General features: G+C 54.1%; 59 protein-coding genes and 1 other RNA gene (1 of these 60 cut by a window edge). 6 read left to right on the top strand and 54 right to left on the bottom strand.

Features of this window, described 5'->3' with window-relative positions; genetic code table 11:
- From NLX71_RS01295 to NLX71_RS01370, 16 genes are all read right to left on the bottom strand, one after another.
- Window positions 1-762, bottom strand: partial view of a stage V sporulation protein D gene (locus NLX71_RS01295; protein WP_254361688.1) — the 5' portion only. The gene continues 1,188 nt to the left of window position 1, outside the view; only the first 762 of its 1,950 coding nucleotides appear in the window; it begins with the start codon at window positions 760-762; the stop codon falls past the left edge of the window.
- Between the two features lie 75 nt (window positions 763-837).
- The gene (locus tag NLX71_RS01300; RefSeq protein WP_254361689.1) at window positions 838-3,255 is read right to left on the bottom strand and encodes a penicillin-binding transpeptidase domain-containing protein; all 2,418 of its coding nucleotides are present in this window, start codon (window positions 3,253-3,255) and stop codon (window positions 838-840) included.
- A gap of 29 nt (window positions 3,256-3,284) precedes the next feature.
- Complete coding sequence (gene ftsL / locus NLX71_RS01305; RefSeq protein ID WP_254361690.1) at window positions 3,285-3,734, bottom strand: cell division protein FtsL; 450 nt, start codon at window positions 3,732-3,734, stop codon at window positions 3,285-3,287.
- A gap of 14 nt (window positions 3,735-3,748) precedes the next feature.
- Window positions 3,749-4,705 (bottom strand): 16S rRNA (cytosine(1402)-N(4))-methyltransferase RsmH, encoded by a 957-nt coding sequence (gene rsmH / locus NLX71_RS01310; RefSeq protein WP_254361691.1) that lies wholly within the window; start codon window positions 4,703-4,705, stop codon window positions 3,749-3,751.
- A 34-nt stretch (window positions 4,706-4,739) separates the two neighbouring features.
- The gene (gene mraZ / locus NLX71_RS01315; protein WP_254361757.1) at window positions 4,740-5,177 is read right to left on the bottom strand and encodes a division/cell wall cluster transcriptional repressor MraZ; all 438 of its coding nucleotides are present in this window, start codon (window positions 5,175-5,177) and stop codon (window positions 4,740-4,742) included.
- A gap of 199 nt (window positions 5,178-5,376) precedes the next feature.
- Window positions 5,377-6,642, bottom strand: coding sequence for an adenosylhomocysteinase (locus NLX71_RS01320; RefSeq protein WP_254361692.1), 1,266 nt, complete (start codon window positions 6,640-6,642; stop codon window positions 5,377-5,379).
- Window positions 6,643-6,679: 37 nt separating this feature from the next.
- Window positions 6,680-8,317, bottom strand: a complete 1,638-nt coding sequence (bshC, locus tag NLX71_RS01325; RefSeq protein WP_254361693.1) for a bacillithiol biosynthesis cysteine-adding enzyme BshC — start codon at window positions 8,315-8,317, stop codon at window positions 6,680-6,682.
- Between the two features lie 167 nt (window positions 8,318-8,484).
- Window positions 8,485-9,441, bottom strand: a complete 957-nt coding sequence (locus tag NLX71_RS01330; protein ID WP_254361694.1) for an ABC transporter ATP-binding protein — start codon at window positions 9,439-9,441, stop codon at window positions 8,485-8,487.
- A complete protein-coding gene (locus tag NLX71_RS01335; protein ID WP_254361695.1) occupies window positions 9,438-10,463 on the bottom strand; it encodes an ABC transporter ATP-binding protein in 1,026 nt (341 codons plus the stop codon). Before NLX71_RS01335 ends, NLX71_RS01330 begins: the two co-directional genes overlap by 4 nt.
- 16 nt (window positions 10,464-10,479) lie before the next feature.
- Entirely contained in the window at window positions 10,480-11,394 is a 915-nt protein-coding gene (locus NLX71_RS01340) for an ABC transporter permease (RefSeq protein WP_254361696.1), read from the bottom strand.
- Window positions 11,394-12,335: an ABC transporter permease gene (locus NLX71_RS01345; protein WP_254361697.1), complete on the bottom strand. Its 942-nt coding sequence runs from the start codon at window positions 12,333-12,335 to the stop codon at window positions 11,394-11,396. The genes NLX71_RS01340 and NLX71_RS01345 overlap by 1 nt, the downstream gene beginning before the upstream one ends.
- 247 nt (window positions 12,336-12,582) lie before the next feature.
- Window positions 12,583-14,247, bottom strand: coding sequence for a peptide ABC transporter substrate-binding protein (locus NLX71_RS01350; RefSeq protein ID WP_254361698.1), 1,665 nt, complete (start codon window positions 14,245-14,247; stop codon window positions 12,583-12,585).
- Between the two features lie 216 nt (window positions 14,248-14,463).
- A complete protein-coding gene (locus NLX71_RS01355; protein ID WP_254361699.1) occupies window positions 14,464-14,607 on the bottom strand; it encodes a hypothetical protein in 144 nt (47 codons plus the stop codon).
- 13 nt (window positions 14,608-14,620) lie between these two features.
- The gene (locus tag NLX71_RS01360) at window positions 14,621-15,016 is read right to left on the bottom strand and encodes a DUF3397 domain-containing protein (protein WP_254361700.1); all 396 of its coding nucleotides are present in this window, start codon (window positions 15,014-15,016) and stop codon (window positions 14,621-14,623) included.
- 37 nt (window positions 15,017-15,053) lie between these two features.
- On the bottom strand, window positions 15,054-16,034 hold the full coding sequence (locus NLX71_RS01365) for a ketopantoate reductase family protein (RefSeq protein WP_254361701.1): 981 nt from the start codon (window positions 16,032-16,034) through the stop codon (window positions 15,054-15,056).
- Window positions 16,035-16,170: 136 nt separating this feature from the next.
- A complete protein-coding gene (locus NLX71_RS01370) occupies window positions 16,171-16,821 on the bottom strand; it encodes an RsfA family transcriptional regulator (protein ID WP_254361702.1) in 651 nt (216 codons plus the stop codon).
- A gap of 296 nt (window positions 16,822-17,117) precedes the next feature.
- Here NLX71_RS01370 and NLX71_RS01375 point away from each other — a divergent pair, with 296 nt between their 5' ends.
- Window positions 17,118-17,348, top strand: a complete 231-nt coding sequence (locus tag NLX71_RS01375) for a DUF2626 domain-containing protein (RefSeq protein WP_010491888.1) — start codon at window positions 17,118-17,120, stop codon at window positions 17,346-17,348.
- A 59-nt stretch (window positions 17,349-17,407) separates the two neighbouring features.
- Here NLX71_RS01375 and NLX71_RS01380 read toward each other — a convergent pair whose 3' ends face one another.
- On the bottom strand, window positions 17,408-18,535 hold the full coding sequence (locus NLX71_RS01380) for a class I SAM-dependent methyltransferase (RefSeq protein ID WP_254361703.1): 1,128 nt from the start codon (window positions 18,533-18,535) through the stop codon (window positions 17,408-17,410).
- Between the two features lie 90 nt (window positions 18,536-18,625).
- Between NLX71_RS01380 and NLX71_RS01385 the strand changes: the two genes are divergently transcribed.
- The 3 genes from NLX71_RS01385 (at window position 18,626) to NLX71_RS01395 (ending at window position 21,360) form a co-directional block, all read left to right on the top strand.
- The gene (locus NLX71_RS01385; protein WP_254361704.1) at window positions 18,626-19,570 is read left to right on the top strand and encodes a hypothetical protein; all 945 of its coding nucleotides are present in this window, start codon (window positions 18,626-18,628) and stop codon (window positions 19,568-19,570) included.
- Window positions 19,571-19,667: 97 nt separating this feature from the next.
- Window positions 19,668-20,783, top strand: coding sequence for a hypothetical protein (locus NLX71_RS01390; protein ID WP_254361705.1), 1,116 nt, complete (start codon window positions 19,668-19,670; stop codon window positions 20,781-20,783).
- 34 nt (window positions 20,784-20,817) lie between these two features.
- The gene (locus tag NLX71_RS01395) at window positions 20,818-21,360 is read left to right on the top strand and encodes a hypothetical protein (protein WP_254361706.1); all 543 of its coding nucleotides are present in this window, start codon (window positions 20,818-20,820) and stop codon (window positions 21,358-21,360) included.
- 97 nt (window positions 21,361-21,457) lie between these two features.
- Here the strand turns inward: NLX71_RS01395 and NLX71_RS01400 are convergent, their stop codons facing one another.
- The gene (locus tag NLX71_RS01400; RefSeq protein ID WP_254361707.1) at window positions 21,458-22,792 is read right to left on the bottom strand and encodes a PhoH family protein; all 1,335 of its coding nucleotides are present in this window, start codon (window positions 22,790-22,792) and stop codon (window positions 21,458-21,460) included.
- 106 nt (window positions 22,793-22,898) lie between these two features.
- On the opposite strand from NLX71_RS01400, the gene NLX71_RS01405 reads away from it, so the two are divergent.
- Window positions 22,899-23,426 carry a YhcN/YlaJ family sporulation lipoprotein gene (locus NLX71_RS01405; RefSeq protein WP_254361708.1) on the top strand — a complete coding sequence of 176 codons (528 nt, stop codon included), beginning with the start codon at window positions 22,899-22,901 and terminating at the stop codon, window positions 23,424-23,426.
- 70 nt (window positions 23,427-23,496) lie between these two features.
- Here the strand turns inward: NLX71_RS01405 and NLX71_RS01410 are convergent, their stop codons facing one another.
- From NLX71_RS01410 to NLX71_RS01470, 13 genes are all read right to left on the bottom strand, one after another.
- Complete coding sequence (locus tag NLX71_RS01410; RefSeq protein ID WP_254361709.1) at window positions 23,497-23,949, bottom strand: pyridoxamine 5'-phosphate oxidase family protein; 453 nt, start codon at window positions 23,947-23,949, stop codon at window positions 23,497-23,499.
- Window positions 23,950-24,082: 133 nt separating this feature from the next.
- On the bottom strand, window positions 24,083-24,373 hold the full coding sequence (locus NLX71_RS01415; protein ID WP_254361710.1) for a hypothetical protein: 291 nt from the start codon (window positions 24,371-24,373) through the stop codon (window positions 24,083-24,085).
- 6 nt (window positions 24,374-24,379) lie between these two features.
- Complete coding sequence (locus NLX71_RS01420) at window positions 24,380-24,844, bottom strand: hypothetical protein (RefSeq protein ID WP_254361711.1); 465 nt, start codon at window positions 24,842-24,844, stop codon at window positions 24,380-24,382.
- Window positions 24,845-24,873: 29 nt separating this feature from the next.
- Window positions 24,874-25,146, bottom strand: a complete 273-nt coding sequence (locus tag NLX71_RS01425; RefSeq protein ID WP_254361712.1) for a YlaH-like family protein — start codon at window positions 25,144-25,146, stop codon at window positions 24,874-24,876.
- Between the two features lie 79 nt (window positions 25,147-25,225).
- Entirely contained in the window at window positions 25,226-27,067 is a 1,842-nt protein-coding gene (gene typA, locus NLX71_RS01430; protein WP_254361713.1) for a translational GTPase TypA, read from the bottom strand.
- Between the two features lie 225 nt (window positions 27,068-27,292).
- The gene (locus NLX71_RS01435) at window positions 27,293-27,961 is read right to left on the bottom strand and encodes a TerC family protein (RefSeq protein WP_254361714.1); all 669 of its coding nucleotides are present in this window, start codon (window positions 27,959-27,961) and stop codon (window positions 27,293-27,295) included.
- A 64-nt stretch (window positions 27,962-28,025) separates the two neighbouring features.
- Window positions 28,026-29,240: a tRNA uracil 4-sulfurtransferase ThiI gene (gene thiI / locus NLX71_RS01440; protein ID WP_254361715.1), complete on the bottom strand. Its 1,215-nt coding sequence runs from the start codon at window positions 29,238-29,240 to the stop codon at window positions 28,026-28,028.
- 4 nt (window positions 29,241-29,244) lie between these two features.
- A complete protein-coding gene (locus NLX71_RS01445; RefSeq protein ID WP_254361716.1) occupies window positions 29,245-30,411 on the bottom strand; it encodes a cysteine desulfurase family protein in 1,167 nt (388 codons plus the stop codon).
- A gap of 102 nt (window positions 30,412-30,513) precedes the next feature.
- Complete coding sequence (locus tag NLX71_RS01450) at window positions 30,514-31,239, bottom strand: lytic transglycosylase domain-containing protein (RefSeq protein WP_254361717.1); 726 nt, start codon at window positions 31,237-31,239, stop codon at window positions 30,514-30,516.
- A 121-nt stretch (window positions 31,240-31,360) separates the two neighbouring features.
- A complete protein-coding gene (locus NLX71_RS01455) occupies window positions 31,361-31,780 on the bottom strand; it encodes an MFS transporter (protein ID WP_254361718.1) in 420 nt (139 codons plus the stop codon).
- A gap of 59 nt (window positions 31,781-31,839) precedes the next feature.
- On the bottom strand, window positions 31,840-32,049 hold the full coding sequence (locus tag NLX71_RS01460) for a DUF1540 domain-containing protein (RefSeq protein ID WP_254361719.1): 210 nt from the start codon (window positions 32,047-32,049) through the stop codon (window positions 31,840-31,842).
- Between the two features lie 48 nt (window positions 32,050-32,097).
- A complete protein-coding gene (locus NLX71_RS01465; protein ID WP_254361720.1) occupies window positions 32,098-33,240 on the bottom strand; it encodes a glycoside hydrolase family 15 protein in 1,143 nt (380 codons plus the stop codon).
- Window positions 33,241-33,327: 87 nt separating this feature from the next.
- Window positions 33,328-33,828, bottom strand: a complete 501-nt coding sequence (locus NLX71_RS01470) for a YpuI family protein (protein WP_090669823.1) — start codon at window positions 33,826-33,828, stop codon at window positions 33,328-33,330.
- A gap of 220 nt (window positions 33,829-34,048) precedes the next feature.
- Here NLX71_RS01470 and NLX71_RS01475 point away from each other — a divergent pair, with 220 nt between their 5' ends.
- Window positions 34,049-35,917, top strand: coding sequence for a S8 family peptidase (locus NLX71_RS01475; protein ID WP_254361721.1), 1,869 nt, complete (start codon window positions 34,049-34,051; stop codon window positions 35,915-35,917).
- Between the two features lie 73 nt (window positions 35,918-35,990).
- On the opposite strand, the gene rnpB is transcribed toward NLX71_RS01475, so the two are convergent.
- The 23 genes from rnpB to rpsU form a co-directional block, all read right to left on the bottom strand.
- Window positions 35,991-36,410, bottom strand: an RNA gene (gene rnpB / locus NLX71_RS01480) — RNase P RNA component class A.
- Between the two features lie 70 nt (window positions 36,411-36,480).
- The gene (locus NLX71_RS01485; protein ID WP_254361722.1) at window positions 36,481-37,596 is read right to left on the bottom strand and encodes a Nif3-like dinuclear metal center hexameric protein; all 1,116 of its coding nucleotides are present in this window, start codon (window positions 37,594-37,596) and stop codon (window positions 36,481-36,483) included.
- Window positions 37,572-38,336 (bottom strand): tRNA (adenine(22)-N(1))-methyltransferase, encoded by a 765-nt coding sequence (locus NLX71_RS01490; RefSeq protein ID WP_254361723.1) that lies wholly within the window; start codon window positions 38,334-38,336, stop codon window positions 37,572-37,574. Before NLX71_RS01490 ends, NLX71_RS01485 begins: the two co-directional genes overlap by 25 nt.
- Before the next feature lies 1 nt (window position 38,337).
- A complete protein-coding gene (locus NLX71_RS01495; protein WP_254361724.1) occupies window positions 38,338-39,174 on the bottom strand; it encodes a hypothetical protein in 837 nt (278 codons plus the stop codon).
- Between the two features lie 127 nt (window positions 39,175-39,301).
- The gene (rpoD, locus tag NLX71_RS01500) at window positions 39,302-40,420 is read right to left on the bottom strand and encodes an RNA polymerase sigma factor RpoD (protein WP_254361725.1); all 1,119 of its coding nucleotides are present in this window, start codon (window positions 40,418-40,420) and stop codon (window positions 39,302-39,304) included.
- A 51-nt stretch (window positions 40,421-40,471) separates the two neighbouring features.
- On the bottom strand, window positions 40,472-42,307 hold the full coding sequence (gene dnaG, locus NLX71_RS01505; RefSeq protein ID WP_254361726.1) for a DNA primase: 1,836 nt from the start codon (window positions 42,305-42,307) through the stop codon (window positions 40,472-40,474).
- Window positions 42,308-42,347: 40 nt separating this feature from the next.
- The gene (locus NLX71_RS01510) at window positions 42,348-42,809 is read right to left on the bottom strand and encodes a YaiI/YqxD family protein (protein ID WP_254361727.1); all 462 of its coding nucleotides are present in this window, start codon (window positions 42,807-42,809) and stop codon (window positions 42,348-42,350) included.
- Between the two features lie 101 nt (window positions 42,810-42,910).
- Window positions 42,911-43,723, bottom strand: a complete 813-nt coding sequence (locus NLX71_RS01515) for a pyruvate, water dikinase regulatory protein (protein WP_254361728.1) — start codon at window positions 43,721-43,723, stop codon at window positions 42,911-42,913.
- Window positions 43,724-44,127: 404 nt separating this feature from the next.
- Complete coding sequence (gene recO, locus NLX71_RS01520) at window positions 44,128-44,874, bottom strand: DNA repair protein RecO (protein ID WP_254361729.1); 747 nt, start codon at window positions 44,872-44,874, stop codon at window positions 44,128-44,130.
- Between the two features lie 52 nt (window positions 44,875-44,926).
- Complete coding sequence (locus NLX71_RS01525; RefSeq protein ID WP_254361730.1) at window positions 44,927-45,070, bottom strand: YqzL family protein; 144 nt, start codon at window positions 45,068-45,070, stop codon at window positions 44,927-44,929.
- A gap of 159 nt (window positions 45,071-45,229) precedes the next feature.
- A complete protein-coding gene (gene era, locus NLX71_RS01530; RefSeq protein ID WP_254361731.1) occupies window positions 45,230-46,144 on the bottom strand; it encodes a GTPase Era in 915 nt (304 codons plus the stop codon).
- Window positions 46,144-46,560, bottom strand: coding sequence for a cytidine deaminase (locus tag NLX71_RS01535; protein ID WP_254361732.1), 417 nt, complete (start codon window positions 46,558-46,560; stop codon window positions 46,144-46,146). The genes era and NLX71_RS01535 overlap by 1 nt, the downstream gene beginning before the upstream one ends.
- Window positions 46,561-46,581: 21 nt before the next feature.
- Window positions 46,582-47,280 (bottom strand): diacylglycerol kinase family protein, encoded by a 699-nt coding sequence (locus NLX71_RS01540; RefSeq protein WP_254361733.1) that lies wholly within the window; start codon window positions 47,278-47,280, stop codon window positions 46,582-46,584.
- Window positions 47,277-47,834: an rRNA maturation RNase YbeY gene (gene ybeY / locus NLX71_RS01545; RefSeq protein WP_254361734.1), complete on the bottom strand. Its 558-nt coding sequence runs from the start codon at window positions 47,832-47,834 to the stop codon at window positions 47,277-47,279. Before ybeY ends, NLX71_RS01540 begins: the two co-directional genes overlap by 4 nt.
- On the bottom strand, window positions 47,831-50,116 hold the full coding sequence (locus NLX71_RS01550; protein ID WP_254361735.1) for an HD family phosphohydrolase: 2,286 nt from the start codon (window positions 50,114-50,116) through the stop codon (window positions 47,831-47,833). The genes ybeY and NLX71_RS01550 overlap by 4 nt, the downstream gene beginning before the upstream one ends.
- 20 nt (window positions 50,117-50,136) lie before the next feature.
- A complete protein-coding gene (locus tag NLX71_RS01555; RefSeq protein WP_254361736.1) occupies window positions 50,137-51,099 on the bottom strand; it encodes a PhoH family protein in 963 nt (320 codons plus the stop codon).
- 293 nt (window positions 51,100-51,392) lie between these two features.
- Window positions 51,393-52,574, bottom strand: coding sequence for a sporulation protein YqfD (yqfD, locus tag NLX71_RS01560; RefSeq protein ID WP_254361737.1), 1,182 nt, complete (start codon window positions 52,572-52,574; stop codon window positions 51,393-51,395).
- A 21-nt stretch (window positions 52,575-52,595) separates the two neighbouring features.
- Window positions 52,596-52,874 carry a sporulation protein YqfC gene (yqfC, locus tag NLX71_RS01565; RefSeq protein WP_254361738.1) on the bottom strand — a complete coding sequence of 93 codons (279 nt, stop codon included), beginning with the start codon at window positions 52,872-52,874 and terminating at the stop codon, window positions 52,596-52,598.
- 171 nt (window positions 52,875-53,045) lie between these two features.
- Window positions 53,046-53,549 carry a hypothetical protein gene (locus tag NLX71_RS01570; protein WP_254361739.1) on the bottom strand — a complete coding sequence of 168 codons (504 nt, stop codon included), beginning with the start codon at window positions 53,547-53,549 and terminating at the stop codon, window positions 53,046-53,048.
- 34 nt (window positions 53,550-53,583) lie between these two features.
- A complete protein-coding gene (gene floA, locus NLX71_RS01575) occupies window positions 53,584-54,576 on the bottom strand; it encodes a flotillin-like protein FloA (protein WP_254361740.1) in 993 nt (330 codons plus the stop codon).
- A gap of 57 nt (window positions 54,577-54,633) precedes the next feature.
- On the bottom strand, window positions 54,634-56,028 hold the full coding sequence (locus NLX71_RS01580; protein WP_254361741.1) for an NfeD family protein: 1,395 nt from the start codon (window positions 56,026-56,028) through the stop codon (window positions 54,634-54,636).
- A gap of 139 nt (window positions 56,029-56,167) precedes the next feature.
- Window positions 56,168-56,611: a GatB/YqeY domain-containing protein gene (locus tag NLX71_RS01585; RefSeq protein WP_010491814.1), complete on the bottom strand. Its 444-nt coding sequence runs from the start codon at window positions 56,609-56,611 to the stop codon at window positions 56,168-56,170.
- A 12-nt stretch (window positions 56,612-56,623) separates the two neighbouring features.
- On the bottom strand, window positions 56,624-56,797 hold the full coding sequence (gene rpsU, locus NLX71_RS01590) for a 30S ribosomal protein S21 (protein ID WP_010491812.1): 174 nt from the start codon (window positions 56,795-56,797) through the stop codon (window positions 56,624-56,626).
- Window positions 56,798-56,889: the final 92 nt, after the last annotated feature.

Raw genomic sequence — 56,889 nt, forward strand, 5'->3', positions numbered from 1 at the left:
ATTCGGGTCCATGGCAATCGCGATGACATGGTTCGGCTGATATTTGAGCATCGCCTGATCCAGCTCGCGTTCCATGATCGCTTGAATGTTGCTGTCAATCGTGAGCTGAAGGTTCAGGCCGTCAAGCGGCTTCTTGTACTCGTCGGTCGATCCGGGCATCGACTTGCCTGCGGCGTCGGCCAAATACGAGATACTGCCGCCTATGCCGGTCAATGTCCGGTTATACTTCAATTCTATGCCCGTCAATCCTTGATTATCAATCCCGGTAAAGCCAAGCACGTGCGCTGCCAAACTCCCGAACGGATAATATCTCTTATTATCCTCGGTCACGACGATACCCGGAAGCTTCATATCGCGGATTTCCCGGGCTTTTTCCTGTGTGATTTTGCGGCCGGCCGGCTTGATATAGGCGCTGGACGCTCGCGTCGTCAGCTGCTTGTAAATTGTCTCCTGACTTGCGTCCAGCGCTGCCGCCAGTTTGGCCGCCGTTGCCTGGGGATCTTGAACTTGCGCCGGAATGGCCATTACCGTAGGCGAGCTTATGTTGTAAGCGAGCTGCGCCCCGTTCCGGTCCATGATTTCCCCTCGCTTGGCCGTGACGGGAATGTCGCGACGCCATGAATCTTCCGCTTTATCCGATAGCTCCGGTCCAAGCCAGATTTGCACATATGCGAGCCGCACCGCCAAGGCCAGAAAAATAGCCGTTCCGACAATCAGCGCGGCGAACAACCGACGGCGAACCGTTACGTTCGATGCCTTCATGCCCGCTCCTTCCCCTTCCTGAAAGAGAATCGTTTCATATCATCCCTATTCAGGACAACCAGGGGTTAGAACAAGCTATGGCTGCGGCGATGCCGTTTTTTTAGACCCGCCGTCGGCGTTTTGCTTGACGGAATCGGCATTCTTCTTGTCGGCGCCCGACTTTACGGTGTCGCTCGTAGTCTTGGCCGAAGGTGAATCCTTCTTCACCGTTTGATCGGATTTGCCCGATTTATCCGATTTGCCCGATTTATCCGACTTGTCGGATTTGTCCGTCTTGCTCGCCACCGGATCTTCCAGCAGCTCCTTATATGATTTCAACTGCAGCGTGAGCACCCGCGATTCGCCGGAGCCTTCCAGCGCCTGATCCGACACATACCCTTCGCCGGTCGATTGGCATCGTACCTTGAGGAAGGAGCATACCTCCAGCGCATCGCGAAGCGATTTCCCGGACAAGTTAGGTACCGGAACATCCTCGCCTTCCTGCATCAATACATACATTCGCTGCGCCCCGCCGCTTTCGGTACCTGGCAGCGGAGATTGGGCGATGACCTTCGGCCCTTGACCGATCGGCTCGACGGAAATGCCGAGCTTATTCATGGCCGCTTTGGCTTCGTCCAACGACTGATCGGTCAGATCCGGGGTCTTGCCTTGCGACGCTTTCTCCGTCGGCTGGGAGGTCTGCTCCCGGGTTACGCTCGGCGCAATGCCCATCTTCCGCAGCGATTGCGATACGATCTCTTTGAAGGCCGGAGCCGTTACATCTCCCCCAAGATGATAGTTGCCTCCGAGATCGGGATCATCCGCCATAATCGCAACCAGAATCTTCGGGTCCTCGAGAGGCGCGTAGCCGATGAACGAAACCATCCATCGGCCTTCCGCATACCCTACGTGGCCGGGAAGAACGAAGTTCGCCGTACCTGTCTTGCCAGCCACACGATAGCCTTCGATATAGGCCCTCCGGCCAGTTCCGATTTGCTGGTCGGACACAACCTGCTCCAAGTATTCGCCAACCTGCTTGGCCGTCTCCGGCGACACGACATCGCGGATAACCTTGGGGTCGTACTTCTCGACGACTTCGCCCGTTTCCGGGTTCGTGATTTGCTTAATGACATGCGGCCACATGAGCTTGCCGCCATTCGCAATGGCAGCATATGCCGCCGTTTGTTGGATCATGGTGGTTGTTAGCCCTTGTCCATATGTCGCTGTAGCATACTCAGGGGCGTATTGCATTTTAACCCGTCCCGCCACTTCTCCGGAAATGTCGATGCCCGTTTTCGCCCCGAATCCAAATTTGTCGATATATTGCCGCAGCTTGTCCGTTCCCAACTTCTCAAGTCCCAGCTTCACGAAAGCCACGTTACTCGAACGCTTCAACCCTTCGAGGTATGAAATTTTGCCCCAACCCACGCGGTTATGGTCATGGAGTTCACGGTCAGCGACAATGATTCTGCCGGACTGGTACGTGTCTCCCGGAAAAAACATGCCTTCCTCTATCGACGCTGCCAGAGTGACAAGCTTGAAGGTCGAGCCCGGCTCATATTGCGAGGCGACGGCGTGATTGAGGAAATCGGATTGATTTTTCGTTTCGCCATACTTGTTAGGATTGAATGTCGGCATATTCGCAATTCCGAGAATTTCCATTGTCTTCGGATCGACCGCAATCGCGGTAAGGCTTTTCGGACGCCATTTATCGTACGTCTTCTGCAGCGCACTTTCGATGTAAAACTGAATATTTTTATCGATCGTAAGTTGCACGTTGCTGCCGTCCACCGCCGGCTGATATCGGCTTTTCGAACCCGTCAATTCAACGCCATAGCGGTCTTTCTCGTAATTCAGAAAACCGGGAACGCCTTTCAAATAGTTGTCTAGCTGCGCTTCGATCCCCATCACCGGCTTGCCTTCCTTGTTGTTATAGCCGATCAGATGGGCAGCAAGCTGGCCCGCAGGGTAAAATCTCTTGGTCTCGCGTAGAAGTACAATGCCGACCGCCTTTGCTTGTTCCTTTTCCGACAGCTTCAATTGCAGATCTTTAACCAATTGATTGATTTTATCGGCCTTCTCCGAGTCGATCTTCCAGCCTTCGTTGCGGATTTCGATCTGTTCCGTCGGCTTCCATTCCCGCTTGGTTTCCAAACGCTTGCGTATCTTGTCTTCCAGCGCCGCGACGTTCGACGGATCGCCGGGGGTCGACAAAATGGCCGCCAGGCCTTTTACAACTTCTTCCTGATTATTGTTATCTTTGATCGTCCGTGGAACCAGAGCCAACGTAAATGCCGGGGAATCTTCCGCAAGCACCTTACCGTTCCGGTCCAAAATGCTGCCGCGGACCTGCTGAATGACCTTTTCTTTTGACCAATGTTTTTCTTTAACCTCTGTGACCAGTCTGGCGCCATCGACGACTTGTACCCAATAGATGCGGGTGATCAGAACAACAAAAAGGAGGGTGAATCCCCCTCCGATGATTAACGAACGTAATTTTACCTTTTTTGTCATCGTATATCCTCCCTATTCCAACGGACAGATCAGGGTCGATCCTTTGTTTTTTTGGACGCGCCTCCACCGGCCGATGGCGTTTTGGAAGCGACGCTTTGCCCCGAAGACCTGGTTGATCCTTGGGGCTTCGTCAGATTCGGATCGGCTACGCTGAAGCCGCGGCTGCGTGCTTCTTCCTCAAGCCGTTGATTATCGGAGAGCGCGTCCACCTTTTGCTTGAGAACACTGTTCTCCGCTTCGAGTTGGGCAATTTTCTGCTCAACGTTTTTAATGCTCGAGCTCATCTCGTAAATTTGCGCGTAACGCCAGATGATCACACCTGCAACGACGACGCAGACGGCAACCGTAAACAAATAGAGCAGCTTTTCTTGCACCGGCAATGATTTGTTCCGGTAGACGATCTTTTTCCTTTCCTTGACTTTGGCTTTGTTCTCGGTCCGCTGTTCAACTGCTAAATTTCCTTGAATATACGCCGGCAAGATGCTTTTCCCCCTCAGTTCATCAGTTTTTCCGCGATTCTCAGCTTGGCCGAGCGGGCCCGCGGATTCGCCTCGAGCTCTTCCGTCCCGGCTTCGATCGGCTTGCGGTTCACCAGTTTAACGATACCGGCAGATCCGCACACGCATATCGGAAAGTCGGGCGGACACGTGCACTTGGCCACATATTTGGCAAACGTTTGTTTACATATCCGGTCTTCAAGGGAATGAAAGGTAATCACCGCAGCCCGTCCTCCCGGGGCCAGGCAGCGGATGGTTTGCTCCAGCGCGTCCCCGAAGGCGCCAAGTTCGTCGTTTACGGCGATCCGCAGCGCCTGAAAGCTGCGCTTGGCCGGATGCGGTCCGGTACGCCTTGCCGCTGCGGGAATCGATTCCTTGATCAGTTCGACAAGTTGACCCGTCGTTTCGATCGGAGCCTCGGCGCGAGCGGAGGCAATTGTCGCTGCGATGCGACGCGAAAACTTTTCCTCTCCGTACTCGAATAATATTTTTGCAATCTCCTGTTCCGGCCAATCGTTGACGATGTCTTTCGCCGTCAGCGGAGCCGTTTGATCCATCCGCATGTCCAACTCCGCGTCATGATTGTAGCTGAAGCCGCGGTCTGCCTCGTCGAGCTGCGGGGACGACACGCCCAAATCGAACAAAATTCCGTCCACCTGCGGACGGCCGTCTCTCAAAGCGCGCGGCACTTGGGCAAGCTCGCGCTCCAAATAGCGAAAGTTGCTGCGGATCAGCTTCACCCGGTCCATAACCGGAGCGAGCCGCTCCCTGGCATTGGCAAGCGCCGCGTCGTCTTGATCGAAGGCGATAAGCAAGCCCTCCGGTCCGAGGCGTGAAGCGATCTCGAAGCTATGCCCCGCTCCGCCAAGCGTACAATCGACATAGACGCCGTCCGGTTGTATATGTAATCCTTCCACTGCTTCCTGCTTAAGTACGGTCACATGATGAAACATCCCGCTGCTCCTCCTACGCCGGCTTTTCCCGGGGTTATAGATCAAAGTTAAAATCGACCAGTTTCTCCGCAATTTCGGCGAACGATTCCTCCGATTGCTGGAAGTAGTTTTCCCAGATCGACTTGCTCCAAATCTCCACCCGATTGGAAACGCCGATAACGACACAATCTTTCTCCAGCTTAGCGTGCTCGATCAGATTGTTCGGCAGGTTGATCCTGCCCTGCTTGTCCAGCTCGCATTCGGTGGCGCCGGAGAAAAAGAACCGGGTAAAGGCGCGCGCGTCAGATTTCATGAGCGGCAGCGCTTTGAGCTTCTGCTCCAGCACCGCCCACTCGTTCATGGGATAAACGAATAAACATTGGTCCAGGCCGCGAGTGACGATGAATGATGTTCCCAGGGCTTCGCGAAACTTGGCCGGCACGATCATCCGGCCTTTTTCGTCAACGGTATGTTGATACTCCCCCATGAACACCACTCGCCACCCCCTTTCCCACCACTTTACCCCACTTTCCACCACTTGTATAGTTATGATTCGTCACGCTAGCCAAAAATCCTGCTTCGTCCCTGGACGACCGCAGGATTTTTTTCGGTTACTCTGTTTTGTCCCGGGGCTAAAAAAATCTCCCTTTGACGCTTCTGCATCAAAGGGAGATTCGATAGCCGGATGCGGATTAATGCTCCGCCCAGCTGTCCAAGTATGCTTTTTGCTCTTCGGTCAGCGTGTCGATACCGATGCCGAGCGAATCCAGCTTGAAGCGGGCCACCTGCTCATCCAGCTCGTAAGGCACGTTGACGACCTTCTGGCCGATTTGCTTGTAATTCTCGTTCACATACTTCAAGGACATTGCCTGAAGCGCGAACGTCATGTCCATGATTTCCGCCGGGTGCCCGTCGCCTGCAGCCAGGTTGACAAGGCGTCCCTCAGCCAAAATGTAAAACTTGCGTCCGTCTTGAAGCGTATACTCCTCGATGTTGCGGCGAACTGTCCGTACGGATACGGCCATGGCCTCCAACTCCGGTTTGTTTACTTCCACGTCGAAGTGACCGGCGTTGGACAAGATCGCTCCGTCCTTCATGACTTTGTAATGCTCCCCGCGGATGACGTCCCGGTTGCCCGTTACTGTTACAAAGAAATCGCCCACCTTGGCCGCTTCGCTCATCGACATGACCGCAAAGCCGTCCATGTAAGCTTCAACCGCTTTAATGGCGTCGATTTCCGTCACGATGACGTTCGCGCCGAGCCCTTTGGCACGCATCGCCACGCCCTTGCCGCACCAGCCATAGCCGACGACGACGACTGTTTTCCCTGCAACGACGAGGTTCGTTGTCCGGTTGATGCCGTCCCAAACGGATTGGCCGGTACCGTAACGGTTATCGAACAAATATTTGCTGAAGGCGTCGTTGACCGCAACCATCGGGAATTGAAGCTGACCGTCCTTCTCCAGCGATTTCAGGCGAAGTATGCCCGTCGTCGTTTCTTCTGCGCCTCCGCGCACGTTTTTGAGCAGGTCTTTGCGCTCGGAGTGGAGAATGGTCACCAGATCTCCGCCGTCGTCAATGATCAGATCCGGCTCGGTTTCGAGCGTCTTGATAAACAGCTCCTTGTATTCCTTCGGCTCCGGGTTGTACTTCGCATATACCGTAATGCCGTCTTCTACCAACGCCGCGCATACATCGTCCTGCGTAGACAGCGGATTGCTGCCGCAAATGGTCACTTCGGCGCCGCCGGCTTGCACTACTTTGGCCAAATAGGCCGTTTTGGCTTCCAAGTGAAGCGATATGGCAACTTTCAGCCCTTTAAACGGCTGTTCCTTCTCGAATTGCTCGCGGATGCGGTTAAGCACCGGCATATGAGCGTTCACCCAATCGATCTTCAAATGTCCTTCCGGCGCGAGCGCAATGTCGCGGATAATGCTGCGGTCGATCGTACTTGCCATCGGTAACGTCCTCCTTGGATCATAAATTCGCTACGTATTACATGTAACATATACGATGCTTTCCGTCCAGTGGCAAAGGCACTTCTACGAGTTCCCTCACCCAGCTGTCGCCATATTTGTTCAAATACGCGAGCGGATTATACACCCGCTCCTGCGGCTTGCCGTCAGGCAGCACGGAAAGCCCGATGCGAGCAAATTGCCGCAGCCCGGCCTCATACTGCGAACGAAGGCCGTCATCCGCTTTGTGCTGCAAGAAATCGATTTGCTCGATAATTTTCCCCAGATTCGTTTCGCCTAATTTTTGCAATCCGGGATTAATGGCCGCTATCGCTCCGATCAACGGCTCGTAGCTGGCGCGAAATTGCTCTTTCACCTCGGCAAAGCGAGCTTCCAGTTGAAGCTGGTCTTGCTCCCGAAGCCAAGCCTGCTGCTTCTCATCCAAACGGTTCAGCGCGTCGTCGATGGCAAGCCCGTACTTCTGCATGTTTTTTTGGATCGTGCCCTCCACAAGGGTGAAGCCCAGACGCGGCAGCACGATCGGCATCCGCATGCCCAGCGTATGAAACGCTTCGCGCGTCAGCGCCCAATAAGCGATCTCCGACGGTCCCAATACGGTTCCGAGTACGGGGAACAAATAGTCCTGCATCAAAGGCCGCGTCATCACATTATTGCTCAGCCGCTCCGGGGCCTCCTCCGCCCATTGCAAAAGCTGCTCCCGACCGAAGCGGCGTTCCCCCTTGCGGTCCGCGTAGCCGCCCTCTCCGTCCGCATAAAGTAGAATGCGCTCGCCTTGCTCGTCGAAGACGAATAAGTTCGCGCCATTGTCGGAAACCTCCGCCTGCGGTACATATCCCGCTGCCCGCAGCTTGTCTTGCCCCCGCAGCAGCGCTTCGTTAATCGAACCGCTTTGCTCCGTCAATCGGCGGAACATTGGGCTTTCGAGCCGCCGCAGCTCCGGATCGTCCGAATCAACCAGCACCAGTCCGTCCCGTCCGAACCAAGCGGAGAGGAGGCGCGCAAAGCTGTCCGTCAAGGAATGGGCCCCTTCGGTCGACGAACGCAGCGTTTCCATCAATCCTTCCTTGAATTCCGTAGGCATAAGCGTCTGCTCAAGGGCAGCCAGCGCCTCGCTCCACTGCTCCGGCGAGATTGGCGTCCGGCTGACGGAGGTGCGCAAGCCGGTCGGGTGCTGCAGCTTGATCTTCTGGAGCTGCTGATCCGCGGTCAGCACCGTCATATGGTTCACTTCGTCAAAATCATGATCCTCCCCGGCAATCCAAAATACCGGCACCACCGGCCGCCCCAGCTTCTCCGAAGCTTCACGGGCTGCCCGAATCAGCGTAATCGCCTTGTATATAACGAGTAGCGGTCCGGTAAACAAACTGGCCTGCTGGCCTCCTACGATACACAGCGTACGGGAATCCTTCAGCAGCTCGATCGAACGAAGCGCTTCCGGCGAAGCCCCCGCCCGTTCGTTGAACCGGCGCAGCGTTTCCGCAAGCCGCTGGCGGTCGGCTCCATGAATCCGCTCCCGGTCGATCCAAGCCGCACGCGCCTCCCAACAGTCGGCATCCGAAGGATTGTAATCGAAAAACGCGCTTATTTTTTCAAAACGGTCGGAATAATCCCCTGCCAAAGGCTGGCCGGAGTCCCACTTCATTATTTCTATCCGCAATCCGCCCGCCACCCTTCCTTTTAAAATGTAAGTCGCTTCTGGTTTGTAAACAACATAAGCACTACTATTTTACACGTGATCCGGGAAATCGTCAAAAGGTGACGCGAACGGATACGGATCATTTCATTATAGTGAAAAAGCCCCTGCACATGCAGAGGCTTCGAAGGTTAATATAAATGGCAGGCCGTAAAGTGGCCGGGTTGGACTTCCTTGAACTCCGGCATGCTTGCCGCGCATTCCGGCATCGCCTTCGGGCAGCGGGTACGGAACGGACAACCGCTCGGCGGGTCCAGCGGACTTGGAATTTCGCCTTCCAGAATAATCCGCTCGCGAGTGCGCTCCACCTCCGGGTCCGGAATCGGGATCGCGGACAACAGCGATTGCGTGTAAGGATGCAGCGGATTCGCATACAGCTCCTCGGAGGTCGTTACCTCGACCAGCTTGCCGAGATACATAACGCCGATACGGTCGGAAATATGCTTCACCATCGCAAGATCGTGCGCGATGAACAGGTAGGTCAGACCGCGCTCTTTTTGCAGCTTCTTGAACAGGTTGACGACCTGCGCTTGAACGGATACGTCCAGCGCGGAGATCGGCTCATCCGCAATGATAAACTGAGGCTCGATAGCCAGCGCACGGGCAATGCCGATCCGCTGACGCTGTCCGCCCGAAAATTCGTGCGGGAAGCGGCTCGCATGCTCCTCGTTCAGACCTACCGCATCAAGCAGCTCGCTAACGCGCTGCTTGCGCTGTTTGCCGTCGGCAAGACCATGAATGTCGAGTCCTTCGGCAATAATCTTGCCAACCGTCATCCGCGGGTTCAAAGAGGCGTACGGATCTTGGAACACCATCTGCATATGACGTCGAAACTCTTGCAGCTTGTTTCCACGCAGCGTATGCACGTTCTCGCCGTTGAACAACACTTCGCCGCTCGTCGCTTCATATAGGCGGATGATCGTGCGTCCGGCCGTCGACTTGCCGCAGCCGGACTCGCCCACCAAGCCGAACGTTTCTCCGCGGCCGATCGAAATATTAAGCTTGTCGACGGCTTTTAACGTCTTGCCGCCGGCCAAGTGAAAATGTTTTTGCAAATCGCGTACTTCCAAAATCGGATTGCCCTTCATCGTGCCGCACCTCCAGCTTCTACAGGTCGCTCTACTTTAGGCGCATCGGGATGCAGGAGCCAGCAGGCCGCCGAATGCGTCTCGGAAAGCTTCGTATGCTCAGGATCGACTTCCAGACAGGCTTTCATCGCATAAGGACAACGCGCTGCAAAAGCGCAGCCTTTCGGCGGGGCGAACAAATCCGGCGGCGTCCCCGGAATCGGCACCAATTCGCCATCCTTGTCTTGGTCCAGACGCGGAACGGAACGAAGCAAGCCCCAGGTATACGGATGTTTCGAATCGTAGAACAGCTCGTCAACCGTGCCCTGCTCTACGACTTTGCCGGCGTACATGACGATGACGCGCTGCGCCATCTCCGCAACGACCCCGAGGTCATGCGTAATCACGATAATCGAGGCATGCGTCTGCTCGGACAGCTTCTTCATTAGTTCGATAATTTGCGCCTGGATCGTCACGTCAAGCGCTGTCGTCGGCTCGTCGGCAATCAGCAGCTTCGGATTGCAGGCAAGCGCGATCGCAATCATGACACGCTGGCGCATCCCGCCCGAAAATTCGTGGGGATATTGGATGATCCGGCCTTCCGGGTTGGAAATGCCGACCATTTTCAAAATCTCGACTGCGCGCTTCCGCGCTTCGCTTGCATTTAAGCCCTGATGCTTAACGAGCCCTTCGGTGATTTGCTTCCCGATCGTCATCGTCGGGTTAAGCGAAGTCATCGGGTCCTGGAAAATCATCCCCATTTCGGAGCCGCGGATTTTTTCCATTGCTTTATTTGAAATTTTAGTAATTTCCGTTTTACCGTCGAATTTGATCGACCCGCTCTTGATTATGCTCGGAGGCGTTGGAATGAGCCGCATAATCGTTTGGGCCGTAACCGATTTGCCGCAGCCGGATTCGCCTACGATGGCGAGCACTTCCCCTTTTTTGAGGTCGAAGGAAACGCCGCGAACGGCTTGCACTTCACCGGCATAGGTGCGAAACGATACTCTGAGGTCGCGAACCTCCAATATATTATTGCTCATGATTTTGGCACCCTCCTTACTTCCTCATCTTCGGATCGAGCGCGTCGCGAAGGCCGTCACCGAGCAGGTTGAAGCTCATCAGGATCAAGCTGAAAACAATCGTCGGGAAAATAACCCGGTGCGGAAAATAACGAATCGAGTTGGCGCCGTCGGACAGCAGCGAACCGAGCGAAGCAAGCGGCACACGGATACCGAGGCCGATAAAGCTCAGAAACGCTTCGACGAAAATGGCCGAAGGAACGATAAACGTAATCTGCACGATGATCAAGCTGAGCGCATTCGGTACCAAATGGCGGAAAATAATGCGCGCGCCTCCTGCGCCCAGCGTTCTGGCCGCAAGCACGTACTCTTGCTCCTTCAAGGTCAGAACTTGACCGCGGACCAGCCGCGCCATCGGCACCCAGCCGGTGATGGCATAAGCGATGATGATCGTCATGAAGCCCGGACCGATCACGATGATCAGCAGGATCGAGATCAGCAGAAACGGGATAGAGTGAATGACTTCAATAATACGCTGCATGATATCGTCCACCCGGCCTCCGTAGTAGGCCGAAACGCCCCCGTAAATTACTCCGAATACGAGGTCAAGCAGCGCGGCAATAATCCCGATGGCGAGTGAAATCCTTGTTCCCCACCATACGCGCACCCACAGGTCGCGGCCGAAATCGTCAGTTCCGAACCAGTGCGCTGCGGAAGGCGACAAGTTTTTGATATCGTAGTTTTGCGTAGCGTAGTCGTAGCTCGAAAAAATCGGTCCGAACGTAGCAAGCAAAATCAAGATGACAAGCGTTGTCATGCCGAACATGGCCAGCTTGTTTTTCTTGAGCCTTCTCCACGCATCCTGCCAGTAATTGATGGAAGGGCGGACGACAGCTTCCCGACCGACTTGCTCTCGGACAACCGGCTGGAACAGGTCTTTGGACATCTGCATTATTTGCTACCTCCCTTAACCAATCGAATGCGCGGGTCGATCAAACCGTATATGACATCGGTAATAAAGAGCACGATGACAAGAATAAACGCATAGAAAATAGTCAATCCTGTAATCATGGTGTAATCATTGGAATAAATCGATTGAACAAAGTGCTTCCCTAACCCCGGTACGACGAAAATTTGCTCTACAATCAGCGTACCAGTGATCAAACCGACAAATACGGGCCCCAGCACAGTGACAACCGGAAGAATTGCATTGCGGATTGTATGATTAAAAACGATGGCCGACTGGGACAACCCTTTGGCTTTCGCCGTTTTGATATAGTCCTGATTCAGCACGTCTAGCATGGACGTCCGCATGAGCCGAGCAAGGATCGCAATCGTACCAAACGATAAGGCGATGGAAGGTAACACCCTGGATGACGCGTCTTGCCACATCCCCGGGGGCAGCCCTATCCAGCTCGCCTTCACCCCGATAAAATAAGACAGCAAAGGCCCAAGAACGAAGGATGGAATCGAGATCCCGACAATTGCCGTGAACATCGCCGTGACATCGAGGCCCTTGTTATGATTCAAAGCTGCAATAATGCCGAGAATCAATCCGACCGTAATGGCAATCCCGAGCGCCCACAAGCCGAGCTCCAGTGAAGCCGGGAATGCTTGCTGAATAATCTCCGTAACTTTACGCGTCGGGAACTGGAAGGACACGCCCAAATCGCCGTGGATCACGTTATTCATGTATTGCAGGTATTGCTCCCAGATTGGCTTATCCAGACCGTATTGCGCATAGAGCAGCTTTCTTTGCTCTATCGTCAATTTTTGCGATTCTTCCCCGAATGGATCCCCTGGCAAGTTTTTCATCAATACGAATGTGAAGGTAACAACCAGCCATAAGGTAATTACCATATAACCTAGACGACGCAGTAAATAGCGAAGCATGGCACACCTCCTCAACTAATTCAAACAAGGACAAGCAGCAAGGCTCGAAAACGCTCGATTGGAAACAGCCGAACTGCTTCGCAAGCATAGACCAATTCAAGGCAAGACTATGTTTGCGAAGCAGCTCCGCTTCCTCCGAACAGAGGCGATTGCGTTACAGAAAAAATCGGAGCCGTTCCAAAGATCAGAACGGCCCCCTCGTTGACGAATCAGCCACGACTTACTATGTTTCATCCGGAGAAACGGATTACTTAATGGAAACCCATTTCAGTTCCCACTCTTTGGATATAAAAGGCATAATCAGGCCTTCTATGTTCGGTTTCTTCGCGTAAGGTCTCGTACGGAAGTAAAGCGGGGCGATCGGCATATCAGCCATCAATTGCTTCTCGGCATCGATCAGCATTTTCGAACGTTTCACGAAATCAACTTCTTTGTCTGCGCCTTTGACCAGGTTGTCATACGCTTTGCTGTTGTATTGTACATAGTTGAAGGATTTGTTATCGGACAGCCACATATCGAGGAACGACATCGGATCGTTATAGTCAGCTCCCCACAGCGCGAACACAACATCGAAATTGCCTTCCTGCATGTTTTGCACGCGCAGCTTGAATGGCAGCGGCTCGCCGTCTACATCGATACCCAAGTTTTGCTTCCATTGAGCTTGGACGAACTCAATCGTCTTTTTCGCCCCTTCGGTATCGTCAGCAGTGAATTTAAACTTTGGCAAGGAAGTCATGTTTAGCTCTTTCAGACCTTCGGCCAAAAGCTGCTTCGCTTTTGCCGCATCGTAAGCAGGTTGAGTATCGCCCGCTACTTTACGGAATTCCTGCTTGTTGCCGTCATAAACGGTCATCGGAACCAGACCTGTCGAAGGAGTGGAGATTCCGCCGTTGATAACTTCGTTGAAAGCTTTGCGGTCAATCGCCATACCGAGAGCTTGGCGAATTTTCGCGTTCGCAAACGCCGGGAATTTCGTGTTGTGAAACATCAGGTAACCCGTTACAAATTCTTTCTTCAGCGTCAAGTCCGGCTTGCCTTGGTAAGCGTTGGCCTGCTCGCCGCGAAGCTCCGTCAAATCGACTTGGTTCGTTTCATACATGTTGAGGGCCGTGTTCGGATCTTTCACCACGTTGACGGTTACTTTGTTTAGTTTCACGTTTGCGGCATCCCAGTACTTGTCGTTTTTGACGAGAACGATTTGCTGCTCATGGTCCCACTTTTCCATCTTGAACGGACCTGCGCCGATAATTTTGTCGGCATCGGCGCCGTTTTTGTCGCCTTGCGCTTTGACAAAATCCGGCTTTTGCGGGAAGAAGAGCGGGTTAGCCAATTGGTCGGTAAAGAACGAAATCGGTTTTTCCAGCGTAATTTCAAGCGTTTTGTCGTCTTTTGCTTTTACGCCCAGCGCCGCTTTCTTCGCTTCCACTTCTTCCGGTTTCGCTTGATTCAGAGCGACGCCGCCTTTAATCCAGGAAAGCATGGTTGCGTATTTTGCTTTTGTCGCCGGGTCCAAAGTACGTTGGAAAGCCCATACAAAATCGCTTGCTTTCAGCGGAGAGCCGTCGGCCCATGTCAAACCGTCGCGAAGCGTGATGGTATATACGAGACCATCCGGGGAGATATCCGGAAGCTTTGCTGCTAAACCAGGTTGCGGCTTATCGCCTGCATCCAGACGGTACAGACCTTCGTTCACCGCGTTAAGAATCGTAAAAGAAGGGTTCGTCGTTGCAATGGAGCTGTCGATTGCCGGCGGTTCTGCCGTAAGGTTGATTCTAATTTCTTGAGCCGGAGCTTTTTTATTGTCTGTGCCCCCTGCTTGCTGATTGTTGTTTGTGTTGCCTGAACAGCCGGCTACGGTCGTGCCAAGAATAGCGGTAACCGATGCTAGGACAAGAAGCTTGTTATACTTCATGAAAATGACTTCCTCCTTTTTAATTTATGTAATTATGTGTTAATTCCTGTCGTGTTATATAACATGACACAGAATTCACACCTTACATAACACCCTTTGATGATATAGGATTCTAGCGAAAAAGTAAATACCTCGATGAATGTAACCGTTACCAAATAGAAATTATACAACCAGAGGTTAATAAAATCCAGTACTATTTTTTTGACACGTATCCATTTATTTCTTCTTCGGTATCATTATAACAATGGCCATGATATCGCTTTGCGCTTTCTCCGGCAGATCGGCCAGATGTTCCTGGCTCTGCGTCAATTCTTTCAGACAGCCCCGCACGATGTCTTCCATCAAATGATGTACGCTCATTTCTTCACCACTTTTACGAGTTGACCATATATTTGCCGATGCCGATGAACAGCAGGAGAACATAGCAGGCCGTTAGCAGTACAAAGCCGAGCCGTCCCAGCGTTCTGGCGATTTTGATCAAATCGATCTTTCCCTTAAGCCGGTTTTGCATATTTCCAAGCAAGCCGGCGGCAACGAGAAACAGCAGCACGATCGTCCACAGGAGCATTCCCGAATCGAACAAATTCCGGCTCATAAACGCAACGGAGCCGATAAGAAACAACGTGGTAATATCCATGCTGAGATGCGTGGCTTTGCGCTTGTCTTTCGTATAATAGTAAACGGCAACCCAAACGATGATAAAAACTACGAACGGAACTACCGCAAGAAACATATAAAGCTGCTGCAGCCATCCAAACAATGCACTCAAGCGATATCACCCGATTTCAATCGATAATGTTCGGCCGTCAGAGCCGGTGCCCTTCCGTCGCCTTGATCAGCCGGTATACGGTAAGATGCGTCGGAAGCGCTATTCCGCTACGATCCGCCACCCGTAGTAATCCTCCCGTAATGGCGTCGATTTCCGTAAGACGGCCAGCCATCACATCCTGAAGCATGGAAGAACGGTTGTTTGCGGTGCGCCGACATACCTCCAGCAGCTGCTCCCACAGATCCGGCTCCAGCCGGATGTCGAGCGCACGCGCCAGAGTAACCCCTTCTTCGTACAAAGCACGCATCAGCTCGCCGGCTCCCGGCAAATTCAGCAGTTCGCCATTCGGCACCCGCAGCAAGGCCGTGAGCGGATTGATGACGGCATTGATAAGAAGCTTTTGCCAAATACGGCTTGAGATGTTTTTCGACATCGATGCGCTAAATCCTGCCAATTGCAGCCAAAATACCAGATTTTTTTGCGCGATTTCCGACACTTCCGTTCTTTCCTTTCCTGCTGCGCCTACCCAGGTCATGCCGCACCCCGTATAAACGGCTTCCCCGGCGGTGGAAATCATCGCGCCTTCCGTCGTCACGGCCGAGAGCAGCCGTTCCGCCGGTACATGCGCCGCGAGCGTCTCCAGATGCCCGATGCCGTTCTGCAAGCAGACCACCCATGCCGAGGAGCCCATGCGCCGACCGAGTTCGAGCCCGAGTTCCCCAGTGATGGCGGACTGTTTGACGGCCAGCAGGATAAAATGCGGCTCTCTTCCGTTATTTTCCCCGAATGCTTCCTCTTCCCCCCACAGGCGAACGCGGGGAAAAGCCGTAATCACTGCCCGAGCGCTTTGTTCCTCCGATCGGGAGACGGCATCGATCAAACGCAGTCCGGCAGCTTCGATTTCAGCTTTCCGCTCGGCGCGGCGAACAACGACCTCAACCTCGTGCCCCGCTTCAGATAGTCTGACCGCAAACAACGTTCCGAGCGCTCCTGCGCCAATCACCGTAAAACGGCCCATCGTCTCTCTCCCCCGTGCGTGTAAAAGATTGTTCAGTCTATCATAGCAAAAAATGGCGGGACACGCACAAAACCCCTGAACGGGTGCTCATGGCAGCCCGATTCGGGGGTTTCTCCCTTTTATGAGACGGTTCCGGTTATTCAATCCGCTCCAGATTCCCGTTTTCATCCATTTTAAAACGGGTTTTGCTTTCCTCTTCTTCCTCTGCCAGAAAAGCAAGCTTGCGGGCCCGGTCCATAATCTGGATCAGCGCTTTGTAATCGTCGTTCACGACGCGATAATCGGTCGAAACGTCGCTAACCTGCCGGCTTAGCTCGTCATTGAGACTGCGCAGCCGTTCAAGCTCATCCTGCTTTTCGTTCAGCTCCTTCTCAAGCTGCCTCACGTGCCGCGCCATTTCCTGATAGCTTCCTTTCCACTGCCGCAGGAAGCGGATAACGGCGTCGATCGACAACTCTTCCACGATCCCGTCGCTGCGCACCGCGCCTTCCGTGGCCAAAGGGCCGCCCATGCCGCTGCCCGCAACCGATGCGAACGCGCTCGCATGCTTGCGGTGCTGGTTCCTTTTTTGGCGCTGCGCCTTGGCGATCTGAATCGGCGCCTCGTATTTCTTGCGGACGAAGCTGTTCCAGCGGAAACCGCAAGCGGCCGCAGTTCTACCTATTTTTTCGCCCACTTCCTCAAAAGCGGACAGCTGCGTGCTGCCTTCGCGAATATGTCTTAACGTCACCTCCGCTAATATCAAATCGTCTTCCTCGCTCCAAGCGTCTTGTCTGATTGCCGTCATCAAGCCGTCCTCCTAACCCCTATAGGTTCATCCGCATCTATGTTCGTGATGCATAAAGTGCTGCGTTACTTTATCTCTATGCCCATGGTAGAGTTCATAGAATACTTTTCTAGTAATTTGTATTGCCAATTTTCAAGGCGGTCATACATCGTTTTGGCGGATTTGGGCAATGATATGTTGCGAAGGGCTAAAAATTTGACTAAAATTCGCGGATTGGGCGTTTACACGAGAGAAGGCTTTCGCTATAATGTTGGATAGTACGTATATGATCGTGACCGAAGAGAGGGGGATACAGGATGGATCGCATGTTTCGCGTTCTCGGCTTCTGGACGCTTGTAATCGGGCTCATGGCGTTGGCCGGCGATTTTATTCCGATGGCGCTCATCTTTTTCGCCCAGACGGCGATTTTCACGCTGTTAGGATATATGAAATTGTCCGAACGTGCCTACATATTGATTTTTTGGGGGTACATGATTGTTTCGTTTACAGGGTTTACCTACTGGTCATTTTTCAAAATGTCCATCTAAACCTTCCAGTCCGGAAAAAAGTAAGCGAATACGGAGATAAAAAAGGCGAACCGCAAGCTTCAATGCGGTTCGCCTTTTTTTTGAATCAACACCTTAAACAGCTCGCTCATCCGGTCGCTGAGGAGCAGCTGCCGAATGGCCCGATTGCGACGGGCTTGCGGCGAGAACGGGTCCCGGGCGTCATGATCGCTCAGCTCGTCAAGCAATCCCTGCTCCAGCAAAAAATGCTTCTGGCTTAGCAGGCCCGCAAGCTCCAGCCCCGCTTCCTTCCCAACATCGATCAACGCGCTGAAATTGACATGGGCGGTCATATCCTGCCCGCCGGGGAACTGCAGCGGCGTATCGGAAGCCTGATGCTTCCGGTAACACAGCAGCGTTCCGTTCATCCGGTATGGAGCATACAGCTCTTCCCTGACATGCCCGTAGTCGATCGTCAGCAGCACACTGCCGTTCCCCAAGCTGCCGGCAACCGCCCGAAGCCAGCGCAGCGCGTCCAAGTTGACTTCGAACCGCTGCCCCGCTCTCGGCGGGATCGCTTCCTTGCGGATAAAGGCCTCAAGCTCGCCGTCCGCTAACGTTCTTTCCACCTCCGTCAGGCAGCTTCGTTCGACATCCCAGCCAACCTGAATTTCGCGCCATCCAGCTTCGCGGCGAACGATCCGGTACACCGGAAAGGCGTCCGGCAGCTCGTTGGACAATACCAGCGTATTGTGCCAAGGACCCGCCGCGTGCCATTCCTCAGCCGTGAAATAGCTCACAAGCCCTGTATGAGGAGCTAGCGCCTCCGATTGAAGTCCTCGGTGCACCGGGCTCCTTTCGACGCTGATGAAGCGCAGCCGCGCATACAGCGCCGGAGAGCCGCTCCGGATCGCGTCAAGCATTTGTCTCGCTAAAGCTCCGTCGCCCCCTCCCCACTCCGTCAAGCAGATCTCGCCGGTCCGCGTTTCCGCAAAGCTTCGAAGGTAGGCGGCCAACATGTCGCCAAGCACGCTACCGACCGAAGCGCTTGTATAAAAGTCTCCCGCCCGGCCGATTTTGCGATTCGAATTCATATAATAGCCCCAGCTCGGATGATACAAGCACAAATCCATATAGTCCCGGAACGAAATTGCCCGGTCCGGCTGCATTTCAATCTGTTCCCGAATCGCTTGCAGCAGCGGGAAATCGTTCGCCTGCTCCGTTTTCATGCGCCTACCGCCTCTCGCCAAATTACTAAAGACAAAACCTCCCCCACTCGCTATAATTAGGATGAGAAAAATAGGAGAGGAAGCAGAGCCTTGTTTAATCCACGAACCGTCTTCTGCGCGGCGCTTATTAGCTGTACCGTTTTGCTCACGTCCGCCTGCACCGATCATCAGCAGGTAAAGCAGGATTTAATGCAAGCGGTCGCCAAGCAGGAGCAAATCCAAAGCTACCGATATACCGGGGAAGCGGACTTGAAACTGGACGCTTCTTTATTTTCGGGCTCACAGCCGGTAACGGCCGCTTTGCTAGGCCTGGTCAAAGAAAGCAAATTCGAATACAGCGGGCTCGTTTCGCTGGCAGATCCGGTCCGAATGGAAACCTCCGTCAACCTAACGCCGAAAGGCGCGGCCACGCCCATTGAACTGCCGTTTCTTCTTAAAGATAACAAAATGTATCTGCATATGCCAGCCATTACGAAGGCGGACGAATATTTGATGCTGCCGCTGGACAAGCAATCGGATAAGCTCAAAAACACCGGAAGGCTGAGCGCTTCCCTTACCGGCAAGCTGCTGGAAGGGGTCAACCCGGACTGGCTGGAGCCTGGCAGCAAGGACGAGAAGCTTGCCGATGGCGAAGCGGCGAAGCGCATTACGCTTACGGTAACGGACAAGAACAAGCAGGAAGCGGCAAAATATTTCACCACCGCATTTCCGTCCGCGCTTAACGAGCTGATAACCAGCGGACTGAGCGGCACGGGACAAACCGGGGAATGGAAAACATCGCTGGAGCGGATCAAGATCGAAGCTCCTACGACGCTAAGTATCCTGATCGACAATCAAGGTTTTATCCGCGAGCAAACCGGAAAGCTTTATTTTTCGGTCGAAGGCGGAAACGATGCGAAAAACAGCGTGGAATGGACGTATAAGGTGCAAGAGATCAATCAGACGCCTGCCTTTACAAAGGAAGCTCCGAAGCAGGTAAAACATGCGGAAGACATTTTACGATTGCTCCCTAAGCTTCAAGCGGGTAAAAAGTAACGTGACAGAAGCCCTTCCATGGCACAGCGCCGTGGAATTTTTTTGTCATGTTTTTCCCATTCCTATGATAATCTTTAGTTGAAAGGACGGGAGGGACATGCGTGTGAATCTACGCCAATGGGCTATCCTTGCGCTTTTCTCGGTATACGGATGCTTATCCGCCTTGTGGCCCTATTCCGCGTATGCGGAGAACGGACAAGCGGATAGAAGCTTGCTGCAGAAAGGCCTGACCATCTATGAGATCGATCAGGAGCTAAGTCGCATTGCCGACCAGGAAATCAAGCTCCAGGCACAGATGCAGAACGCGGAAAAGCAAATTCGCGAAGCGGAGCATTCCACAAGCGAGGCTAAAATACACGCCGCCAAAGTCGTCCGCTCTTATTACATGGGCGACCGCGATTCGCTGTGGGTGCTGCTGTTCTCTGTCGGTTCGTTCTCCGATGCGGTTTCGGTGCTCGACTATCTGCAAATGATTTTGCGCAACGACAAACAAGCGCTGCAGCGTCATACGGATGCATGGCAGCGGCTGGCCTCGGTCAAAAAGGATTTGGCCGAAGCCCACACCTCCCTCCAGCGGACGAAAGAGCGTTACTTGCAGCAGCGGGAACGACTTGTCGCGCTCCAGAATGAAGTGGACGCTCAGCTGGCCGATAGCAAGGAGCAGGCGGTACTGCTTCAGCAGCAGATGCTCGAGCTTAACAAGCTGTGGGAGGACAAGGGCATCCCGCTGTTCAAAACGTACTTCCAGGCGCTTGCGGGCGCGATGCAGCAGCTTCCCGAGCTGGTGACGTCCGGCGGCGACAAGAACAAGAACGGCAATCTGGTCATGAACGGGGTAAATTATACGTTTCAGATAACGGACAGCGAGTTAAACGATTTTTTGCGCAAAAAAAACGAACGGCTCCGCAATCTGACGTTTCACTTTTATCCCGATCAAATATCGGCCTCCGGGCAGGAAGGCGATATTGCCGTCATGATCCGGGGAAGCTACGAAATGGCCTCGATGGAAGACGGAACAAGCAAATCGTTTATCCGGTTCCGGATTTTAGAAATGCAGTTCAACGGCTTTTCCCTGCCTTCCACGACGGTGGAGGAATTCGAAAAAAGCTCTAACTTGGGGATCTACCCCCAACATATCGCCTCGTTTTTGCAGGTAACCGGCGTCCGGCTGGAGGGAGGAAAGTTAAGCATCATGCTGAAGCTGGCCTTATAACTTTTAAACTGAGCCGACCCGGAAGAAGAGGAGTGTGAAGGCGTTGACGGAACCCGTTCTCAAATATGCGGCAGCCCTGGATATGCCCAAAGACAAGTGGGACGGTTATTATGCCCGGATAGTCAAAGCGTTGGCCGGAAAAACCGCCTTGTTCGACCGCGACAAGGAGCTGATGATTTTTTCGTCCCCGGAAGAGCTGGAGCGGCTCAGGCCTATTTTGGAGCAGTATGCCATTCCTTCCGAGGAGTTAAGCGTGCTGCTGCTGCCGACTCCGGTTACGACATATCCGGCCTTCGGCGATTACGGCTTTGTCAGCCGCTTGGAGAACGTTTACCTGTATGCGGAGCTTGTCGCCGTATTCCGGCTGCGAGTTGCGGCAGATACGAACGGTGCGCTCGGACGGGCCTTCGAGCCGCAGCAGGCGGAAGCGCAGCTTGAGGAGCATTTGCTTGCAGCCTGGCCGGAGCCGGGAGGCGGCTCTGTCTTCGCCATCGAGGCCCAACTGGCCGAGCTTGCGGAAGGCATTGCCCGCGCCTACGGCAGCGCTGTGGAATGGATTTATTCCCCGGAACGGTAAAACCACAGGAGATGCTGAAGTAGTTCATTCAACAAACAAACGGTGGCGCAGCGATAGATTCCTATCGTTGGCATCACCGTTTTTTCATTAAGGCTCCTTACAGCAAATCGGCGGCAAGCTGCGCCAGATGCGAACGTTCCCCGCGCTCCAGCATCATGTGCCCGCTGATCGTTTGCTCCTTAAAGCGCTCTACAACGTACGTAAGGCCGTTGCTTGAGGCGTCCAAATACGGATGATCGATCTGTTCGGGATCGCCCAGCAGAACGATCTTACTGCCCTCACCGACGCGGGAAACGATCGTTTTCACCTCATGCTTGGACAGGTTCTGCGCTTCGTCGATGATGATGAACTGGCCGGGAATGGACCGACCGCGGATGTAGGTCAGCGCCTCGACTTGAATGCTACCGAGCCCCGCCAATATTTTATCGATGTCGCCTGGCTTTTTCGTATCGAACAAATACTCCAAATTATCGTAAATGGGCTGCATCCACGGCCGCAGCTTTTCCTCTTTTTCTCCCGGCAAGTAACCGATGTCCTTGCCCATTGGAACGACGGGACGGGCAATCAGGAGCTTCTTATACTTCCTTTCGTCCTCGACCTTCAATAAGCCCGCAGCAAGCGTCAGGAGCGTTTTCCCTGTGCCTGCTTTGCCTGTCAGCGTGACCAGCGGAATATCGTCGTTAAGCAGCAGCTCCAGAGCCATCCGCTGCTGGGCGTTCCGCGCCGCGATGCCCCAGATCGGATCGTTGCTGAGGAAGAGCGGCTCCAGCTTCTTCCCGTCGGCATTCACTTTAAGCAGCGCCGACTTGCTGGTGCCCATCTCGTCTTTCAGGATGACGAATTCGTGAGGATGAAGCGTATAACCGAGCTGTAGCGAATGAATGTTTAAATAGCGGTACGTGTAAAACTCATCGATGACCGAAGGGTGTACCAGTAAGGTCAAAAGACCGGTGTAGATGTCTCCGGCCACGTTAACGACCCGGTCCGTCAAATAATCTTGTGCCGTAATGCCCAGCACGTCAGCTTTGATTCGGACGAGCATGTCCTTGCTAACCAGAATAACCGGCTTCGGGTCGGATTTCTCCTGCTCTTCCAGCAAATAATTAAGCGCCACCGCCAAAATGCGATTGTCGTTCGTCACTTCAGCGAACACTTCCTGCAGCTTCGAGAAGCTCCGATGATTCAGCTCCACCTTCAGGCTGCCGCCGCCGGGAAGCCCGATGCCTTCGAACAGTCGGCCGTCGCTGCGGAGCCCGTCGAGCATCCGGGAGATTTGGCGCGCATTGCGCCCAAGTTCGTCGGCGTTGCGCTTCTTGGAATCGATTTCCTCCAAGACGACCGCCGGAATAATAATATCGTTATCTTCAAAAGCGTAAATCGCGTTCGGGTCCTGAAGCAGCACATTGGTATCCAGCACATAAATTTTTTTCATCTTGAGTCCCTCCCAGGTTCGGTGTTTGGTTCGGCTCAATACATAGGAATTTTCCTGTCAGGACAAACTAGCCAAAGCCGATGACGAAAAGAAAGGACGATTGCTGATGAAAATGTTTGTCGCGACCCTCTTGATGTTGTCCGCTGTCGTGTCAGGATGTAACCAAGCACCAAAAAATGGAGCCGCCCCCCCGCAGAGCGCCGATTCGAACCGGCAAGTACAAGTAAAGCAAACGGCACCGCAGAAAAAAGAAATTCAGGACCCCGGCGCCGTGGCTAACAGGCTGGAGCAAATCGCCGTCAGCGTGCCGAATGTGGAGAGCGCCAATTGCGTCGTCTTCGGCAATACGGCCGTCGTGGGAATCAACGTCCCGGCTGCAATGGATCGCGCGAAAGTTGGAACGATCAAGCTGTCTGTCGCGGAGGCGCTCAAAAAAGATCCGTACGGAGTGAATGCGCTTGTAACTGCGGATATGGATTTAAACCAGCGCTTGTGGAATATCAGGCAGCAAGCGATGAACAGCAGACCGATCAACGGCTTCGCCGAGGAAATGGCGGCCATTATCGGCCGAATCGTTCCGCAGATGCCGCGTGACGTGAATCCGCTGCAATCGCAGCCGCCTGCTCAAAGGTAATCTGCAAGTCTAGCCAGCTATCTGTAACGGTCTTTTGAGGTGGAAAAAAAGCCTAGGACAGCAAACGGTCTTAGGCTTTTTGCATCGCGTCGAACACTTGCATGTCCAGCTTCTCAGCGGCACGCTTGTCGTACGTTTTTTCATATTCAGGCGCAACGGAAATGCGCGCTCCGTAGAACATCGCATCGCGCACCGAAGCAATGTCAATATCATAGCAAGCCAGCTTGAACGGAACCCCGTCAAGAGCTTCGGTAACCTGACGCGCGCTTCCGTAAATCACGAAGACGGAGCCGGCACCGATCACCGTCAAATTCACATGCGCATGCTGCTTGATGTTTGTCAAAATGCGCGAACGCTGGTCGACGGCAAAACGAACCGTCGTCCGGTCTTTAGCGAATAGCCACGAAATGGCGCTTGTCGCAGGCGAACCGGTTTCATGATCGATCGTGCTCAAGAGAGCAAACGAATCCTTTTGGAGTAGATCGAAGAGCTGTTCCGACAAGGCAGTGATCGTTTCGGCCATAGGTTCCCCTCCTGTAAAGGTTTGTCTCCGAATCTAAGACCATTATAGCATACGGGTTAGGTGCCAGCTACCAGCAGTTATCACGGACACTCCCTTCGGACAATGATATTTTATTGTATCTCGCCGTCCGGGGTTATATGTCAATCATTGTATTATTGTATTTCGGATTCGAGTTAATGTCCGTTAAAAGCTGCTCGGCGAGCTCGCGGTCGAACCTTTTCGTATGGCGGACGCCTCCGGCCTCTTCGTACTCCACGGTATAGGTCCCTTCGTCGGCCATACGGACGAACCGTTCGAGATGATGGTCCTCCCGCAGGATTGTTTCAAAAAAATCTCTCGTTTCCGATGCTGCTAGGTCGTCCGGCCGGGCCTCCGCCACAATGCTGATTTGCAGCCAATTGAACACCGCATCCTGTAAATTCACAAGCTCTCAGTCCTCTCTCAGCAAAATCACTTGACGGCCGTCTGCCGTCCATGTCCGCATGGCATTCAGCCATCGCTCCGCCTCCGGTTCGGCCTCGGCTTGCCGGAGCAGCGCCGCCGCTTCCCGTGCCGTCAGCATCCGGTTCAAATACGCTTCGGCACAATGGGACAGCCGCCACCCCGGCGGCGCATCCGCAACAGCCATGGTCTCCGAAGGCTCGGCTGCGGTGGACAATCGAATATCGCCGGATTGCGCGAGTGCAAACGGGAGCTCCTCCGTACCGCAGACCTCTCCCGACTCGTCCTCCGGCAGTAAATGCGCTTTGAACATCATCAGCAGCCGCGGGTGAATTCGTCCCATCGTTTCCAGAAAACGCATCCTGAGGTCCTCAGGCTCAAGCCGAAGCCTTTCTGCGCCAAGTAGAGCCGTTTCCCCGTCCCACGATAAGGGGACTAACCAGAAGTCCGACATCAGCCAAGCACCTCCAACGGGCCAAGCCCTTATGATTTGCGATTTTCCCGGTCCTGAACGTAGTAGCGAATCCGCACCATCAGCATCAAAACGACTGCGACGGTCAGGCTGAGCACGATCGGCAGCCCCGCCAGTTGAAAGAACAGCAGCATCCCCGATCCAAGAGCCAGCACCAGGTAAATGATTACGTCTTTCAGAATCGGCAGCTTCCGCGTCTTGAATACTTTATTGTACACGTAAGTAATCAGCACGAAGATGATGATCCATGTCACAAACGGATGCGCCCTCAGCCATTCGAGCATCGGAATCCTCCTTTATGTAGACTTGCAAAGAAAGCTCCGATTGCTCAGAGCTTTCCCGCGTCTTGGTTATTGAGTTGAATTAAGCGTTGGCTTCCGCCGTTTTACGCTGCTTTTCGAAACGTTCGCGTTCGCCTTTGTTCAATATTTTTTTGCGGAGGCGAATCGATTTCGGCGTAATTTCGCAGTATTCGTCGTCGTTCAAATATTCAAGCGCCTGCTCCAGCGAATAGAGCCGCGGCGTTTTCATTTTGACCGTATCTTCCTTCGTTGCCGAGCGGACGTTCGTCAGCTGCTTTTCCTTGCAAATGTTGACGATGATGTCGTTATCGCGATTGTGCTCGCCGACGATCATGCCTTCGTAAACTTCCGTGCCCGGCTCGACGAACAAGGTGCCGCGATCTTCGACCGACAGCATGCCGTAGAACGTGGAATTGCCCGTTTCGCTGGAAATCAGCACCCCTTCATGACGCCCGCCGACACCACTGCCTGCATACGGACCGTAGCTGTCGAACGCGTGGTTCATGACCCCGTAGCCGCGGGTCAGCGTCAGGAAGTAGGTCCGGTACCCGATCAAGCCGCGGGCCGGAATGAGGAACTCCAAGCGAACGCTGCCGGAACCGTTGTTGATCATGTTGACCATCTCGGCCTTACGTGTCCCAAGGCTTTCCATAACGGAGCCCATGCTGTCTTCCGGCACATCGATAATCAGTCGCTCGATCGGCTCCATTTTTTGGCCGTCGATCACGCGGATGATGACTTCCGGCTTCGATACTTGCAGCTCGAAGCCTTCGCGGCGCATATTTTCGATCAAAATGCCGAGATGCAGCTCGCCGCGGCCCGATACGACAAACGCGTCGGGGCTGTCCGTTTCGTCGACGCGAAGGCTGACGTCGGTTTCCAGCTCTTTGAACAGACGTTCGCGCAGCTTGCGGCTCGTTATCCATTTTCCTTCGCGGCCTGCAAACGGGCTATTGTTGACGAGGAATGTCATCTGCAGCGTCGGCTCGTCGATCTTAAGCACCGGCAGCGCTTCAGGGTTCGCCGGGTCGGCCATTGTTTCCCCGATGTTGATGTCCTTGATCCCGGAGATCGCGATGATGTCGCCCGCGCCTGCCTCTTCGATCTCGATGCGCTTCAAGCCCTGGAAGCCGAAAAGCTTCTCGACGCGCGCCTGCTTCACTTGTCCTTCGCGGTTGATGACCGCAATCGGTTGACCTTGACGCACCGTTCCGCGGTTTACGCGGCCGATGGCGATCCGGCCCAAATATTCGTTATAATCCATCAGCGTAACCAGGAACTGCAAAGGCTCGTCGACTTTCTCGGTCGGCGCCGGAATATGGCTGACGATCGTATCGTAGAGCGCCTGCATGTTTTCGTCCAGCTTTTCCGGGTCCAGGCTGGACATTCCCATAAGACCCGATGCGTAAACGACCGGGAAGTCAAGCTGATTGTCGTCTGCTCCCAGCTCGATGAACAGATCGAGCACTTCATCGACCACTTCGGCCGGTCTGGCGTTCGGACGGTCGATTTTATTGACGACGACGATCGGCGTCAAATGCTGTTCCAGCGCTTTGCGCAGCACGAATTTCGTCTGCGGCATCGTTCCTTCGAAGGCGTCAACGACAAGCAGTACGCCGTCGACCATTTTCATAATCCGTTCCACTTCGCCGCCGAAGTCGGCGTGGCCCGGAGTATCAACGATATTGATCAAGAAGTCTTTGTATTGGATGGCCGTATTTTTCGCCAAAATGGTAATGCCGCGTTCCCGCTCGATATCGTTCGAGTCCATGGCGCGTTCCTGCACCGCCTCGTTCTCCCGGAATGTTCCCGATTGTTGAAGCAGCTTATCCACCAGCGTTGTTTTGCCGTGGTCGACGTGGGCGATGATGGCGATATTACGAATTTTGTCTCTCGAATGCATGTAGTCTCAAAATCCTCTCTTTGAATTTGGCTCAATGTCGTGCTCCTTGTTGCCGGAGCGCAGCCCGTTCACAAAAGTAGCGTCGGACGTAAGCGCCGACGCTACAATTCACACTTTATTATACGTGCAGATGCCGCAAAACGCAAGATAGCTTGCTGGATTAACCGATTATTTACAATGCCTTTTCATGGTCGAAAAGCAGCGTTCCGAGAACCTGCCAGCCGTCTAGGTATGCCGCTGACGCGGCCGGAACACCCATTTCTTGAGTACGCCGGACGCAAGTACGATCAACGTTGTAACGATCGGCAGCACATAATGCGAAATATCCCCGAGCAGTCTGGTCGCCAGTTCCTCGTCGGCGATAAACATTTCCCCTGCGGTATAGCCAAGAATGCCCGCTCCCAAATAAACGAAAATGGGGTACCGCTTCAGTAAATTGACGACCAAGGTGCTTCCCCAGACGATAATGGGAATGCTAAGCCCGATCCCGAGAATGATCACGCCGACCTCTCCCTTCGCTTTAGCCGCAATGGCCAATACGTTGTCGAGGCTCATGACGAAATCGGCTAAAATAATCGTGCTGACCGCTTTGCCGAGGGTAGCCGCCTGCTTTACGTTGGAATGATCCTCCTCATCGATCAGCAGCTTGATGGCAATCCACAGCAGCAGAACCGAGCCGAGCGCTTGAATGAACGGCACCTTCAAGATATAGACGGCAATGACGGTCAGCACGACCCGCAGGGCGATCGCCCCGAAGGCCCCCCACCAAATCGCCTGCTTTCGCTGATGCAAAGGCAAATTTTTACTCGCCAAAGCAATAACGACGGCATTGTCGCCGCTCAGCACGATATTGATCAGCATAATTTGGAGAAACAAAATGAACCAATCCAGCATGGTCGTTACCCTCCATCTCATTCAATTCGATCTGGAGTCCGGCGAACGATGGCATAGGATAAACTTAGAAAAAAGAGGAGAATCGATCTTCTTGTTCCGTCCGACGGTCCGTATCTATCCATAGGGTTTCCGTATTCCGCACCGCTTCATCCATTTCTTCCTGCAGCCAGGGCATTCCCTCTTCGATGCTTTCGACGACCTTCAAGTTCGGGTTTGTGCTCGGACTTGGCGGCAAAAACAACGTGCAGCAATCCTCATAAGGCAAAATCGATACTTCGTATGAATCGATCGCCTCGGCGAGGCGGATAATTTCCAGCTTTTCCATACAAACGAGCGGACGGATCAACGGAAGGCGCACCGCCCGGCCGATGGCATTCATGCTCGCCAGCGTTTGGCTGGCCACTTGTCCCAAGCTTTCCCCGGTCACGATGGCGCCCGCCCCGTTCGCCTCGGCAAGCTTCTCTGCGATTCGCATCATGGCTCTGCGCAGCAGCGTGATCAGCAAATTTTCCCGGTACGCTTCGTGAATCTTGGTCTGCACGCCGGTGAACGGAACCATGTGCAGCTTGATCGGCCCGGCATAGACGGCCAGCTTCCGGACCAGCTCCTTCACTTTCTCTTGCGATCTTTCGCTGGTATACGGATAGCTGTGAAAATGGACGGCTTCCACTGCCAGTCCTTGGCGCATGGCCAAATATCCCGCTACCGGACTGTCGATGCCCCCGGACAGCATAAGCACCGCTTTGCCGTTCGTGCCGAGCGGGAACCCGCCGGCGCCCGGGTCTACTTGGCTGTATACGAGCACTTGACGTTCGCGAAGCTCGACTTTCAGCTCCGCTTCCGGCCGGTGCACGTCCACTTTCAGGTCGGGCATCGCCCTTAAGACGTAGCCTCCGACAAGCCGGTTCATTTCTTGCGAATCGTGCGGAAAGCTTTTGTTCACGCGGCGCACGCTGACCTTGAACGTCCGCGGCTGCGGGTCCATGGCCCGCATCGCCAAGAGCGCCGTTTCCTGCACGCGCTCCAGCTCCAATTCCGTCGTAAGCACGGGACTGAACGATGCAACGCCGAATACCGTCTTGAGCGGTTCACGTACCGTTTCGTAAGGCGTGCCGTTCAAATGCAGCGTGATCCGCCCGAATTCTTTTTCATACTTGATGGCTCCCCAAGAACGCAATACCCGTTTCAGCTGCTGCAAAACCGCTTGCTCGAACCGGTGGCGGTTGCGTCCTTTAAGCGTCAATTCCCCCAAACGGAGGACGACCTGTTGCGGTGTCATAAGTTTACCTCCGTTCGTTCTTGCCGGTCATGGCCGGTTTTAACTCTTCTACAAGCTGTTTAAGCACACGGCAAAAGCGGTCCGCATCGTCCTCGGTCTGCTGAAGCGAGTAGCTGAGCCGGATGCCGCTGACCGCAATCGCCGGGTCTGCCCCCATGGCCGACAGCACGCGGCTGGGCTTTTCCGCCCCCGAAGAGCAGGCCGAACGGGTCGACACGTAGATACCGTGCTGCTCCAAAGCATGCACGAGCACCTCGGACTTCATGCCGGGAAACGAAAAATGGACAATGTGCGGCGCCATATCTTCCGGCCGCTCCGAGCCATTCAACACAAGCTCCGGAATTTGGCCGATTCCCTCGGTCAAACGGGCGCGCAGTCTGGCCGTATGCGCCGCAAATGCAGGCTGCTCCTGAACGGCCATCCGTACCGCCTTGGCCATCCCTACCACAGCCGGGACATTCTCCGTCCCCGAGCGCAGCCCCTCCTCCTGTCCGCCTCCGAACAGCAGCGGCTGCAATTCGACCCCGCGCCGGGAGTATAAGAACCCGATGCCTTTCGGACCGCGAAGCTTATGGGCGGCACAGGACATCAGATCGATTCCATGCCGCTTCGGGTCGACCGGGAGCTTCCCGATAGCTTGTACGGCATCGACGTGAAACAAGGTTTTGGGGCGGCTGCGCAGCAGGGCGCCGATCGCTTCAATCGGTTGAATCCTTCCCATTTCGTTGTTTACATGCATCACACTGACCAGAATCGTTTCGTTGGTCAATGCTTGCTCAAGGTCTGTCAGTTTAATTTGACCTGTAGCATCCACCGGCAAATAGGTCACTTGAAAGCCCTCTTCTTCCAGTTTACGAAAGGTTTCGTAAACTGATGCATGCTCAATGGACGAAGTGATCAAATGATTGCCTCGGGACCGGTATCGGCAGGCCGCTCCGCGGATGGCCAAGTTGTTGCTCTCCGTTCCGCCGGACGTAAACCGGATCTCATTCGGATCGCAGCGAAGAGCGCTCGCAATCGTTTCCCGCGAACGGCTTACGAGCTGCTCGGCTTCCAAACCCAGCTTATGCAAGGACGACGGATTGCCGAAGTGCGATTTCATCACTTCGGTCATGACGCCGATGACTTCGTCATACATAGGCGAGGTCGCCGCGTAATCCATATACAGCATTTGGTCATTCCCCTTTGTCGTAGTCTCTGCTTGGTCCGGGAAGAAAATAAGACCAATGGTCGGCCCCCGCAAACGGAGTGCCTACGATTGGTCTCGCTCGTTTCATACCTCGTAGTGCTCTTTCAACGCCAACACTTTGCGCACGTACTGCTGGGTTTCGGCAGGCAGCAGATGCAGCTTTTCCGCTAATTCCTGATCGTTTCGAATGCCGAGCCGATCCAGCCTTGTAGGTCCTGCATTGTAAGCGGCGAGTGCAGTACCCAGACTGCCGCCGTATTTGGAGAGCAGGTTGGATAAATATCGGGTCCCGCCGTGAATGTTTTGCGCCGGGTCGAACGGATTGTCCACTCCCAGCCCTTGACCGGTTGCATCCATCAATTGCATCAAGCCCTTGGCTCCCGCACCGGAAACGGCGTTGGCATTAAACGACGACTCCGCATCGATGACCGCTTTCACTACGCTGGGCTCAACGCCGAAGCGGCGGCTGGCTTCCTGAATCAGCGGTTCATAGGCCGACGGCTTCGAAGCCGGGGCGAACTTCCTCGTAAGCCCGCTTTCAGAAGCGGCGGATAACCCGCTTAGCGTAGCCGGGCCCCAAGCTTGTCCGGGGACGAGCCTGGCTCCTGCGGAGATGCCACCCGCACTCTGGGGCGAAGACGAATCCACGCCGGCCAACAGCCCGTTCAATATGGAGGCAAAGTCCGTATTATCGCTTTGCGTGGTAACGGAATTTCTGCCGGAGGTTAGCAAGCTTAATTGGTTCATCACCTGAAGCTGGAGCAGCTCTTTCATCGTATAGGGATCGATAGCTTTTGTCGATAAGTTCATCGGTTGCGGAAGTCTCCTTGTACCGGGATTCTTTTCCCATTGTACACTTTTTTGGGCGACTCAGCCACTATAAAATTCTAAAGAAAAACGGCAGACCGGTTGCCGGCCTGCCGTCTCCGCCTCAAGCGTATAGAGGAACCAAAATGAAATAACCAGCCAGCGCGATCAAACCGATAATGATCGACCATGTGCCCAGCGAACGCTCGCCCAGCATATAAGCAAACAGCCCTAACAGGGCTGACGTCGAGCCGAGCAGCGCCGGATAAAGAAACCACGCCAGAATAGACAGCACGAGCGCCGTGTATCCGAGCCAGCGGTAAGACGTGTCCGCCTTTTCCACCGTACCGTTTTCCGTTACGGCCACAGGCTGCGTTATGCGGGATCTCTCCTGCCGTGAACCGCCGCCGGGATAAGTGATCTCCGCAGCGAATTCGTCGTGCGTTTTGCGGCCGGTTTCCCTTCGCAGCTGCTCGTGCTTGAATTTCCGCAGCGACCTGTCATCCCGAACCGAACCGGGATGTCTTCCGAGCTTCCGTTTCATTTGGTCCCCTTCCCTTCCTGAGAGAAATGAACGCTTGACACTTCCGGAAAAACGATGCTTTATTTCGATTTTCTCGGCTCGAAGGTGTGACAACAGGTGTTCTGCGAGCTCGCAGCCCGGTCTTGATGATCTTCGAACTCGGCTCCAAACTCGGCGTCATACTTGACGTCCGCATGTTTGTCGATCTCGATCATAATCGTGCTGGCGTTGCAATTGTTTCCCTGCGCCCAATATTCGCAGTTGGCGACGCTGCATTTGACAGCTGGCATCGTAATCACCCCTTTCTCAGCTTTCCCGCACCGAAAAGGGGATATACTCTAGGCCTTGGCCCGCAGCTTGTAATATAGCACCATAAACATCGCATGCGACCACAGCAGCGGCGTTGCCGGGGGCCCCCAGCGGCGGACCCAATCGTCATAGGCTTCCTCGCTGCCATGCGGCCGCCTCACCTGCTCCGGCAACCGGCCCAATTCGTCCGCCCGCGCTGCGATCCACTCCAGCGAGCGTACGGCTTCCTCCCGGTTACCCAACCTCAGTTGGACCCATCCGTACCAAGCCGCCAGCAGCAGCCACTCTCCTCCTCCGTAGTAGGTATCGGTTGCGTAACGTCGGACGCCCCCGTTCTCTGAGCGCAGTTCATTCTTGATCGCTTCGATCGTTTTCCGCATAACCGGATGCTGCGGATCGAATACGCGGAACGGCTCCGCCAGCCACAGCAGACTCGCGTCCACTCCGGCATCGCCCGTTACGTAAGCGGCGGAATCCCCTTGGGGGACTGGCGTTATGTTTTTGACAAAATGACCGTTTTCCGAATGTACGCCATGCTGCAGCAGGAACTCTTTTATTTCCGAGCATACATGATGCAGCTCCGCATTGCCGTCCAGCTGGGCAACTCCTTCCAGCCCGCCATAAATGCAGGCCAGCGTCGAAGGGTGCACACGCTCGCCATACTCCTCCCAGCAATCGAAGTTCGGATACCGCCAAAACGCGCGCAAATAATCGACCGCAACATCAACGCTCATTCGGTACGAATCCGGAATCCGGTCCGATCCGACCGCGCGAAGGTGTTCCGTCACCCCCCACAGCCACGCTCCGTAGCCGTCCAGCTGGAAATGCCCCCATTCCGAGCTTGTTTCGTCCCGGCCGTCCAGATGATAACGGGTATGTAAAAATTCGTGAAGCGCCACGTGCTCCCCTCGGGCTTGCTTGTCCGTCAAATAGCGGATATGACCTTGCTTGGAAGCGATAATCCGGTTGGCCCAGTCATAAAATAAAGCCGCGCTGTCGTGCTCTCCCGCCATATCCATGGCGTATGCGACGAAACTGCCGTCTCTTAACCAGCCGTAGGCATAGTGCGCAAAAAGCGGACAGGCCACATATCCCCCTTCCGGGTGCTGGTTTAGCCGGATCAACCGTATGGACGCCTGCACCAGCTCTTCCTCATTCATCTTTGGCCGCATCAGAGGACCCCTTCCTTTCATTTCATTAAACAAAAAGAGATGCCCGAATCGAAGCATCTCTTCACAATATGTCTCGGATCGGACGAATTATACTTTCTCGCCCTGCATCCGTTTTTGCGTAATATAGTCGGTTTCGTAATAAGCCAAATCTTCGCGCAGCGTTTCAAACATTTTGGACAGCTCAATCGTCAAGTCACGCACGTCGCGTACAGGCTTTTTACGGAAGCGGATGGCGTCCTGACCGGTATAAGCATAACGGCCGTCTTCGGAATAGCATTCATTTTTCGGATAAAAGAAGCTGTTCACGCAGCTATGGTAAACGTCGTAAAGCACTTTTTCAGCATAATCCACGTTAAAATTCGGACGGCGCAGCGCCACGCCGAGCTTCTCGTACGCCACCTCGCAGAACACTAACAAATGTCTCGTATCGGTTAAATAACCTTTATAAAATTCTTCCATCGCTTCGTCATTATCGGTATTCAGCTGCTGCAAAGAATGTCCGTTCAGGAATTGTTCCATTTTGGCGATTGCCTCGCTCAGCTTGGTCCTTGTCGTTTCACAAAGTGTTTTTACATGGAATACTGCCATCGCTTAAAAGACCTCCTCAACTTAAAAAACAGAACGTATGGGCAAAACGACCTTCTCGATACCATCGTACCATAAAACACATGTAAAAGTAATATGAAAAACATCCAGAATTCCTTTGTTTCGGACTGCTCCTTTTTGGATAACTTTGCTGCTTTTTAAACCGTCCGCGAAGGGGATTCTATTTGACGTACACACTGTTCCGATCAGGAGGCAACAGCCCATGTGGAAATACGCTTTATCGATCGCTCTTGTTATTGCCGGGGTAGCGCTTTTCTTCCCCCGTGGCGATCAGGCCCCCAAACCCGAGACGGTTACGCCTGCCGCCGAGCTGAAAATGAAGCAAACGATGCTGAATCAGGATGTGGCCCGCACGGACGAATTGAGCCGCAATCAGTGCAGTCTGGAATTGCACCGTGTCGTTCAGGACATGCATACGCAAGCGGACGGCAAAGCGCAGGAAACGCTGCAAGCGACCCAAGCCGAGCATCCGCATATGGAGCGTCTGGTGAGGACTAAACGGGACCAAAGCTTGGACCAATGCATCGCAGCAGGCCCACTGAACGAGGCGGCGGCAAAAGCTTCGCGGCCTTACATGGAAGAAGCGAAGCGGCAGGTCGACGGCGGAAAGACGTATCAATCCCCGCCGTTTCAAGCGAACGGCAGCACGTATTTCGTTCTTGGCGTTCCTGCAGCGGATGGCGCATCGGGGATTGTGGGCGCCGTGCGCCAGCAAATTCTCGCTCAGGTGGCCAATCACCAGAAGAAGAATTTAAGAATCGAGCCGTACCCGGCGGAAGGCCGCTACAAAATCGAATCGGTCGATTCGAAATCGCTTCAGAACGTGCAGGTTCGCCACCCTGAAGACAACCAGGGAACGAGCCATTATCACACGAATCAAGTCGTCGTCAAATTCAAGCAGCAGCCTTCCGAGAACGACCTTGCCCGTATCCGGCAAGAAATTGGTGGAGGCCATGTCAACAAGCTCGGCTATACTTACGTCTTCGAATCGCCGGGCATGGAAGCCAAGCAGCTCATGGGGTATTTCGGGAAATGGGACATCGATTATGCCGAGCCGCATTTTCTTTACTTGACGAACGAAATTGCGCCCGTTCAGTTCCCAAATTCGGCAGCGGTAATTACACCGAACGACTCGCTATATCGGCGGTACCAATGGAATTTACCGCAGATCGAAACGGAGGCCGGCTGGAACGTCTCCAAAGGATCGACGGATGTCATCGTCGGAGTCGTCGATACCGGGGTCGATGTGAACCATGCGGACTTGAAAGGCCATCTGATGGCCGGCTACAATGCGATCCAGCCCGGGGCCAGACCCGTCGACGACGTCGGACACGGCACACATGTGGCCGGAGTCATCGGGGCCGTCGTGAACAACAACTTGGGCGTCGCCGGCATGAGCTGGTATAACCGCGTATTGCCGGTCAAAGTGCTTGATTCCAGCGGCGCAGGCAGCACTTATGCCGTTGCGCAGGGCGTTATTTGGGCAACGGATAACGGAGCCAAGGTCATCAACATGAGCCTCGGCAACTATGCCGACGCCCAGTTCCTGCACGATGCCATCAAGTATGCCTACGACCGCGACGTCGTCCTGATTGCCGCTACCGGCAACGATAACACGGAACGTCCCGGTTACCCGGCCGCCTATCCGGAAGTGCTCGGCGTGGCTGCGGTGGATGCCAAAAAGCAGAAGGCAGCCTTCTCCAACTACGGCGACTATGTCGGCGTAGCCGCCCCGGGCGTCAATATCGCCAGCACGTATCCGAACAACCAGTATGCGGCACTGTCCGGAACTTCGATGGCCAGTCCGCACGTTACGGCGCTGGCGGCGCTCATCCGTTCGGTCAATCCGAAGCTGAAAAATACGGAAGTGGCCCGGATCATCAAGGAAACGGCGATGGATCTGGGGCCATCCGGGAAAGACAAATATTTCGGTCACGGCCTGATCGACGTGGTCGCCGCGCTCAAGGCAGCGGAACCGAAAACTTCCGGCCAAGCGGCCGGCGCCCCAACCGAGACGGCTCCGCAGCCGGGATGGCCGGACTGGATGCAGCGCTGGTTTAGACGGGAATAAATAATGGATGAAAAAGCAAAAAACCGCCTCCTGAGGCGGTTTTTTGTATAAAGCTCTATTGCGTAAGCAGCTGAAAGAAAGTTTGCCGTAAGCCGGGTTCTGTGCTTCCAGTGGTCGTAGCGGGTGCCACCCTGCCACCATTGAAGCGACAATCATCTATCTAGGCCGTCCATTGCTGAACGGCTCAAGCGACCAACCCGAACGCGTCTCGGGCAAAGACTGTCCCTTCCGGGACGTGCGTTCCTCTAGGTCTTGCTCCAAATGGGGTTTACCAGGAACGATGTCACCATAGCTCCTCGTGGTCTCTTACACCACGGTTCCACCCTTACCTGTGCCGGCGGCGTTCGAAGATCGCATGCACGGCCATCGGCGGTCCGTTTCTGTGGCACTAGCCTTCAGCTCGCGCTGACTGGACGTTATCCAGCATCCTGCCCTATGGAGCCCGGACTTTCCTCTCGTGGCGAACGCCACCAGCGATTGTCTGTCAAACTTTCTTTTGCAATAGATGCATCTGCTAGTATACAAGGAATCGGAGCAAAACTCAACTGCCGAATTCCGGCAAATTACACGAATCGGAACGGTTCCGTATCGATTTGCGAAGCAGTGACCGCCGTAGCCCACTTTCGCTCCTCCAGCTTCCGCCGCAGGTGGTCGGCGACGCCGCGCTTCATAATTTTCTCCACATTATGTCCCGGATCGATCAGCGCGATACCGACAGCCAAGGCGTCATGCGCCGTATGATAATCGATATCGCCGGTGATTAGCACGTCCGCTCCTGCGAATTGCGCATGCTTCACGTAGCGGCTGCCCGATCCCCCGAGCACGGCCGCTTTGCGCACGGTCCGCGTGAGATCGCCGACGACACGCAGCATCGGCACATCGAATGCCTGCTTGACCTGCTCGCACAGCTCTTGCAGCGTTACCGGCTGCGGAAGCTTTCCGGCGCGGCCAAGCCCGAACGTGCGCGTCTTCAAATCGAGCGAATACAGGTCGTAAGCGACTTCCTCATACGGATGCGCCTTCAGCATCGCTTGCACGACTCTGCGTTCCACGCTCTGGGGGACGATCGTCTCGACGCGTATTTCCTGCGCCGTCTCCAGCTTCCCGGGCTGGCCGATAAACGGGTTCGTACCTTCTTCCGGCTTGAACGTTCCGACGCCTTCGATATTGAAGCTGCAATGACTGTAGCGGCCGATACCGCCCGCTCCCGCTTCGAACATTGCCTGGCGTACTGTCTCGGCGTGCGTCGTCGGCACGAAGACGACGAGTTTTTTCAGCTTATCGGTATGTACTTCGTCAAGCGGCTGCGTATCGGTCAGGCCGAGCGCTTCCGCCATCATGTCGTTGATTCCCCCTTCGGCAACATCCAGATTCGTATGGGCGATATAGACGGCGATGTCGTGCTTGATCAGCCGTTCGTAAAGCCGGCCTGCCGGCGTATCCGTCTGAATGTGCGGCAGCGGACGGAAAATGACAGCGTGATGTGCAATAATCAAATCGGCTTGCTCGCGAATCGCCTCGTCGACCACTTCTTCCGTCACGTCAAGCGCGACAAGCACCTTGCGGATTTCCTTTTGCAGCGTGCCGATTTGCAGCCCGATTTTATCGTTCTCCACGGCGTACGATTTAGGCGCGAGTTCTTCCATCAACTGAATTACGGCTTGGCCTTTGGCGTACATGCGGCTAATACCTCCTCGATTCGTTTCATCTCGGCGCGAAACTCCGCTTCCTTGCTGCGGGACGCTTCCGTTTCGGACCCGGCCAGATTGTCGCATATTTTACGGAGCTTATCCAATTCATAAGTCCATTTCTTCGTCCAGACGGCGGAAGCCTCCCGCACCAAATACGGCCCCATGCTCAGGAGAACTGCGCGATCCGCGGTTATTCCGTTCGCCAGAGTCAGCGGTTCATACAGCGATTCCGAGTCTGCCCCGAACTCCGCTCTGGGAACCGAGGTCAAAATTTCATAGATTTTCCCGTCTTCCTCCAAAATATGCTCTCCGGTCAACAACCAACCGTTACTTAGCAGCCATTCTCGTACCGCCGCTTCGCCGACATTCGGCTGCAGCACCAAGCGGCGCACGCCTTCCAGCTTCGCCTTTCCCGCTTCCAGAATCGAAGCGATCAACACTCCGCCCATCCCCGCAATCGTAATGACATCCGCCTCGCCCGGCGCGATGACGGCCAGACCGTCGCCCTGCCTAACGTCGATGACGTTCTCCAGCCCCGATGCGCGCACCTGCTTCACGGCTGCGTCGTACGGACCGGGATTTACCTCGCCCGCAATCCCTCGTACGATCGTGCCCTGTTTCGCCAAATAAGCGGGGAGCAGCGCATGGTCCGAGCCGATGTCCGCCAGAAGGCTGCCTACAGGAACCTCCTGTGCAATTCTACTCAATCGTTTTGATAATCGTATCATATCAGACAACCCATTCTGTCCATTTTTTTCTCCATACAAACAGTAAGGAAGCCTCAGTCACAATCTTAACCAACAGCATCCATTGCAGCGTCATTTCACCGTACTGCTCGGCATACAGCATACCATATAATTCAGGCATATACCAAACGATCAAGCTAAGCAAAAAGAACACCAATCCCATATGACGGCTCTTCTCGTGAACCATCCATCCCATCCAGCAGAACAGAATACTGAGCGGCACCCAGCTCAGCTCCAGTGTAACCCAACTGATCGAAGCCAGCTGATAATGCAGCAGCCAGCCGTAGCAAAATACGAGACTTACCCAACCGCCGAGATGGAACGGCACGTGCCTTGCAAGCAGGCCCGTGACAATCCACACCAAGCTGCATAGAAACACGTACGTAACGACGAAAACGGACGATTGCATCCCGTGGAGTTTCATCAGATAAACCCCGATAAAGAGCAAAAACAACGAAGCCATGCCGATCAAAATTTGCGAGCCCATCGGGTCCTTATCCCGCTTGTACCCTCCATAGCCGTAACAGCAAGCGAGAAACAAAAGCGAGACCCCTATTTGCATTGGTAATTGAAAAGCGTTAAAATGAAGAACAGTAAAAGAAAAAGCGCATGCGACAATCAAAACAAGAACCCATATTTTCCAATTGCTGTCGCTTATTTTGGATGCTGTAATTCCGAACAATCCACCGGAGCTTCCCGGCTTTTCTTGATTGTCTTCCAAATAAATATTCAGCAAAAAGTCGCAGTACCGCTCAGGCAGCAGCTTGCTTCGCCGCCAATGCTCAATTTCGCGGATAATCATTTTCTTTTTATCATCCATAGCTCTAATGTTCCCTCCGAAGCCTGTCGTCGCTTAATACATGGGATACATAATTCATTCATCGGCTTGGAACCAGCAAAAAATTAGACCTTCCCGCAATGGCGGAAAGGTCGTGGTGACAAGCTCTTTATTCAAGAAAATCTTTCAACCGTTTGCTGCGGCTCGGATGGCGAAGCTTGCGCAGCGCCTTGGCTTCGATCTGGCGAATCCGTTCCCGGGTAACACCGAATACTTTACCGACTTCCTCCAGCGTCCGCGTCCGGCCGTCATCGAGTCCGAAACGCAGCCGAAGCACGTTTTCCTCGCGCTCCGTCAACGTATCGAGGACATCTTCCAACTGCTCCTTGAGCAGTTCGTAAGCCGCAGCATCCGCTGGAGCCAGCGCTTCCTGATCTTCGATAAAATCTCCGAGGTGCGAATCGTCTTCCTCGCCGATCGGCGTTTCGAGCGATACGGGTTCTTGCGCGATTTTCATAATCTCACGCACTTTTTCCGTACTGAGATCCATTTCCTTCGCAATTTCCTCCGGCGTAGGTTCGCGCCCCAGCTCCTGCAGCAGTTGACGGGATACCCGGATCAGCTTGTTGATCGTTTCCACCATATGTACCGGAATCCGGATCGTACGCGCTTGGTCGGCAATCGCGCGCGTAATAGCTTGACGAATCCACCACGTGGCATACGTACTGAATTTGAAGCCTTTGATATGGTCGAATTTCTCCACCGCTTTGATCAAGCCCATATTGCCTTCCTGGATCAAGTCGAGGAACAGCATCCCCCGGCCGACATACCGCTTGGCGATACTGACGACCAGACGCAGGTTCGCTTCCGCCAAACGTCGTTTCGCTTCTTCATCGCCCTGTTCGATCCGTTTCGCCAAACCGATCTCGTCCTCTGCGGAAAGCAGCGGAACCCGGCCGATCTCCTTCAAATACATCCGTACCGGATCATTGATCTTAATGCCAGGAGGCAAGGACAAATCGTCATCAAAATGGAACTCGTCGTGTTCATGCTCCATCGGAGTCAGTTCATTGTCATCGTCCGATTCGTTTCCGACATCAATCCCCATCTCTTGAATTTGCTCAAAAAATTCATCAATTTGCTCCGGGTCTTGATCGAACGGCGCGAGCTTCTCCATAATTTCTTTGTACGTAATTGCCGAACGTTTCTTGCCTTGTTCGATCAACTGTTCTTTTACTTGTTCGAGCGTCAACTCTGTCTCTAGTTCCGTACGTTGATCGTTCGCCATAATCCAACTCCCTCCTCCCTGGAATACACCCCGGTACCGTGTCAAGACGAATCAGGATGATTTCAACTGCTTTTCCAAGGATATAATCTCACTGCCTAGTTGCAGGGCTTTGGGAATATCACCCAAACGTTCTGCTTGCTTGATTTCTTCTCTTTTTCGTTCCAATGTCTGCAAGAGTGGGTACTTCTTGATTTGCCGGATATAATCGTCGATTACGGCATCGTTAATACCGTTGCGATTGTCTATTAAGGTTAAGGAACTAGCCAAGCTCTCAAGCTTGTCATCCTGCAGCATGCCGATGAACGTGCTGGCGTTGGGCTCGAATCCTTGCGTGTAGTAGGCGTACAAGTAAGCGGCGAGCGCCGCGTGAGCTTCCATGTTGAACCCGTCTCCCAGTTGACGCTCGACATAACCGGATATGTCCCGGTCCAGCATCATGACGGCAAGCAGTTGACGCTCTGCATTCTGATAGGCAGGGACCATCGAAGGGGGTTGCGCGCGAAGCCTTCCGTCATTCATAACATTATTCCACGAATTGTCTTTATTATCCCCGGAACGGTCCTTTTTTTCGGCTTGGAGCCTGATCTCGTTCAGATTTTGCATCGCGGATTCAAACGTTAGGTGAAATTCGGTACAAAGCTCTCTCACATAGTGCTCTCTCTCAATGGGTGAAGTCAGTCCTGCGATCAAGCGGAGCGCTTGTTGAATGTAGCGAAGCTTTTCTCCATCCTCCTGCAGTTTATAATTTTTACGATAATAAAAAAGTTTATATTTGATCGACGGTACGGCGGTTTCGATAACCTCCCGTACGAATCGTTCAGAACCGTGAGCGGAAATATATTCGTCCGGGTCCATCCCGTTCGGCAGTATAGCAATTCTTACATGGCAACCTACATTTTCCAGTAGCGGGATGCTTTTATAGGCTGCGGATTGTCCGGCATGGTCCCCGTCGTAAGCGACGACCACTCGTTCCGCAAGACGCCGAATCGCTTCTGTATGCTCCGGTGTCAGCGCCGTTCCCATGGTCGCCACGCCGTTATGCACCCCGGCCTCCCAAGCGCGAATGACATCCATATAGCCCTCGAACAATACGAGTTCCTGGCTTTTCCGGATTTGGGGTCTGGCGGCATGCAGATTGTACAGCGTACGGCTCTTATGGAAAAGCATCGATTCCGGACTATTTAAATATTTGGCCTGTACGTTGCCCATCGCTCTTCCTCCGAAGGCGATGATCTGCCCTTTCCAATCGCGAATCGGAAACATGACGCGGTCGCGAAATTTGTCGACATACCCGCTTCCGTCCTGCTTCGCCGAGATCAGCCCTCCTAGCTCCACCAAGGGCAACGGAAACTGCTTCTTATCCAGCAGATTCGTCAGCGTATCCCAGCGCGATGGCGCATAGCCGATGCCGAACGCTTCGATCAGCTTATCGGTCATCCCCCGGGCGTGCAAATACTGCTTCGCTTCTTTGCCCTGCTCGGTGTTGTGCAGAAGGTATTCGTACAACTTGCCGGCAAGCTCATGAGCTTCGATCAGTTTCGCCCGGTCCGCGTGCTCCTTCGTTTCGGCTTGGCCTTGCTGCGGCCCGAGTCCGATGTCGAGCTTTGCTTCATCGGCCAATTTGCGGACCGCCTGACCGAAAGACAACCCTTCGACTTCCGAAACGAACCGGATGGCGTTCCCTCCCGCCCCACAGCCGAAGCAGTGATAAATCTGCTTTTCGGGCGTGACGGTAAAGGAAGGTGTCTTCTCTGAATGAAAAGGACATAGACCTTTGAGGTAATGTCCCTGCTTCGTCAAATGAACGTGTCTTCCGACGACTTCGACAATATCGTGGGCTTTTAAGACCGCGTCGATGACTTGCTCGGGAATGCGTCCGTTACTCATCCTATCCACCTTCATTCAAATTAACACGTATAGGTATTCGCTACTCTGCCCGATTCTCCTGCAAACCCGACAAAACTTTTGTCAAAGTTTGTAGAAAGGCCTGGCGATCCTCGTCGGTAAACGCTTTGGGACCTTTCGTATGCTTGCCTCCGCGGCGCTGTTTCGCTTGCTCGTGCCTTCGTTCCAGCAAAAAATCAATCGTCCGTTCATTGTAGATCTGGCCGCGATTCGACAAAGCCAGCGCTTTTTTGCCAAGCACCAAAGCGGCCAGTCCGAAATCCTGCGTGACCAGCACATCTCCGGGCGCGATGCAATTGACGATATACAGATCTACCGACTGATCCGACCGGTCTACTTGAACGATATCGACGCCGATCATCGGCTGCAGCCGATGATCGAACGAGGCGACCATCAGCACCGGGATTCCGAAATGTAAGGCCGTTTGCGCAATTTCCGTCTTCACCGGGCATGCGTCGGCATCTACTACAATTTTATATGTCATAATTCCCCACCGACTGTGAAATTCAAGACTGAAAGCATTACCGTAATATTATATACGATGAAAGGATAAAAAATCCTGCTTCCTTCTCTCAATATAGACCGCTATCGCGAACGGTACATATCGATGATGATGCTGGCCGTTTCTTCGACAGCCTTGTTCGAAACGTCGATCACCGTACAGCCGATTTTTTTCATAATCTTATCCGCGTACTCCAATTCCACGTGAATCCGCTCCGTGTTTGCGTAAGTAGCATTGCCCGGCAGGCCCAGCGTCTTAAGCCGTTCGGTACGGATGATATTCAGCTTGACCGGGTCGATCCGCAGACCGACGATCTTCTTCCCGGAAACCGTAAACAGCTGCTCGGGAGGCTGAATTTCCGGGACAAGCGGCACGTTGGCCACCTTGAATTTCTTGTGTGCAAGATACATGGACAGCGGGGTCTTCGACGTGCGGGATACCCCGACAAGCACGATGTCCGCCTGCAAAATCCCGTTAAAATCCCGGCCGTCGTCATACTTGACGGCAAACTCGACCGCTTCCACTTTCTTGAAATAATCTTCGTCCAGCTTGTGAATCATGCCCGGCTGATGCCTTGCCTCCTGATGCAGCGTTTGCTCCAGTGTCCGTATGATCGGACCGAGCAGATCAATGTAAGGAATCCTGTAGCGCTCCGCCTGTTCGATCAAATAATCCCGCAGCTCGGGAATGACGAGCGTAAAAACGATCGCGCCGCTGCGCTCAATCACCGTCCGGATCATCCGGTCGATATCCGACGGATCAGTCAGGAAAGGCATTCGGCGAATATCCACCTGCTGGGGATGAAACTGCACGGCCGCCGCCCGAACTACCGCTTCTCCCGTTTCCCCCGCTGAATCCGATGCTACAAACACTACCGGCTTAACAGTCCGTTCCATGCGAACCCGCCTTTCGTCCTGGCTTTTTTTACAGAGATGAGCTATGCTGCTGTTCCCTGGTTTCAGTACAATCTGCGCACAAATTTCGCAGCTTCGTGTGCATTTGCGACCGTACCGGTTCCTCGGCACGTCAGATTTTGGCCGAAGTCCCTTTTGTCAGACTGCGACAAAGGCCGATCCATTAGGAAAAGATCGGCCTTTCAATTACTCTACGTTGCAGTAGGAAAAATGTTTCAATACTTTGGTTAAACGCTCCGCTCCAGAAAAAGAGCTTCTCTTCCCGGACAGCAAAAACCCCCGCTGACAAAGTCATGCTCAGACTTCGTTAACAAGAGGTTTTCTAGCGGGTATATCATATTATAATAGCATTCGTGCATTCGGGTAAAAACATGTCAATTTTTTAGCTACACTCCGTATTTGTCCATTTGATCCAAAAAATCTCGCGATTTCAGCTTCAGTCCGACATGCGTATCGAAGTAGGCCCGTAGAATCGTCTTTAGCAGCTGTTTCGTCTGCGGCTTCACATCGATTTGACCGAGCCGGCGCACATCCATTGGAATGAACAACCGCAGCAGCTTGTATACCCCGGGCGTCAGCGGCATCGCCTGCGGGTCTCGCAGCTTGCAGCGCTCGCACAGCATTCCGCCCATGCCGACGCTTATGGCAAACGGTTCCGCCTTCTCGCGGCAAACGACACATTGCTCCAGCTCGGGCGTATATCCGGCCAGGACGAACATTTTCATTTCGTACAGGTGGTCGATAATCTGCAGATCCTTGTCTTCCTGGACCGCTTGCAGACTGGCTTTCAGCTGATCGTATAAAAAAGGCTGTCCCTCTTGATCGCCCAACATCCGGTCGGTCAGCTCCGACAAATAGGAAGCATGGGCAGCCTTGTGCAAATCTTCCCTTATTTTATGAAAAGGCTCGATAATTTCCGCATGATTCAGCGTGCCGAGCTGCCCGGATTTGAAAAACAAGTAGTCTCCGCACGTAAACAGTTGGGCGGAAGATCCGTAGCGGCTCTTCACTTTTTTGGCGCCCCGGGCCACGACGCTCAGCTTTCCGTGTTCCCGGGTAAACAGCGTAATAATTTTGTTGCCTTCCCCGTAGTCCATGCTTCGGATGACGATACCTTGAACTCTGTATTGCACCTTACAGCCTCTCCCTGCGTTACCGCGCCGGTAACCTGATATTGGGCGAAACTTACTGTACCCAATCGGCGGCGTCCAAGGCGCCCTCTTCCTCCGGCTCTGCCTCGTCGCCGTCCTGGGTATTTACTTCTTTGTATAGCAGGTAAGCATCCACATCTCCGGTCATTGAAAAGTATTTCCACGAAAAGTCTTTCATGGTACATCCTCCCCTTGATGACATGACTACAACCTGTTTCTAGGATTAGGATGGATCGATCCGATGCGAAGTATGCTCTGCAAAAACTGCCATGTATTCTTTGCATAGAATGTTGATTAAACGCGGCGGAACCTGATCGAATCAGGCCGGAACGCCGGATTACTCATGCCGGAAGCCGAGATCCCGCAGAACCCGGTCCTGATTGCGCCAGTCCTTCTTCACTTTGACCCACAACTCCAGGAACGTCTTCGAACCGAGAAGCGCTTCGATATCGGCCCGTGCTTTTTGTCCGACTTCTTTCAGCAGCGCGCCCTTTTTGCCGATAATGATACCCTTCTGCGAGTCGCGTTCGACGTAAATGACAGCCGAGATATGAACAACACCATTGGCCTCCACGCGCATGTCTTCGATGGCAACCGCGATCGAGTGGGGAATTTCCTCCCGGGTCAGATGCAGGATTTTCTCGCGGATCAGCTCCGCGCACACAAATTGCTCCGGATGGTCCGTCACTTGATCCGCCGGGTAATACTGTGGTCCTTCCGGCAAAAATTTGATGACCTGCTCCAAAAGTGTATTGACGTTATTGCCGTGCATCGCCGAGATCGGCACAATTTCGGCAAACGGGTACAAATCCTTATAGGTCGTAATGACCGACAGGAGCGCTTCCGGGTGAATCTGGTCGATTTTGTTCATCACCAGAATGACCGGCGTTTTCACCTTTTTCAGCGTCTCGATAATGTACCGGTCCCCGCCGCCCAAGCCTTCTACCACATCGATCAAAAACAGGACCGCGTCGACTTCGTTAAGTGCGCCTTCAGCCGCTCTGATCATATAGTCGCCGAGCTTCGATTGCGGCTTATGAATGCCGGGCGTATCCAAAAAGACGATCTGCGTCTGGTCGGTCGTATAGACGCCGTGAATTTTGTTCCGGGTTGTCTGTGGCTTATCGGACATGATGGCGATTTTTTGTCCGATTACCTGGTTCATCAGCGTCGATTTGCCGACGTTCGGCCGTCCGATAATCGCCACAAAACCGGATTTGAATTTAGAGTCAGCCTTGCTATTCGAAGACATTAATCAATCGTTCCTCCGTCCAAATCTAAAGATGTGAATGCACCGGGAAGCAGCTCGGCTACGGTCGTCTCGCTGATATCCCCTTTCAGATTAGCCATATATACCGGCATATCCGGCGGACACAGCTCGACCAGCACCTGCCGGCATACGCCGCAAGGCGAAATCGGCTGAAGCGTATCCCCGATAACCGCCATGGCCCGGAACGACTTCGCCTGTTCGCCATCCGCGATCGCGCGGAATAACGCCGTGCGTTCGGCGCAGTTCGTCGGCCCGTAGGCGGCGTTTTCCACGTTGCAGCCGAGATGAACCCGCCCTTTGGAATCCAGCAAAGCGCTGCCGACTTTGAAATGGGAATAAGGTGTATATGCTTGCTCTCTCACCGTTCTGGCTAATGCGATCAATTCCGTTTTTTCCAAGAGAAGCTCCCCTTTCGCAACCTACATGGAATATAAATAATAAGCTAGCACCGTAATGAATCCGCCAAGCAGCGCACCGAGCAGCAGCGAGCCGAAAGGCCGCTTGCGATTGTCGTGAAGCGCCAGCAGCAGTACCGTAGCCAACAAAAAGCCCAGCAATGCGACAAGCGTATCTTGAACCCGGCAGGCGATCAGAGCGGCGACCGCAAAAGCGACGGCCGTCAGCAGACTCGGCCTCACCCCATTTCCTTTGGAGGAAAAGCGGGCCTGCACCGCAATCACTGTCAGGATGACCAAGCAAAGTAAAATCCATACCGCTCCCGCGGTGATGGGGTAACCTCCCGCCCGGCCGGTTTGAATAAGCCGTTCGATCGGATCGAAGAATACGATCATTCCCGTTACGGCGGCAAAAGCTGCCGTGACCAGTACGGAAGCGGCGGCCACGTCCTTGGCAATCTTCGCCAACGGATGCAGGTCCGGCATCGCCAGATCGACCGTTTTTTCCACAGCGGTGTTGATCAATTCCGTGACGATCATAAGCGTCACAGCGAGCAAAATAAATAAAATATCTGTCTTCGGCAAGCCGAAGAACAAGGCAAGCGCCAGGATGACCAACGCGGCGAAAAAATGAAATTTCATGTTCCGCTGGGTCGCGAGGGCGTATTTGACGCCTTCGTAAGCATACCGAAAGCTGCGCTGCCATTTGACCGGCTGCTTCACCGCGTCAATCCCGCCTGCTGTAAAATTTGCTCCTGCTTGCCGAACATGACCTTCTCTTCTTCCTCGTCCTGATGATCGTAACCGATCAAATGCAGAAAGCCGTGAACGAACAGAAACCCAAGCTCCCGCTCGACGGAATGGCCGTATTCGTCCGCCTGGGCAATCGCCCGCGGCACCGAAATGATAATATCGCCGAGCGGCTCTTCATATCCGTCGTCGCCATCATCGTCCTCCGCCGTCCCGGACTTTTCTCCGCCCGTCTCGTCCTCGTACTCCACTTCCTCGAAGCCGTCGTCGCCATAAATGATCTCGATCTCGTCTTCGCCCATTTCCCGCATGGCGAACGAAAGCACGTCCGTCGGCTTATCCAGTCCCCGATACTGCTTGTTAAGCTCTTGAATGGCCGCGTCATCGACGAACGTCAACGCCACTTCGCCATCCGGCACCTCTTCCTGCTTGCCGGCAAGGCGAAGGAGCGTTTCCAGCCTCTCGATGAGAGCCGGCGTTATCTCGTAAGCGGTTTGATCGCTGTTCCATGAAAGCTTCAGGCTCATGGCTTCACCTCTTTCTTCGTTTCGGACATCTTCGCTTCGAGCTTCGTTTTCCCCTGCTTCTCCGCCGTCTTAGACTCCGGCATATCCGCGGGATATTCGATTCGCGAGTGGAAAATGCCAAGCAGCGTTTCGTTCAAAATCTTAACGATCTGATCCAGTTCCTTGATGGTCAGATCGCATTCGTTAAACTGGCCGTCGTCAAGCCGGTTTTTAATAATTTTGCGCACCATCGAGTCGATCTGTTCGACGGTCGGATTGCGCAGGGAGCGGACGGCCGCCTCAACGCAATCGGCGATGCCGACAATCGCCGCTTCCTTCGTCTGGGCCTTCGGACCGGGATAACGGTACTCCGTCTCCTCCGGCGGCTTCTCCTGACGTTCTTCGGCGAGCTTTTTCGCTTTATGATAAAAAAATTGCAGCAAGGTCGTGCCATGGTGCTGTTCCGCAATATCGCGGATCGGCTTCGGAATGTTATGATCCTTCAACATTTCGACGCCGTCGCGCGCATGGGCCACAATGATCGATTTGCTCAGCGCCGGCTCGATTTTATCGTGCGGGTTTTCCGAATGTGACTGATTCTCGATAAAATAAATCGGCCGCTTCGTCTTCCCAATATCGTGATAATAGGCCCCGACCCGACAGAGCAATCCGTCGGCGCCAATCGCGCCGGCCGCAGCTTCCGACAAGTTGCCGACCATGATGCTGTGATGGTAGGTCCCAGGAGTCTCGGTCAGCAGCTTGCGCAGCAGCGGATGGTTCGGGTTGGAAAGCTCCACCAGCTTGAGCGGCGACAAAATGCCGAAGGCGACTTCGAAAAACGGCAGCAGGCCCATAACGAACACGACGGTTAGCAGTCCGCTCCCCAAGGCGAACGAAGCGGCAAACAGCACGTTCTTTCTCGTTTCGTGATCTTCGAGCAGCAGCAGCGCGGATACGAGCGCCACAGCGAACAGCGATACCATCATTCCCGCTTTCAGGATCGAGGAGCGCTGACTTGCCCGCTGGATCGAGAAAATCGCCGCAAATGAGCTGGTCAGCGTCAGCAGGCCGTATTTAAATTCGAACGACTGCAGATGATCCGAGTTAAAAATGACGCTGGAAATGACGCTCAAAACGACCGCGGTCACAAAAGCAAGATGCGAATTGAGCAAAATCGTCACCATCATGGCCGCCATCGCCGTCGGGGCCAAGTAGCCGATATACGGGTAATCCAAATTTTGCAGCAGCGAGAACAGCTTCATCCCGGCAATCGTTAAGACGACAATTAGCACGTACATGAACAACTGAACGTTATTCTGATTGATCGGGAGCGAGCTTTGTCTGACATACATATACAAAAACAGGCAGCACAAGACGATGAATAAAAAGAGTCCGAGATTCGGCCAATAGCTGGCTTCGTCTTTCAGCAAATCGAGCGAAGCCAAACGTTGATACAGTTCTTCCGTTACTTTTTCGCCCTTGGGAACCAGCACTTCATTTTTGTTGATCATCACTTGCTTGACATTGTCGCGCGCATGTCCTTTGGCTTCCTCGGTTCCCTTTTGGTCGTAAAATTTGTTCGGCGAAAGCGCCGCCCGCACGAGTTCCTGAACCAGCTCACGCGCATTGTTCTTGGTCAGCGTCGAAGAATTCACCAATTCCGGTACCTTGACTCTGGCCGTCTGCGCATCCGTAATCTGGTCGCTCATCAACTTGACGACGATCTCTTTCGCCACAGGTTCCATGGCGGTCAGATCTTCTTTGGCGAGCCGTGGAATTTTGTAGAACGATTCCTCCGGAATCCGGTACTGCTGCTCGCGGATGCTTTTGCGCATTTCCGCCAGCAACAGGTCATTGTATTGAGCGCTATCCGTGAAGCTCTTGGTCTGGCGGTCCAAATGGTCCTGAATGATCGTCGGAATGACCGTTTTGTAAATATTGACCTTGTCCGCGACGGAAACCTCAGCATCGCTGTTGATCTGCTGCAGCTTCTCAAAAATCGCCTCGATCGCCGCTTCGTTGCGCAGCGAGGCAATCTTATACACCGGCTGCACTCGTGCGGCCGCTTCTTCCTTCGCTTTTTCCGTTGCTACTTCGTTCGCAATCGCCCTGGGGGCCAGAATATCCTTCTCCGTAACGCTTCCCAACTGAATGTCGTACGTCTGCGGCACAATCCGGTGCAGCAGAGCGACGTAAAACACGACGGCAAGCGCTAAAAACAGAAGAAAGCGCACGATGGCGCTGTATCTCCAGCCGGCAAGCCGGTATTGAAATTTGCCTTGAATGGAAACGCGGTTGTTCATGACGAAAGGTCAGCCCTTCCTCAGCCTTCTTTGTCCTCATTATAGGCTATGATGATTTTTTGCACCAATGAATGTCTGACAACGTCCTGCTCGGCAAACTGGATAAACCCAAGCTCTTCAATGTTCGCAAGGATGCGCTGCGCCTCCACCAGCCCCGACGATTTGCCCCGCGGGAGGTCGATCTGCGTCACGTCGCCGGTGATGACCATCTTCGATCCGAATCCGAGGCGCGTCAAAAACATCTTCATCTGCTCCGGCGTCGTATTTTGCGCTTCGTCCAAAATAATGAACGAATCGTCGAGCGTCCGGCCGCGCATATAGGCGAGCGGAGCAATCTCGATGAGGCCGCGCTCCAGCGATTTGAGCACCTGCTCCGGCCCGAGCACGTCGTTAAGAGCATCATACAATGGACGCAAATAGGGGTCAACCTTTTCCTGCAGGTCGCCGGGCAAAAAGCCGAGGCTCTCGCCCGCTTCGACCGCGGGTCTCGTCAGTACGATCCGCTTCACTTTGCCTTCCTTGAGCGCGGAGACGGCGAGCACGACGGCGATGTACGTTTTGCCCGTGCCGGCCGGTCCGATCCCGAAGACGATATCTTTTTTCTTAATTTCGTTGACATACTGCTTCTGCCCGATCGTCTTAATGCGGATCGGCTTGCCCTTGTGGGTAAGGGCGATTTCGCCTTTAAACAAATCGAGCAGCTGATCGGCCTTCATTTCTTTGGCCAGGTCGATCGCGTAATGAATATCCCGCTCCGTCAGCGCGTATTGGTTGCGGACCAGTTCCAGCAGCACGGTGAACAGCTGCTCAAGGCGCGCCGTATCGGCCGCTTGGCCTTGGATGACGATCTCTTCCTCGCGGGTAAAGATGGCGGCCTGCGTATGCTGCTCGATCAGGTGCAGGAATTTGTCCTGCGGCCCGAAGAGCGCGAGGGCTTCGGCCGTATTTTTGAGTGTGACTTTTGCGGTGGTCTGTTGATCCATGTACAGGGCTTAATCTCTCCTCCGGGTTTTCGGCGGGAAGGCGGTTCATTCACCCAAGTGGCGCGGTGCTGCGAGCAAGACATTGCTGCCTCCGGCCGCTCTTGAATTCGGATTCTATGAATATATAAATGATCGGGGAGAATCCGAATTCAAAGGCGGAACGTAAACTCCAAGTTTTCCGTAAGGAAAACTGCTTCGAAAGCATACTCTACGGCAGCAATGTGCAGCTCTCCGCCCGCACTGAGTTGATGAATAAAAAACCTTCCGGCCGTAAACCGCTCCGTCAGTAGTCTTTATGGGACGATCGGTTGTTCGGTTGCGATCGGTTCTTCCACTTCCAAAAGTACTTCCATATAAACTTTACCATTCTCCGCCTTTTCATGCAAAATTTTTTCCGAAACGACACGCGAATCGCTGCCCAACGCCGACAAAATTTGCGCTTTGGCCTGCTCGATGCCAAGCTCCGAAGCTTCCTTCGGGTCAACCGTCTGCTCGACGATCTGCACCTCCAGCAGCTTTTCGCTGAGCCATCCGATCGGGACCGTGTAGCCACGCCAGCTGAGCGTTTTCCGTTCGGAGACCGTTTCGTATTGCTCGAACGGAATTTTCCCGTAGCCGCTTAGCTGAAGGCCGCGGCTGCCCAGGACGAGGTACGAGCGGTTTTTCGTTTCGCCGGTGTAGGTCTTGTACTGGAGCGTAAGCGGCACTTCGACGGTCGGCTTGTACCACACAATTCCCTTAACCTTCCCCGCGGCGACAACACTCTGCTGGTTCGCCTCGACGCCGATGATGCCGGATATCAGGATGTCTCCTTTGCGCACATACGTATTCGGCTTAACAAGCGGCCTGCCCTTCTCTGCGAAAATTTCCGTGACCAATGCGCTCTTGGAAGCGACCAGATGCCTCGGGCTAAGGAGCGGCGGTGTGTCGGGCACGGTCGATTCGACGACCTTAATAATCACATGCGTCCCGCTTACCTCCACACCGGCCCATGCGGTGCCTGGCAGCTCCCGTTGCAGCGCGCGGGACAGCTCGGCCGGGTCTTTCAAGCGGAATTTCCACTGCAGCTTGTAAATGCCTTGCTGCTTCGCAGCTTGCAGTATCTGCTCCTGGCTCAGCTTCTCGTTGCCTTCTACGCGAACATGCCATACGAGCGAGGACAGCACATAGATTCCGATAACAAAAGCAAGCACGCCCAGAGCAAAAAATTTGCGTTTCTCCAGCTTGTCTAACCAAAAAGGAAATCCCTGTTTCTGGCGAATCCGGGTGCGGGAGCCTGTCTCCTTCAATAGCGGGCGAAGCCGGAAAAAGTCGCGGATCGTGATCGACAGCTCGGCTTTATTTTCCGCCGTATACTGGATGTCCCAGATAGCCATCTGCCGCTCCGTCATACGGTTCAGCAGCTTTTCGAGCTGCCCGCCTTTTACTTCGACCCGAACAAAGCCTCGCAGGCGTTGGATATACGAAGATTTCACGATCGACTTCTCCTTTCCGGGCTACGGAATATATTTGATATCGCGGATCATGCCTTCGATGAACACTTCTTCCGTCAAAATGGCGCGGATGACAAGCTCCGAGCCGTACACCTCAACCCGCCCCGTCGTCAGCGCCAGCTTGAGCACCTCGTTGGAAAAATGCAATACGCCACGGTGATTTTCGATATAAAGCTGCCGGTTTCCGATCATGGTTATCCGGGGCAAGTCCATCACGACATCCTGCGGCAGGTCGAGTAATTTGGCGGTCAATTGATTGAATCGGCGGGTCAGCTTTCGCATAGGCAACCTCCTCCGCAGTCCCAAAAGCATAACACGGCTATTTACACCTTATGCCGGGAATTGGAAAATATGACCTGGAACGCGGCAGAGCTCCTCTCGTGCCACAACAAAAAGCGCCTTCCCCCCAATCCCGGAAACCGGGACCGAAAGGAAGACGCTTCGTATGAACGATTAACGCCGGAAGGGGCGTTTGGCCCGCGGAGGGCCGAGAATCTCGGCCCACAGCACACCGCGCGCCGCATCCTGCGGCGTCAGGCCGCCGAAGGCAGCGGCTGTGCTTTCGCCCGAGCCCCTTGGCTTGGCGAAAGGAAACGCTGCAGCGGCCGCAGATGGCTGCCCAGACGCCGGTGAAGCCGCAGCGACATCCTCGGGTAGAGGCGCCAGCTGCGACCGGCGGGGCTCCATTTCGGCAAGCTGCGGACGGACGCCGCCTGGAGCAGCCGGACGCGCTTGGACCGGCTGTGCCTTAGGCATCGGCTTCGCCGAGCCTGGCCAGCCGGAGCCGTCGCCACCGAAGGGCGGCATGCTGTCTTTCGGCGTTCTTCTCTGCGGCTGCGGAACGCCTTGCCCGCCCTTGCCGCCGGTCTTTAATTTTTTCACGATGCTGCTTAACACGATATACAAAATAACGACGACAAACCAGTTGCTCAATATCAGATCCAAGATGGTACGCATCGGTTATCCCGCCTTTCCGCCTGGCTGGAGGCTATCAGGCATTGTCGTCGTCTTTGCCCGGCTCGTTCATTTTGCCAAGGCTGGAGCGCATTTGCGTGTCCGCGTCGATGTTCTTAAGGTTCATGTAATCCATCACGCCGAGCTTGCCTTCACGCAGCGCTTCCGCCATCGCGAGCGGCACTTCGGATTCGGCTTCCACAACCTTCGCTTTCATCTCCACGACCTTCGCCTTCATCTCCTGCTCTTGGGCAACGGCCATTGCGCGGCGCTCTTCCGCTTTCGCCTGTGCAATCCGCTTGTCGGCTTCCGCTTGCTCCGTTTGCAGGTGCGCCCCGATGTTTTTGCCTACGTCCACATCGGCAATATCGATGGACAAAATCTCAAACGCCGTACCGGCATCAAGCCCTTTGCCCAGTACCGTGCGGGAAATCATATCCGGGTTTTCAAGCACGTCCTTGTGCGAGCTGCTGGAACCTACCGTGGTGACAATCCCTTCGCCGACACGGGCGATGATCGTTTCTTCCCCTGCGCCCCCGACCAGGCGGTCGAGGTTGGTGCGTACCGTCACCCGTGCGATAACCCTCACTTCGATCCCGTCTTTGGCGACGGCGGAGACGACCGGCGTTTCGATCACTCGCGGGTTGACGCTCATCTGTACAGCCTGAAGCACGTCGCGGCCGGCCAGATCGATCGCCGCCGCACGCTCGAATTCCAAGTGAATGTTGGCGCGGTGCGCCGCGATCAACGCATTGACTACCCGATCGACGTTACCGCCGGCTAAGAAGTGGCTTTCCAGCTGGTTAATGGTTAAATCCAGTCCTGCCTTGGTCGCTTTGATCATTGGATTGACGATCCGGCTCGGAATGACCCGGCGCAGCCTCATCGCCACGAGCGTAATGATGCCGACCCGCACCCCGGACGCCAGCGCGGAAATCCACAGCATGACCGGGACAAACGTAAAAAATATGGACAGCGCGATAATAACGACGGCTGCCAGCAAGAAAATTGAAATAAGGGATGTATCCATCGTACAAATTCCTCCTTTGTTGTAAGTCCATCGACGTACCGGCAAGGCGTGTTCAGCCTAGTCCTTGACTTCCTGTACGACGACCCGGACGCCTTCAACATGCGTAACCTTGACTGTTTTGCCGGATTCGACAAAATCCCCCACTGTGACGACATCGACGCGCTCGTCGCCGAACAGCGCGGTCCCGGCCGGTCGGAGCGGCGTCACCGCCTTGCCTGACTGGCCAAGCAGATCGCTGCGGGACGACGCGGAAACGTAGCCTTTGTCTTCGGTCAGCTTTTCCCGCAATATAAACCGGTTCCAGACGCCGCGATGCTTAAAATATTTCACGACAATGGCGACGACGACGACCGCAACGACGAAAGCAATACCCAGGTTCATCGCGGCCGCTTTCGTGCTGTAAGCGGCAAGCACGACGCCGCTGATCAAGCAGGCAGCGCCGAGAAAACCCAAAATCCCGAAGCTCGATACGAACACCTCGATCAACAGCAGCAGGATGCCGGCGATAAACAGAGTAATCTCCTCGAACCCGGCGAATCCGGCGATATAATGTCCGAAAAAGTATAGACCGAAGCCAAGTACGCCGATGATTCCGGGAAGACCGAAGCCCGGGACGAACAATTCGATCGCGATGCCGGCGATCCCGATGATCAGCAGCAGCGTCGATACCCAAGGCTGGGTCACGTACCGTGCGAACGATTCAGCCAGACTCGGTTTCAGCGCGACGAGCGGATGCTCTTCCCCGCCGATGAACTGCACGACCTCCTGCAGGCTGGCGGCCACTTTCTCCGCATAGCCCACCTTAAGCGCTTCCTCCGCGGTTAGCGTCAGGATTTCGCCCTTAGGCAACGTTCGGCCAATCTCGGGCATGGACACGCCGACGTTTTTGTCGACCATCGCTTCGGCGATTTGCGTCTTCCGTCCGCGCAGTTCCGCGGCGGCTTTCATCTGGCCGGACCAATACGATACTACTTTGACGCTTTCGATTTCATTCCCGGCCCCGTCCACAACGGCTGCCGCGCCGAGCGAGCTTCCCGGCTCCATGGCGATTTTGCCGGCATTCAGCGCAATGTAGCTGCCTGCCGAGATGGCTTTGCCGTGCACGTAAGCAATCGTCGGAACCGGGCTGTTTTTGATCAGTTGACCGATTTCCTGCGCCGAATCGACGCGGCCGCCAAGCGTATCGACGTCCAGCACGATGTAATAGGCGCCCATCGATTGCGCTTCCTCCAGTGCCCGCTGCAAAAAGGTCTGCAGCCCGTTCTCCACCGTTTGATGCACCGGAATCACGACGACCGGGGCAGCTTTCGGCGGCGAGGACGACGATTCGGCGCTTGCGGGTTCCGCAGGCAGAAATCCGGTTAGAGCGGACAGCAGAAGCGCCATTGCGAGAAAAAAGACAAGCGGAAGCCGAAAAAGCAGCGCTAAGCGCTTATTCCCGAGTGAATCCACAAGATGACCTCCTTTTCGCACGTTTTGCAATGCTTTCAAGTGGTACTACGCAATAACGGCAAGTTTGATTCACAACACTGCAAAACAAAAAACAAAAAAGAAAAACACTCCTACTATTCGGAGTGTTTCCCGCTGTTGTTTAAGACAATAACTGTTGGACGAACTGATTGACGACTTTGCCGTCTGCTCGTCCTTTAACCTTTGGCATCAATGCGCCCATAACTTTGCCCATGTCCGCTTTGGAAGAAGCTCCCACTTCTTGGATGGTCTGCTGTACAATGGCTTTTACTTCTTCATCGGTGAATTGCTGCGGCATGTACTCCATCAGTATGGCGACTTCGGCCTTCAGGTTTTCCGCCAAATCGTCACGACCGGCCTTTTCAAATTCTTGGAGGGAATCTTTGCGCTGTTTGATCTCGCGATTCAAGACGTCAAGTACTTCTTGTTCATCTAAGGTTTTACGCTGATCTATCTCAAGATTTTTGATAGCTGCACGAACCATACGGATTACGGAGAGTTTGAACTTGTCTTGACTCTTCATCGCAAGCTTCATGTCATCGTTTAGTCTGTCGCTTAAGCTCATCGATTAAGCCTCCTAGAACTTTCTCTTGCGAGCAGCCTCTGACTTCTTCTTGCGTTTCACGCTTGGCTTCTCATAATGCTTGCGTTTTTTGACCTCCGCCAAAACGCCATCTTTGGCGATGGAACGCTTAAAGCGACGAAGTGCAGCATCTATAGTTTCGTTCTTGCGAACTCGAGTTTCTGACACCAGTTTTCCCTCCCTCCGAACAGACCGTCCAAGACGAAAAAAGACATTCATCAAATTTCATTATAGGTGATAAGGAAACTGGGTGTCAACCT

Origin of the sequence: Paenibacillus sp. MZ04-78.2 (assembly GCF_024213375.1) — a bacterium.
Taxonomy (GTDB): Bacteria; Bacillota; Bacilli; order Paenibacillales; family NBRC-103111; genus Paenibacillus_G.

What these genes read in the sequence shown, in the direction of transcription:
- thiI (WP_254361715.1), bottom strand. Translation starts at nt 29,240, where the DNA reads ATGACACCGCAACAGGTCGTCCTCCGTTTGGGGGAATTGACGCTTAAA.
- typA (WP_254361713.1), bottom strand. Translation starts at nt 27,067, where the DNA reads ATGCATTCGAGAGACAAAATTCGTAATATCGCCATCATCGCCCACGTC.
- floA (WP_254361740.1), bottom strand. Translation starts at nt 54,576, where the DNA reads ATGGATACATCCCTTATTTCAATTTTCTTGCTGGCAGCCGTCGTTATT.
- yqfC (WP_254361738.1), bottom strand. Translation starts at nt 52,874, where the DNA reads ATGCGAAAGCTGACCCGCCGATTCAATCAATTGACCGCCAAATTACTC.
- NLX71_RS01365 (WP_254361701.1), bottom strand. Translation starts at nt 16,034, where the DNA reads ATGGGCCGTTTTACGGTGATTGGCGCAGGAGCGCTCGGAACGTTGTTT.
- NLX71_RS01495 (WP_254361724.1), bottom strand. Translation starts at nt 39,174, where the DNA reads ATGGATGATAAAAAGAAAATGATTATCCGCGAAATTGAGCATTGGCGG.
- NLX71_RS01370 (WP_254361702.1), bottom strand. Translation starts at nt 16,821, where the DNA reads ATGACGGCAATCAGACAAGACGCTTGGAGCGAGGAAGACGATTTGATA.
- dnaG (WP_254361726.1), bottom strand. Translation starts at nt 42,307, where the DNA reads ATGAGTAACGGACGCATTCCCGAGCAAGTCATCGACGCGGTCTTAAAA.
- NLX71_RS01425 (WP_254361712.1), bottom strand. Translation starts at nt 25,146, where the DNA reads ATGCTCGAATGGCTGAGGGCGCATCCGTTTGTGACATGGATCATCATC.
- NLX71_RS01405 (WP_254361708.1), top strand. Translation starts at nt 22,899, where the DNA reads ATGAAAATGTTTGTCGCGACCCTCTTGATGTTGTCCGCTGTCGTGTCA.
- NLX71_RS01465 (WP_254361720.1), bottom strand. Translation starts at nt 33,240, where the DNA reads ATGCGGCCAAAGATGAATGAGGAAGAGCTGGTGCAGGCGTCCATACGG.
- NLX71_RS01555 (WP_254361736.1), bottom strand. Translation starts at nt 51,099, where the DNA reads ATGGATCAACAGACCACCGCAAAAGTCACACTCAAAAATACGGCCGAA.
- NLX71_RS01300 (WP_254361689.1), bottom strand. Translation starts at nt 3,255, where the DNA reads ATGACAAAAAAGGTAAAATTACGTTCGTTAATCATCGGAGGGGGATTC.
- NLX71_RS01375 (WP_010491888.1), top strand. Translation starts at nt 17,118, where the DNA reads ATGGATCGCATGTTTCGCGTTCTCGGCTTCTGGACGCTTGTAATCGGG.
- NLX71_RS01320 (WP_254361692.1), bottom strand. Translation starts at nt 6,642, where the DNA reads ATGGCAAGTACGATCGACCGCAGCATTATCCGCGACATTGCGCTCGCG.
- NLX71_RS01550 (WP_254361735.1), bottom strand. Translation starts at nt 50,116, where the DNA reads ATGAACAACCGCGTTTCCATTCAAGGCAAATTTCAATACCGGCTTGCC.
- NLX71_RS01350 (WP_254361698.1), bottom strand. Translation starts at nt 14,247, where the DNA reads ATGAAGTATAACAAGCTTCTTGTCCTAGCATCGGTTACCGCTATTCTT.
- NLX71_RS01475 (WP_254361721.1), top strand. Translation starts at nt 34,049, where the DNA reads ATGTGGAAATACGCTTTATCGATCGCTCTTGTTATTGCCGGGGTAGCG.
- NLX71_RS01445 (WP_254361716.1), bottom strand. Translation starts at nt 30,411, where the DNA reads ATGCTGTATATGGATTACGCGGCGACCTCGCCTATGTATGACGAAGTC.
- NLX71_RS01355 (WP_254361699.1), bottom strand. Translation starts at nt 14,607, where the DNA reads ATGAGCGTACATCATTTGATGGAAGACATCGTGCGGGGCTGTCTGAAA.
- rsmH (WP_254361691.1), bottom strand. Translation starts at nt 4,705, where the DNA reads ATGTTTCATCATGTGACCGTACTTAAGCAGGAAGCAGTGGAAGGATTA.
- era (WP_254361731.1), bottom strand. Translation starts at nt 46,144, where the DNA reads ATGTCTTCGAATAGCAAGGCTGACTCTAAATTCAAATCCGGTTTTGTG.
- NLX71_RS01435 (WP_254361714.1), bottom strand. Translation starts at nt 27,961, where the DNA reads ATGCTGGATTGGTTCATTTTGTTTCTCCAAATTATGCTGATCAATATC.
- NLX71_RS01485 (WP_254361722.1), bottom strand. Translation starts at nt 37,596, where the DNA reads ATGTACGCCAAAGGCCAAGCCGTAATTCAGTTGATGGAAGAACTCGCG.
- NLX71_RS01340 (WP_254361696.1), bottom strand. Translation starts at nt 11,394, where the DNA reads ATGCAGATGTCCAAAGACCTGTTCCAGCCGGTTGTCCGAGAGCAAGTC.
- NLX71_RS01390 (WP_254361705.1), top strand. Translation starts at nt 19,668, where the DNA reads ATGCGTGTGAATCTACGCCAATGGGCTATCCTTGCGCTTTTCTCGGTA.
- NLX71_RS01510 (WP_254361727.1), bottom strand. Translation starts at nt 42,809, where the DNA reads ATGACATATAAAATTGTAGTAGATGCCGACGCATGCCCGGTGAAGACG.
- NLX71_RS01400 (WP_254361707.1), bottom strand. Translation starts at nt 22,792, where the DNA reads ATGAAAAAAATTTATGTGCTGGATACCAATGTGCTGCTTCAGGACCCG.
- NLX71_RS01420 (WP_254361711.1), bottom strand. Translation starts at nt 24,844, where the DNA reads ATGTCGGACTTCTGGTTAGTCCCCTTATCGTGGGACGGGGAAACGGCT.
- ybeY (WP_254361734.1), bottom strand. Translation starts at nt 47,834, where the DNA reads ATGAGCCTGAAGCTTTCATGGAACAGCGATCAAACCGCTTACGAGATA.
- rpoD (WP_254361725.1), bottom strand. Translation starts at nt 40,420, where the DNA reads ATGGCGAACGATCAACGTACGGAACTAGAGACAGAGTTGACGCTCGAA.
- NLX71_RS01570 (WP_254361739.1), bottom strand. Translation starts at nt 53,549, where the DNA reads ATGCGTACCATCTTGGATCTGATATTGAGCAACTGGTTTGTCGTCGTT.
- NLX71_RS01380 (WP_254361703.1), bottom strand. Translation starts at nt 18,535, where the DNA reads ATGAAAACGGAGCAGGCGAACGATTTCCCGCTGCTGCAAGCGATTCGG.
- NLX71_RS01330 (WP_254361694.1), bottom strand. Translation starts at nt 9,441, where the DNA reads ATGAAGGGCAATCCGATTTTGGAAGTACGCGATTTGCAAAAACATTTT.
- NLX71_RS01525 (WP_254361730.1), bottom strand. Translation starts at nt 45,070, where the DNA reads ATGAAAGACTTTTCGTGGAAATACTTTTCAATGACCGGAGATGTGGAT.
- NLX71_RS01410 (WP_254361709.1), bottom strand. Translation starts at nt 23,949, where the DNA reads ATGGCCGAAACGATCACTGCCTTGTCGGAACAGCTCTTCGATCTACTC.
- NLX71_RS01460 (WP_254361719.1), bottom strand. Translation starts at nt 32,049, where the DNA reads ATGCCAGCTGTCAAATGCAGCGTCGCCAACTGCGAATATTGGGCGCAG.
- NLX71_RS01490 (WP_254361723.1), bottom strand. Translation starts at nt 38,336, where the DNA reads ATGATACGATTATCAAAACGATTGAGTAGAATTGCACAGGAGGTTCCT.
- NLX71_RS01470 (WP_090669823.1), bottom strand. Translation starts at nt 33,828, where the DNA reads ATGGCAGTATTCCATGTAAAAACACTTTGTGAAACGACAAGGACCAAG.
- NLX71_RS01450 (WP_254361717.1), bottom strand. Translation starts at nt 31,239, where the DNA reads ATGAACTTATCGACAAAAGCTATCGATCCCTATACGATGAAAGAGCTG.
- NLX71_RS01335 (WP_254361695.1), bottom strand. Translation starts at nt 10,463, where the DNA reads ATGAGCAATAATATATTGGAGGTTCGCGACCTCAGAGTATCGTTTCGC.
- NLX71_RS01455 (WP_254361718.1), bottom strand. Translation starts at nt 31,780, where the DNA reads ATGAAACGGAAGCTCGGAAGACATCCCGGTTCGGTTCGGGATGACAGG.
- NLX71_RS01585 (WP_010491814.1), bottom strand. Translation starts at nt 56,611, where the DNA reads ATGAGCTTAAGCGACAGACTAAACGATGACATGAAGCTTGCGATGAAG.
- NLX71_RS01515 (WP_254361728.1), bottom strand. Translation starts at nt 43,723, where the DNA reads ATGGAACGGACTGTTAAGCCGGTAGTGTTTGTAGCATCGGATTCAGCG.
- NLX71_RS01345 (WP_254361697.1), bottom strand. Translation starts at nt 12,335, where the DNA reads ATGCTTCGCTATTTACTGCGTCGTCTAGGTTATATGGTAATTACCTTA.